The organism is Mesorhizobium sp. M0011 (assembly GCF_040324155.1).
Classification (GTDB): Bacteria; Pseudomonadota; Alphaproteobacteria; order Rhizobiales; family Rhizobiaceae; genus Mesorhizobium.
The window spans coordinates 1-55,906 of record NZ_JAMYVQ010000030.1 but is presented as its reverse complement, the minus strand read 5'-3'; the positions used below and the strand labels follow the sequence as shown (position 1 = coordinate 55,906).

The window sequence follows — 55,906 nt, the reverse complement described above, 5'->3', positions numbered from 1 at the left end:
GGTCCCTTCGCAAGCGGTAAGACGACACTTCTCGAAGCCATATTGGCCCGTACGGGCTCAATTCCCCGACAAAATCCCGTTTCATCAGGTAACACCGTTTCAGATCATTCGCCCGAGGCGCGTGCCCACGCCATGAGCGTCGAGGCGACGGTCGCCACGACCGAGTTCATGGGCGAGCAGATCACCTTCGTCGACTGTCCCGGTTCCATCGAATTCTCCTTCGAGGCCGAGCCGGTGCTGGCCGCCTGCGACCTCGCGGTGGTCGTAGCCGAGGCCGACGAAAAGAAGATCCCTGCCCTGCAACTGATCATGCGCAAGCTCGACGATCTCGGCGTGCCGCGCATTCTGTTCCTCAACAAGGTCGACAAGGCAATCATCGGTGTGCGCGACACGCTGAAGATGCTGCAGCCGGCCAGTGCCGTGCCGTTGCTGCTGCGCCAGATTCCGCTGCGCAAGGACGGCGTCGTCATTGGTTCGATCGACCTGGCGCTGGAGCGCGCCTACATCTATCGCGAATATGCCGAAAGCGAGGTGGCGCAGATTCCCGGCGACGACAAGGCACGCGAATTGGAGGCACGCTTCTCCATGCTGGAGACGCTGGCCGACCATGACGACCAGTTGATGGAACAGCTGCTCGAAGAGATCGAGCCGCCCAAGGACGCCGTCTTCGACGACCTTGCCGCCGATCTGCGCGACGGCGCGGTGACGCCGGTGCTGATCGGCACCGCCGAGAAAGGCAACGGCGTGCTGCGCCTCTTGAAGGCGATCCGCCACGACGCGCCCGACATCGAGGCGACCCGCAAGCGGCTCGGCGCACCCGACGGCGCGGCCACCTTGGTCCAGGTGATGAAGACCATCCACACGCCGCATGGCGGCAAACTGTCGGTATCACGTATCCTCTCCGGCCAGGTCGTCGACGGCTCCGAACTTTGGCTGCCCGGCGGCGACACGGCCAAGGTCTCCGGCATTTACCGAATGCTCGGCAAGGACCAGGTTAAGCTCACCATCGCCAAGGCCGGCGACACGGTGGCGCTGGGCAAGCTGGACGAGGTCAAGACCGGCCAGACGCTGAGCTCGGCCAAGGGCGGCACCAAGCCGCTCGTCCAGTTCGAGCCGCCGCAGCCGGTCTTCGCCTTCGCGCTCCGCCCCAAGGAGCGCAAGGACGAAGTGAAGATGTCGGCTGCCATCCAGCGGCTGGCCGAGGAGGACCCCTCGCTCAGCCTGCGCCACAATCAGGAGTCGGCCGAAACCGTGCTGTCGGGCCATGGCGAGATGCATCTGCGCGTGGTGCGCGAGCGGCTGGAAGGCAAGAACCAGATACCGGTCGAAGGCCATCCGCCGGCGGTGCCCTATCGCGAGACGATCCGCAAATCGGCGCAGCAGCGCGGCCGTCACAAGAAACAGTCCGGCGGCCATGGCCAGTTCGGCGACGTGGTGATCGAGATCAAGCCGCTGCCGCGCGGTTCCGGCTTCCAGTTCACCGATACAATTACCGGCGGCGTCGTGCCCAAGACCTACATCCAGTCGGTCGAGACCGGGGTGCGCGATTATCTGAAATTCGGGCCGCTGGGCTTTCCGGTCGTGGATGTCGCAGTCAACCTGTCGGACGGCTCCTATCATGCGGTCGATTCCTCCGACATGGCCTTCCAGATGGCGGCCAGGCTGGCGATGAAGGAAGGCATGGCCGCGTGCTTGCCGGTGCTCCTGGAGCCCGTGATGAAGGTCGAGATCGTCACCCCCTCCGACGCCACCTCGAAGATCATCGCTCTCATCCCGCAGCGGCGCGGTCAGATCCTCGGCTACGACGCGCGGCCCGACTGGCCGGGATGGGATGTCGTCGAGGCAACCATGCCGCAAGCCGAGATCGGCGACCTGATCATCGAGTTGCGCTCCGCGACCGCGGGCGTTGCCAGCTATCGTGCCGTCTTCGACCACATGGCCGAACTCACCGGCCGTCTGGCCGACGAGGCGATGAACACCAACGGCAAGGCTGCCTGATGGCGTGGCGTTCCTCTCGAACCTGATTCGGGGGAACAAGAGAAAACGACGTCCGGCGGGGCCGGACGTCGTTTTGTTCGCGGACCGTTTCCTTGGGAGGTAAAACGTCAGGTCCGCCGCATTTGGTACCGCCGTGTTCGGCGGAAAAACGGTTCGGACGCGGTAGCCGCCTGAGCCCGGGCCGTACGAGTGATGCCCCCATCTCCCGTCCGAACCACACCGCGTCCTATGATCTACATAGCAGGTCGCGAGCGTCCGGGATATGTTACCAGAGGTTACATGTCACCGTTACGTGGCAATTGTGATGGAATTTTTGGCCGGCCCAGCAGGGCACAGGCAACAAAAAAGCCGGATCAATGAAGATCCGGCTGAGTTTGATTGGAGTGCCTGTTAAGGCTAACCTCCAGAGGGGAACACTCGAGGACGCTAATGGGAGGAGAACGCGCCCAGGAGATGATCTATATATGTGCTCATCATGCCCAAGAAACAAGCATCTATTTTGCAACACACACATGCAAAAAGACGCAGGCTGTGGTCTAACCCATTCCAGAAGCCAATAGGACCAGCAAAATCGTCGAAATGGAGCGCTGAATCGGGCAATTGCAACTACAGAATCGCCAATCTCGGCTGGCTTTCGGCTCGAAATGCCAAAACTGGGCAATGATGTGGAAGCGGGCAGCAGGCGTGCATTTCTAAGGCAATCGGGGAGGAAGCAGCCAATGCGGACGTTTTCGGCGATCGCGGGCAGTGCGGCCTTCTTCATCGCGGCGCCCTGCGTGGTTGCCGGGCTGGTGCCTTGGCTGTTGACCGATCGCTGGGGCTTGCCGTGGTCTGGTCTGCCGGGCTTTGTCCCTGTCGGCGGGCTTCTGATCGTCGCCGCGGTCGCGGCACTCCTGCATGCCTTCGGCCGTTTTGCGCTCGAGGGCCTGGGCACACCCGCACCGGTCGCCCCGACCGAGAGGCTGGTGATCGGCGGCATCTACCGCCATGTCCGCAACCCGATGTATGTCGCCGTGCTGTCGATCATCCTCGGCCAGGCGCTGCTGTTCTCGAGCTGGGCGCTTGTCGCCTATGCAGTCATCGGCGCGATCGTCATGGGCTCTTTCGTGCGGTTCTACGAGGAGCCGACCTTGGCTCACCGCTACGGCGCCGAATACGACACCTACCGCCGCAACGTCCCGGGCTGGCTGCCTCGACTGTCGCCCTGGCGTGGTTGAGCCACCATCGCAGGGCGCGTTGAGATTCAGGTCAGGCCGAGTCGAGAATGGTGGCTGCCGAGAACCGGAGCGGAGCGTACTTAAGTACGTGAGCACAGTTCTACCGCGATGCGGTAGACGGGGAAGCGCAGGAAGCGGCCATTCGCGGGCCGGCCTCACTTGAATATCGGCATGCCCTCAGAAGGACCAGCTTCGGGCCTTGGCGATGATGAAGTCCCGGAACACATGCAGCTTGGCCTGGTTCTTCATCGCGTCGGGATAGGCGAAATAGGTGTCGAAAGACGGCACCTCGGTCTCCGGCAGCAGCTGCACCAGATCGGAGTCCTTGCTGATCACATAGTCGGGCAGCATGGCGATGCCGGCACCGCCCTGCACCGCACGCTTGATCGACAGTATGTCGTTGATCTGCAGCGTCGGCACCCTTTGTCCGCCTTCGAAATCACCGACCGTTTCCAGCCAGTTCAGCTCCGACAGATGCGACGGCACCGGCACGCCGAAGGTGACGATGCGATGGGCCTTCAGCTCGGCGACGGAAGACGGCTTGCCATGCTTGGCGACATAGGATGGGGCCGCGTAGAGGTGGAAATGCACGGTGAACAGGCGGCGCTGGATCAGGTCCGGCTGCTGCGGTTGGCGCAGCCGGATGGCGCAATCGGCCTGGCGCATGGTGAGATCGAGTTCCTCGTTGGCGAGGATCAGCTGCAGGCTGATTTCGGGATAGAGTTCGATGAATTCCTGCACCCGCTCGGTCAGCCAGCCGGCGCCCAGCCCCACCGTCGTCGTCACCCGCAGCACGCCCGACGGGCGATCCTTGGTCTCGGTCAGCCGGGACTTGATGGTCTCCAGCTTCATCAGCACGTCATGCGCCGTGCGAAACAGCATCTCACCCTGCTCGGTCAGCACCAGCCCGCGGGCGTGGCGGTTGAACAGCGGCACGCCGACATCATGCTCGAGCGCGCTGACCTGCCGCGAGATCGCCGATTGCGACAGATGCAATGTCTCGGCCGCATGGGTAAACGACCCCGCCTCCGCCGCAGCGTGAAACACGCGTAGCTTGTCCCAGTCCAACGCCATGATTCCCCTCGTTCTGTTTTGGCGTCTGAATGAAAAATCAGGCTTTTACACGGCGTTTCTAAGCCGCTCTCTGAACTCTCTACTCGGCCGCTTCGCGATGCACTTCGATGCCGGCCAGATACTTCTCCGCCTCGAGCGCGGCCATGCAGCCGAGCCCCGCTGCCGTCACCGCCTGGCGGTAGATATCGTCGGTCACATCGCCGGCCGCGAACACGCCCGGCACATCGGTGCGGGTCGAATCCGGCGCCGTCCACAGATAGCCGTTCGGCTTCTGCTTGAGCTTGCCGGCGAACAGTTCAACCGCCGGCGCATGGCCGATGGCCACGAACACGCCGTCGACCTTGAGGTGCGACACCTCGCCGGTCACCGCATGCTTGAGCTTCAGCCCCTCGACCGAGGGCGGCAGCGGCGTCTTGCCGGGTCGACCGGTGATCTCATCGACGATCGTGTCCCAGATGATGCGGACATTGTCCTTCTTCAGAAGCCGCTCGCGCAGGATACGTTCAGCGCGAAAATCGCTTCGCCTGTGGATGACCGTCACGCTCTTGGCGAGATTGGACAGATAGAGCGCCTCTTCCACCGCGGAATTGCCGCCACCGATCACCGCGACATCCTTGCCCCTGTAGAAGAAACCATCGCAGGTGGCGCAGGCCGAGACTCCAAAACCCATGAAGTCCTGCTCGGTCGGGATGCCCAGCCATTTCGCTTGCGCACCGGTGGCGATGATCAGCGCGTCGGCGGTATAGGTGGTGCCGGAATCGCCCTTGGCACGGAACGGTCGCACGTTGAGGTCGACCTCGGTGATGATGTCGTTGATGATGTCGGTGCCGACATGCTCGGCCTGTTTCAGCATCTGCTCCATCAGCCACGGACCCTGGATCGGGTCGGCGAAGCCGGGATAGTTCTCGACATCGGTGGTGATCATCAACTGCCCGCCCTGCTGCAGGCCGGCAACCAGCATCGGCTTCAGCATGGCGCGGGCGGCATAGACCGCTGCCGTATAGCCGGCCGGACCGGAACCGATGATGAGAACGGGCGCGTGCTTGGTGGTCATCTAAAGCCTCTGCGGAGGGCTGCCGGCAATTGCGGCATGGAAAACTCGATCATTGTCGCGCGTAATGTAAGTGTTGCCCACGACGCCAGCAAGGCAAGTTGGAGTTCGTCCCCGGAAAGCTTTGTCACACCTGTCGCCCGCTGATCCCGTGAAATATTCCGGGCGAAGGATGGAATGGACCGCGAAGTCGTTTAATTACAAAATCACGCAAGATTCTTGCGTATTGCCCCTGTGATCGAGAACCCCCATGCCGCTCAAGGCCGACCTCGACGCCATCGACTGGAAGATCCTGCGCGAATTGCAGGGCGACGGCCGCATGACCAATGTCGAACTGTCGAATCGCGTCGGCATTTCGGCGCCGCCATGCCTGCGCCGCGTCAAGCGCCTGGAGGAAGCCGGCATCATCCGTGGCTACCGTGCCTTGCTCAATGCACCAGCGCTCGGCCTCGATGTCGTTGCCTTCTGCCTGGTCGGCCTGCATCATCAGGCAGATGCCGAGCTGCGCATCTTTGCCGAGCGCACCCGCGGCTGGCCGATCGTACGCGACGCCTGGATGGTGTCGGGCGAATCCGATTTCCTGCTCCATTGCGTGGCGAGCGACCTTGGCGCTTTCCAGACCTTCGTCATCGAGGAACTGACCTCGACCCCGAATGTCGACACGGTGCGAACAGCGCTCACCATCCGCCGGGTCAAGGACGAAGGGCTGGTCTCGTTCGCACAGCCTTGACCCGGTTGAACCGCAGCGGGCTTTCGCCGATGCGGCTTGAACGCCTCGCCATATCAGCGCCGCTTTGGCGTTCGATAGCTCTCCTGTGAAGCCGGATGTTCTGCCGTAGCCGTCTTGTTGGTTTCCTAGAGCAATTCCAGAAAAAGTGTGTAACGGTTTTCCTGGGGAAAGCGCATAGCGCTTTCGGGATTGCGTAAACAAGTGGCGCAGGGCAGCCCAATTCCGAGAATTGTGTGCCGTGGGGTGGGACGATGACTCGATTTTCTAGCCCGGTTTCGGCGCTGGTCATCTGCATGAACGAGGCCGATATGATCGGCGAGTGCCTGGAAAGCGTCGATTTCTGCGCCGAGATCATCGTCGTCGATTCGGGCTCGACGGACAGCACTCTGGACGTCGTCAATGGGTACATCGCCAAAGGCTACCCGATAAGGCTGTTTCACAACGATTGGCCGGGCTTTCCTCGTCAGCGGCAATTCGCGCTCGATCAGGCCACGCAACCATGGTGCCTTTCGATTGAAGCCGACGAGGCCATCGACGACGTGCTCAGGCAGTCAATCATGAATGTGACCCAGCTTGGGAGTGACGCCTTCGACGGATGGTACATCAGACGCCGCGACAAGCTGAAGGGCTATGGCTATGCGCACCGCTGGGTGCTTCACAACAGGCTGCTGCGTCTTTTCCGCCGCGACAAGGCCACGATGGACCTTAATCTGCGGGTCCATGAGTCGTTCGAGGTGCCAGGCGAAACCGGCACGATAGAAAATGGCGTGCTGCTGCATCGCCGCGAAATGACCATTGCCGAGGATCTGGCAAGAGCCAACACCTACTCCAGCCTCAAGGTTGCCACGCTGGTCGAACGGGGCAAGAAGCCCGGCCTGATAAGACTGGTGCTGTCGCCTCTCGGCAACTTCCTGAAGTTCTACCTGGCCAAGCGCTACTTCCTGTGCGGCCGGCACGGATTCGTCTATTCGATGCTGGTGATGCTGTATTCGTTCGCGACAGAGGCCAAGCTTTATGAAGCCTGGCGAGACAAAGATCGGATGTAAGCCGTCACGGCGCGCCCGAGGCGGTGCCAAGCGCAGCTATTGCGGCGAGCAGGCCGTCGAAATCCGCGCGGGCGCACCAAGGCTGAATTGTGAAGCCCGATCGGACAGCCGCTTGCCCGTCTACCAGCCAGCCCTGCGCGAGGCCGGCGCGTTGTCCCGCCTCCATGTCGGCCTCCTTGTCGCCGACGATCAGCGAACGCCGCAGATCGAGCCCGAGGCGCCCGGCCGCCTCCAGCAACATGCCCGGATTGGGCTTGCGCATCGGATGATCGGCGACCGCAAGCACACCGGTGCCAGCTTCGTGATAGGCGCAGGCGACGACCATATCGACGAACGCATTTTCGGCGCGCAGCAGCTCGAGCACGCGGCCGTTGACGGCAGCGAAATCGCCCCAGCCGAAATAGCCACGCGCGATGCCCGACTGGTTGGTGACGATGATGACCGGAATGCCGGCCCGGTTGGCGGCGGCTATCACCGCGGCTATGTCCGCGCGCAGCACCATTTCGGCAGGATCATCCGGATAGCCCGTATCGACATTGATGGTGCCGTCGCGATCGAGGAACAGCGCCGGCGAGCCGGCGGCGAACAGCCTTGAGCCGACCTGCTCGACCCATAGGCCAGGCTCCGCCAGCGGATAGCGGCCAGAGGTCGGGGGATCAGCCATTGCTGAGGCGCGCTTCGACCACCTCGCACAAATGATGGTAAAGGCACAGATGCCCCTGCTGGATGATCGGCGTCGAGGTCGACGGCACGTTGAGCAGGATATCGGACAGAGGCTTCAGCTTGCCGCCGGTGTCGCCGGTCATGCCGATCACCGTCATGTCCATCCTCCGCGCCTGTTCGGCGGCGGCAAGGATGCTCGGCGAATTGCCGCTGGTCGAGATCGCCAGGAGCACCCCGCCGGCGGCGCCATGCGCCTCGACCTGGCGCGAAAAAACCGTGTCGAATCCATAGTCGTTGCCCCAGGCGGTCAGCACCGCTGCATTGGCCGGCAGCGCGATGACATTGTAGGCCTTGCGCTCCTTGAGAAAGCGGCCGACCAGTTCGCCGGCAATGTGGATGGCGTCGCTGGCCGAGCCGCCATTGCCGGCGATGAGCAAGGCTTTCCCCGACGAAAGCGCCGTCACCACCGCGCTCGCTGCCCGCCCCATCTCACCGGTCAGGTCCCGTTCGACCATGGCTGATATGGCAGCCGCGGAGCGGACAAGATAATCGTTCAACTCGGACATGAAACCCTCAGTTTGTGGTGCCGCCGGCGCGCAATTTGCCAATGGTGTTGGTGGTGCTTTTTCCGGCGACCAGATCGACCAGCACGACGCGTCCGCCGGCCTTCTGCACCACATCGGCGCCGACCACGGTGTCGACCGTGTAATCGGCCCCCTTGACCAGTATGTCGGGCAGCAGCGCTTCGATCAGCGCCAGCGGCGTATCTTCCTCGAACACCACGACCGCATCGACCGAGGCAAGTGCTGCCAGCACGCAGGCGCGGTCGTGCTGGTCGTTGACCGGGCGCCCGGCGCCCTTCAGTCGCCGCACCGAGGCATCGCTGTTAAGGCCGAGCACCAGCCGGTCGCACTGGCTGCGCGCCGCGTGCAGCAAGCTGACATGGCCGGCATGCAGGATGTCGAAGCAGCCATTGGTGAAGCCGACGCTCAGGCCCTCTTCCTTCCACGCCGCCACCATGCGGGCGGCCGATGTGGCATCGAGGATGGCGTCCTTGTGGGCGGTCGGCCCATGTGAACGGAACAGCGCGCCGGTGAGTTCCTCGACCGTCAGCCGCGCGGTGCCACGCTTGCCCACCACGACGCCACCAGCGGCATTGGCGATCGAAGCGGCCATGACCGTATCGGCGCCCACGGCCAGCGCCAGCGCGAAGCTCGCGATCACCGTGTCGCCGGCGCCCGAAACGTCGAACACTTCGCGCGCCTGGGTGGCGATGTGGCGCGCCTCGTCGGGACCGACCACGCTCATGCCCTTTTCGCTGCGCGTCGCAACGACGAAATCGAAACCATGTGCCGAAATCAGCTCGCGTGCGGCAGCCACGATCTCGTCATCGGCGAACACCGCATGGCCGACGGCCTCGCCGAGTTCCTTGCGGTTGGGGGTGATGGCGGTCGCCCCGGCATAGCGGGCGTAATCGCGGCCCTTCGGGTCGACCAGCACCGGCTTTCCAGCCTCGCGGCAGATGGCGATCAAGTCGCCGGCGACGCCGTCGAGCAGGATGCCCTTGCCGTAGTCGGACAGGATGACGATGTCGGCGCGCGTCAGTGCGGCGCGGAAATGCCTGATCAGACCGGCGCGCTCCGCAGCACCGAGCGGCTTGATCTCCTCCTCGTCGAAGCGCAGCACCTGCTGGTTGAGCGCACTGAAACGGCTCTTCGACGAGGTCATGCGGCCACGCTCCTGTGCGAGGCCCGCCGTATCGGCGCCAAGCTCGCCGAGCATCCGCACCAGGCTATCGCCTGCCACATCGGTGCCGATGACCGAGACGGGAACAGCGGCAGCACCAAGCGAAACGATGTTGGCCACGACATTGCCGGCACCGCCCATGGTCGAGGTCTCACCGCGCCCGTGCAGCACCGGGATCGGCGCCTCCGGCGAGATCCGCTCGATGACGCCGTTGACGAAACGATCGAGGATGAAGTCGCCGACCACCAGCACAGTGGCCTGGCCGAACCGCGCAATGGCGCGGTGCAACGGTTCGGGAGAAGGCGGATTGTGCTTGATCATGTCACTGGCAACACAGGGAAAAGGCCGATTTCAATCTCATAAGTGCTCATCAATCGACTGGTCGGATCGCTCATGGCGAAAGCCGATATACCGCAAATTCACGCAGCGCAACGGCAGGCATGATCCCGGCAGGCTCGGGCGGTCAGCTCTTCTGCAGGGCGACATGGACGCCCAGCCCGACCAGCACGGCCCCTCCCGCCCGTTGCATCAGCCGCTGTGCCCGGCTCGAACGCCGCAAACGGCCGATCACGGCGCCCGCCAGGAACACACAGACGATATCGGCCGAGGAGAACATCAGATTAACGATCGTGCCGAGCACGACGAACTGCAGCCAGACCGGAAACGCCGCCGAGGCGTCGATGAATTGCGGCAGGAACGCCATGAAGAAGATCGCTGTCTTCGGATTGAGCACCTCGACGGTGATGCTCTCGAAAAAGGCGCGCCGCGCTGATTTGCGCTCGATGGCAGGCAGCGACGCATCGCCGTCTGCGCGCTTGCGAAACAGCGAGACGCCAAGCCAGATCAGATAGAGCGCGCCGACCAGCTTGACCGCCAGGTAGAGGGTCGGCACGGCATGAAACAGCACCGACAGCCCGGCAGCCGCGGCGAAAACATGCACGTAGCCGCCCAGATGGATGCCAAGTGCCGCCGTCAGGCCGGACCAGCGGCCGCGCGCCATCGTCTGCGCGGCGGCATAGAGCATGGCCGGGCCTGGAATGTAGGCGAAGATCGCCGTGGTGGCGAAAAACGCGATGAGCAGTTCGGTCGATGGCATTTTTGGTCCCTCACGATCGTGCTCTGTTCTGTCGATTCAGTCCGCGCGCGGGATGGCTTTGGACTGACCCGTGCGGACAACCGCAGTAAAAGCGAACATAATTTTCTTGTGAAATGACGGGCTGAACGCGCCGATTCGCGCACCCGGCTCGAAATAGGCTGACGCTTCCAGGATATCATGATTGTACTCGTCGACCATGACCCAAAGGGGCATAGGTCGAGGCCCGCACGGTGGCGTTCAATTTCCGGGATGCTGACGGCAACGCGATCACGGCCCGGCTGCGTGGAAGTGATTGCAAGGATGAAGAGGTCCGTACCGCCGGCTTTCCCAGGAAGGACAGCCACAAAGGCTACAGGCCGTGACTTCCGGCCTTCGGTCTCGCCGTCTCCGTGTTGGCGATGCCAAAGATATGGATATCGCCAGACGTCCGCAGCGGCGGGTTTAATCACGGTCCAATTCCGCGGCGTACTCCTCAAGCATCTCGACATGTTCGGTCGGGGCATCCTCCGCAGCGTAGACGCGGCGGCTGTCGTTGCCGAAGCGCGCTTCGTAGGCCTCGATGCTCATCAGGACGTATCTCGGCTTGTTGTGGCGAGTGATGGAGACCGGCTGCTGGCTGGCAGCTGCAAGCACATCTCCAAGATTCTGTTTCAGATCGGTCGATGGATAGTTTTTCATGGGATGTCCCGTTTTGTCCATAATAGACAAAACAGACAAAACAGACAAGCGCATAAAAATGGCAGGACAGGCACATGCCTGGCTTTATCGACAGCCCGCCTAGCCTCCCCTATAAGGGCCGGAATCGCAAGCAACCAGAGGCCCTTCATGATCATCGTCACGGGCGGCGCCGGTATGATCGGCTCCAACATCGTCGCCGCGCTGAATGCCGAAGGGCATGACGACATCCTCGTCGTCGACGACCTTACCGACGGTCACAAGATCGCCAATCTTGCCGATCTCAAGATCGCCGACTATCTCGACAAGGACGACTTTCTGCCCCGCATGGAGGCAGGCTCGCTCGGCCGCATCGAGGCCGTCTTCCACCAGGGCGCCTGCTCGACCACCACCGAGTGGAACGGCAAGTTCATGATGGAGGTGAACTACGCCTTCTCGAAACGGCTGCTGCACGCAAGCCAGGCGCTGCGCGTGCCCTTCCTCTACGCCTCCTCGGCTTCCGTCTATGGCGGCGGCTCGGAGTTTCGCGAGGATCCGGCGCTCGAGCGGCCGCTCAACGTCTACGCCTATTCGAAAAAACTGTTCGACGATTATGTCCGGCGAACCGTGTTCGCCGGGCGCACCGCCTTCGATACCGACCATTCACAGGTCGTGGGTTTGCGTTACTTCAACGTCTATGGCCCGCGCGAAGCGCACAAGGGCGCCATGGCCTCCGTCGCCTTCCATCTGTTCAACCAGGTCGAACGCGGCGAGAACCCGAAACTGTTCGGCGCCCATGACGGGTTCGGGCCCGGCGAACAAAGCCGCGACTTCATCCATGTCGGCGACGTCGCCGACGTCAATCTGTGGCTGTGGAAACAGGGCTCAAGCGGCATCTTCAATTGCGGTACCGGCCGTGCCCAGCCTTTCCGCGCCATAGCCGAAACAGTGATCGACACGCTGGGCAAGGGCGAGATCGAGTTCATCACCTTCCCCGACCATCTCAAGGGCAGCTACCAGAGCTTTACGCAAGCTGATATGTCCCGTTTGCGCGCGGCCGGTTACAATGGCCAATTCCGGACAGTGGAAACCGGTGTCAGAGACTATGTCGAATGGCTGAAAGCCCAACGATCCTCGTGATCGGCCCACGCTGGGTGGGCGACATGGTGATGGCGCAGTGCCTGTTTTCGGCGCTGAAGGAGTTGCATCCCAACGCCGCCATCGATGTGCTGGCGCCGGCCTGGGCAGCGCCGCTGGTCAACCGCATGCCCGAAATCCGCCAGCAGATCGACTTTCCGCTCAAACCCGGTGCGCTCGAATTCACCCATCGGCGACGCTTCGGCCGCCTGCTGCGCGGCCGCTACGACATCGCCTATGTCCTGCCGGGCAGCTGGAAGTCGGCGCTGATCCCGTTCTTTGCCCGCATTCCGCGCCGGGTCGGCAACCTGCGCGAGATGCGCTATGGCCTGTTGACCGACATCGTGCCATTGCCCGACAGCATCAAACGACGCACCGCGCAGGCCTATTTCGGCCTTGCCCAGGGCGGTGGTTTCCGGGCGCCACGGCTTAGCGTGGACACGAAAAACCAGGTCGACCTGCTCGGCCGGTTCGGCCTAGCGCCGCAGAAATTCGTGGCCCTGATGCCCGGCGCCGAATTCGGCCCGGCCAAGCGCTGGCCCAGCGAAAGTTATGCCGGGCTTGCCCGCGATTTCATGGGCAAAGGCTTGAAGGTCGCTCTGTTCGGCTCGAAGAACGACCGCGACGTGACGGCGGAGATCGCGGCCCAGGCCCCCGGCGTCGTCGATCTCGCCGGACAGACGCGGCTGGAGGACGCCATCGACCTGATATCCGCCGCAAGGCTGGCCGTGTCCAACGACAGCGGGCTGATGCATGTCGCGGCCGCCGTCGGTACGCCGATCGTCGCCGTCTACGGCTCGACCTCGCCCGAGAACACGCCACCGCTGGCCGAGCACCGGGAACTGGTCTGGCTTAGCCTGTCGTGCTCGCCCTGCCACCAGAAGGTCTGCCCGCTCGGCCATCTCAACTGCCTGAAGACGCTGGAAGTCGGCCAAGTCGCGGCAGCGGCGGAGCGGCTGCTGGACATCCCGGCAGCGGCATGAAGGTGCTGATCGTCAAGACGTCATCCATGGGCGATGTCATTCACACCTTTCCGGCCGTCGAGGATGCCCGTCGCAACCGCCCGGACCTGACCTTCGACTGGTGCGTCGAAGAGGCATTTGCCGGCATCGTCGCGCTTCACCCGGCGATCGACCGGATTCATACAGTGGCGATCCGGCGCTGGCGCAAGGCGCTGCTCGACGGCGCCACCTGGCGCGAGGCGGCCGCCCTGCGGCGGACCTTGCGCGATTGCCGGTACGACCTCGTCATCGATGCGCAAGGCCTCCTGAAATCGGCTCTGGTGGCAAGACAGGTGGGCTCCCCCATTGCCGGCTTCGACCGTTCGAGCGCGCGCGAACCTTCTGCGACGCTGTTCTACGATGCCACTTATCCCGTGCCGCGCGACCTGCACGCCATCGAGCGGACACGGCGGCTGTTCGGGCTGGCGCTCGGCTATCAGCCCGATCTTTCGACCCTGGACTCCGGCATCGTGCCGCCCGCCGGCACTCTGGTGGGCCCTTCTGGAAAAACCGCCTTCCTGCTGCACGGCACCAGCCGCGAAGACAAGAAATGGCCGGCCGAAGACTGGATTGAAACCGCCCGCCTGCTGGCTGAACGTGGGATGACGCCGGTCACCACATGGTCGAACGAGCGCGAGAAGGCCGTGGCCGAAGCCATTGCCAAGGCAGTGCCATCGACAGTTGTGGTGCCAAAGTCACCGCTGGCCGACATCGCTGCGTTCATCGGCCGCTCGGAACTGGTCATCGGCGCCGACACCGGGCTGACCCATCTCGCCAGCGCCTTCGGCCTGCCAACGGTTGCGGTGTTCCTGGCAACCGAGCCCGGGTTGACGGGGCCTCGCGGGCAATATGCGTCGACGCTTTTGGCTCAGCCCGGGAAGCGTGTGATGCCGGCGGAGGTGGTGGCGGAGGCTGAAAGGCTGGCGGGACTCCAGGTCCTTGGCAAGGCCAACGCTGGCAAGAACTGAAGTCAATCGGAAAGGCTGGCGCTGCCCTCATCCGCCTGCCGGCACCTTCTCCCCGTATAACGACGGGGAGAAGGGATCTGAACGCAAGGCCAGCGTCTATTCTGCTACGTTGAAAATTGGCGAAATCGTCGATGAGAGCATCTTTCTCCCCGTCACTATACGGGGAGAAATGCCCGGCAGGGCAATGAGGGGCGGCGCAAACCTCAGCTTAAAAGTCGCAGCCGCTCCCCCCTCAAATTCCCTAGATGAACTGCACCTGGACGATCTCATACCCCCTGGCACCGCCAGGCGCATTGACCTCGATGGCGTCGCCGACTTCCTTGCCGATGAGCGCACGCGCGATCGGCGAGGAGATCGAAATGCGGCCGGACTTCACGTCCGCCTCCTGGTCGCCGACGATCCGGTAGGTCTTCTTTTCCTCGGTGTCCTCGTCGACCAGCACCACGGTGGCGCCGAACTTGATCTTGTCGCCGCTGAGCTTGCTGACGTCGATCACTTCGGCGCGCGCGATATAATCTTCAAGCTCGTTGACGCGGCCCTCGTTGAGGCTCTGCGCCTCTTTGGCGGCATGATATTCGGCATTTTCGGACAGGTCGCCATGCGAGCGCGCTTCGGAGATCGCCTCGATGATGCGCGGCCGCTCTTCCTGCTGGCGCCAGCGCAGTTCTTCCTTCAATGACGCGAACCCCTCGCCTGTCATCGGGACCTTGTTCATGATGCCTGACCTTTCCTGCTGCCACCCCCGCGTTTCGGGGAAAGCCTTGTCGATGGTACAAAAAGAAAACGGGTCCGGCAGCCTCGGGCTAACGGAACCGTTTCACCGCAATTTCCCTGAATATAGCAATCTTCGCCGGTTTTTCACGCCCAAAAATCGGTTTTGTAAAAATCATCCCCGCATTCATCAGCCGGGGGCGGTGAATGAGACTGGGGCAACAAAAAAGCGGCCGCGATCGCTCGCGGCCGCTTAAAAGAGCCCTGGAATCTTTTCAGCTTCGCATAAAATGGTCGATCTGCTCGGCCAGCATGCCGTATTCGCGCGAACCCTTGCCGGTCCGCTTCTCGATTTCCATCAGCTGTTGCTGGGCGCCGGCCAGATCGCCGATCTGCAGATGCGCTTCGCCGAGATATTCACGCACCAGCGTGTAGTTCGGATCGATGCGCAGCGCTTCCTCGTAATAGCCGAGGCCAACGGTGACGCGGCCGGAATGGCGGTGCGAATAGCCGAGATAGTTGAGGATGCGCGGATCCTGCTTGTTGGCGGCAAGGCTGAGCACGGCGATCGCCTCGTCATAGCGCCCGGCCATCGCCAACGCATGGCCAGCATCATAGATGCTGTCGTCGTCGAGCATGCCCTCCTGGGGTGCGACGCACTTTTTCTTCTTCTTGTCCCAGACTTCGCCCTTCTTGCATTGGGTGACGGTCTGATCGCTGCCGCCACTGTCACCGCCGGCGGCGAACACCGGAACGGCAAGGAACTGCAGCGCGACAAGGGCAGTCGCCGCCTGGATCAGCACTCTTTTATGCATCGAAACCTCCTGGAGGGGTGAGAATGCAACACTAACGCCGGTCGGCTTGCGTTTCATCCCGGAAAATTACGTGCGGGAGAACATCAGGTGACGGATGCTGCGAATCCGCTATCATCCGGCAAACGACCTGAGGGAGACGGCCCTTGCAGCGGCGGCTTGAAAAGGACTGGGAGCTTTCGATCGGCCCCGACACGGTGCGCCTGTTCATCCTCAAGGCCAAGGCGCTGAGTGCGGCCGTCAATGAAGACTATGCCGATGGCGCCGAGCACGAGGTCGAACTCGACGGCGAGTCCCATGTCAACCATCGCCATGACGGCCTTGCCGAGGAAAGCTCGGAGAATCTGACCGAGGAAGAGCTGCGCGAGCTGATAAACGACCTCAATGTCGATGAAGCAGCCGAGCTGATCGCGCTGGCCTGGGTCGGTCGCGGCGACTACGACGCCACAGAATGGGCGGACGCGCTGGCGGCAGCGCGCGAACGCGCCAACAAGCGCACCGCGAAATACCTGCTCGGCATGCCGCTGCTCGCCGACTGGCTGGAGGAAGGGCTGGAAGCGATCGGTGCGTAACGACGCGGTTACCGTTCGTGATGGGGCCAAGGCAACTTTCCTCGCGTCGGCGCCGTTGACGGCGATGGGGTCGATTGTCTTTTCCCGAATATGCAGGATCGCGTTCGTCATGACCATCACGGTCTTGCTGGTGATGCCGGCCGAGGCGAGACATCGCCATCGGCATCACGAGCCGTTGACACCGAGGATAGAGCAGCCGTTGACACCAAGAGCCGAACAGCCCCTTAAACCGCGAGGCGGAAAGCGCCTGAAACCACGAAGACACCGGTCGGTGACGCCGAAGCAGGCACAGCAGAAAACGCTGCCGCCGCTGCCCTTGCCTGCCGATGTTCCGATGCCCAGACCCGGCATTTCGGGATCCGGACCCGCCATTCCGGTGCCGGAACCACGCCCGGCGGACGCTGCGAAAACCGCCGGCGCGCCCGACCGTTCCAATGAAGAAAAATCCCGTCAGGAAAAGCAGGCACTCCCCGAGGCGTCGGCTCCCGAACCCTCAGCCGATACGGAAAGCGAACCGGAGCCGCCCGCGGTCGCGCCAACGCCGACACCAAAACCCGACATCGCGGAGCCCGAGGCTCAGCCGCCCAACATTGGCCCGCAGCCGTCGCAAAAGCCGGCCGATGCAGACGACGAGAAGATGCTGCCAGACCCGCGCTCGGCCGACTTGCCCGATGAAAAAATGCCAGCCGAGGAAGTCGCATGCCGCGAACGGCTGAAGACGCTCGGCGTCGAGTTCGAAGAACACAAGGCGGAAAGCCAGCCTGAAATCGGCTGTTCGATCCCCTACCCCATCGTGCTGAAGACCCTTGGAAAGTCCGTAGCCATCGGCCCCGGCGCCGAGCTCAACTGCAAGATGGCCGAGGCGGCGGCACGTTTTGCGGCCGATGTGATCCAGCCGGCGGCGAAAGCCGAATTCGGCGCCGACCTGAAATCGATCGGCCAGGCGTCGGCCTTCGTCTGCCGGCCACGCAACGGCACACGAAAACTGTCGGAACACGCGTTCGGCAACGCACTCGACATCGCCAGCTTCACGCTGTCGGACGGCAAGAAGATCGAGGTCGGCCCAGCGCCGCCGGAGAAAGACGCTAAATTCCTCAATGCCGTGCGCAAGGCGGCCTGCGGACCTTTCAAGACGGTGCTCGGTCCGGGCGCCGATCCTGATCATTCCCTGCATTTCCATCTCGATCTCGAACCGCGCCGGCACGGCGGGACGTTCTGCCAGTGAACATGGCTGATCCAGCCGCGTGCCGCAATTCGGCCGCAGGCATGAACGCGGGCGCTGAGTTTTCCTTTACCCTTGATCGTTAAAATGCCGGATATCCATCAACGGGATTCCGCCAATGGCCGGCAAATTTCGGGCCGTGTTTTTCGCCACCGCGCGCCAGTCAAAATATCCAGCAATGCTGACCGCCGGCCTGGCGCTGGCGGCGCTTTCCGCCTGCAACACCGGCAGTGTGCTGTCGCTGGAGCCGGCCGTCGACGTCGGCGCGCAGACGGCTGCCGTGCCGCAATATGCCGGCATGCAGAAGCTTGTCCCTTCCAATCCGTACATGACGCAGGCCGCTTATCCGCGCATGGACGAGCCGATGTCGCCCGTCGAGCAGATGCCGGCCAGCGAAACCGACTGCCGGCAGCAATTGAAGCGCCTCGATGTCGCCTACACCGACCTGGCGCCGATCCATGAAGGCCAGTGCGGCATCGATTATCCGGTCAAGGTTTCGGCCATCGGCAACATCCAGATGAAACCCGCCGCGACCCTCACCTGCGACATGGCCGCCACCTTTGCCGGCTGGACGAAGAACGAGCTCGTCCCCTCCGCCCGCTGGCGTTATTTCTCCGGTGTCAAGACCATCCACCAGGGCTCCAGCTATTCCTGCCGCAGGATTGCCGGCGAAGGTGTACTGTCCGAGCACGGCAAGGGCAATGCGCTCGACGTCATGAGCATCGAACTCAACAATGGCGACGACATCGACGTGCGCAAGCCCGGCCTGTTCGCCTTCCGCACCCGGGGCTTCCTCAACAATGTACGCGCCGACGGCTGCCAGTATTTCACCACCGTGCTCGGCCCCGGCTACAATTACGACCACCGCAACCATTTCCATTTCGACATCAAGAACCGCAAGAACGGTTATCGCGCCTGCCGTTAGAAAGAGATCAGCCTAGTCGGCGCCACCGGTTGAAGCGGCGATTTGCCGTGCGACCAAGTCCTGGATGCGCCAGAGATTCCGGTCGCGGATGCCGCTCTCTTCAAGCTTGCTCACGGTCCTGAACAAATACTGCGCCGAAGAGCCCCAATGACCGGCAGCCCGTGCCAGAGTGTCGGCAACCTGCTCCAATGGCAACCGGCCGGCATAGGCCCTGCCATCCGGCGCCGCGACGAAGGCCAAGGCATGCAGCGGCCCGTCCTTGGTCTTGACCTTGATCCAGCATGGCACGTTGGTTGGCGGGTTGGCATCGATCTCGCGGCGCATCAACTGGCCGAGTTGCCCGAAATGGTCTTCCGCGGGCAGCCGATAGACGATGCCGTTGCAACTGCCGCCTCGATCGAGCGCCAGCATCAGGGCCGGCAAATCACGGGTTCCGCGCCAGCGGGTCAGCTTCAGGCAAAACGAGCGGTGCCATCCCGGCGCCGTGGCCGGGCGCTGCTCGACATGGGCGAACTCGGGGTTCCAGATCAACGACCCGTAGGCAAAGACCCAAAGCGTGTCGGGACGATGCTGCGAAAGCAGCTTTTCGACCAGGCCATCGAACTCCGCATCGGTGTGCTCGCTGGTTCCGGGCTCTGGCCCGGGATCAGGCTCGACACGCTCAACTTGCGCGACAAGCTCGGCGGTCAACGCCATTGGCTTGCGGCCTGCCAGCTTCCGCTCCATTGCTGCCCCCACGAAGAAACGATGGCCCACGATAAAGCGGCGGCGCGCTGCTGGCCATTGATTTCCAGGGTCCCTCGGGCAAAAGATACCGCACGGATCGGGCGGCGTTCATGAGCCAGCGAAGTTTTCGGCGACGCGTTGCAATCTGGGTGGCGACCTTGCTGGCCGCCTATCTGGCGCTCGCCTATTTCGCCGCACCGGAATTCTGGACGTTTCACGATCGCGGCTTTCGCAAGCACAGCTTCGAGATGGTGACGCACACGCCGCAAGGCATTCCGGGCGATCCCATCAATGTCGGTCTTGTCGGTACGCGAAAGGAAGTAGTCCACGCCTTCGCCGTCGCCGGCTGGGACACCGCCGACGCCGTGACCCTGAAGACCGCGATCGAGATCGGTGAAAGCGTGCTGTTCGACCACCCCTACCCCGATGCGCCGGTCAGCAGGCTGCTGTTCGATGGCCGCGCCCAGGATCTCGCCTTCGAAAAGCCGGAGGGCCTCAGCGCCGACCGCCGGCATCATGTCCGCTTCTGGCGGACCGATGCAAGCGGCGACGATGGCCGGCCGCTGTGGCTGGGCTCGGCCAGCTTCGATCGCGGCGTCGGCCTCAGCCACGACACCGGCGCTGTCACCCACCATATCGACCCCGACATCGACGCCGAGCGCGATTTCCTGATGCGCGACCTGGCCACCGCCGGCACGCTGATCTCGACCAGCGACATATCGGGCGTCGGCGCCACCAGTACCGGGCGCAATGGCGGCGGCGATCCCTATTTCACGGACGGCGAGGCAATTGTCGGCGTACTCAAACAGTAGGTCGCGCGGGCCTTGCAGGCTGAAACAGTCCGGCGGTTTCAAAAGGAGCTTCTGATGTTCGACTCGGAAAGCGTAGTGGATAACTACTGCAGGGCATGGTTCGACCCGGAGCCTGAGGAACGTCGCCGCCTGTTGTTGGCCTCATTCGAACCGGAAGGCACATACATTGATCCGACGGTGCATATCTCCGGAGCCAAGGCACTGCTCCAACACATTGATCAGGTGCTGAAAGCTCGTCCGGGCTTCTGGCTCGAACGGACGACCTTGGTCGACGTTCATCACGACTTCCTGCGTTTTGGCTGGGTGCAGAGAGGCGAAAACGGATTTCGAGGCACCGAAAGCATGGATATGTGCCGCGTTTCCAAGGAGGGAAAGCTGTCGCTGGTCGTCGGCTTTTTCGGACCCTTCAGAGCAATGCCGGATCCCTGACGGTTCCTCACCGCCTTGGGATGCTGCGTGAGCGAAATGCCGGTCATTTCTCAAAAATCACGTCAGACTATTTTCGAAGACCGCGCCGCAATGCTATTGACCGCTCATGTTATACGTAGAAATCGCTATCGTGGTCGTCCTCATCTGTGTGAACGGCCTTCTGTCGATGTCCGAACTTGCCATCGTCTCGTCGCGACCGGCCCGCCTGAAAGCGATGATCGACCGCGGCATCAATGGCGCCGGCCGCGCGCTCGAGCTTGGCTCGAATCCCGGCAAGTTCCTCTCCTCGGTGCAGATCGGCATCACCCTGGTCGGCGTCCTCTCCGGCGCCTTTTCCGGCGCCACGCTCGGCGAACGGCTGGCGCAGTTCCTGGCCTCGACCGGCATCCGCGAGACCGTCGCCGATCCGCTCGGCGTCGGCATCGTCGTCGCCATCATCACCTATTTCTCGCTGATCGTCGGCGAGCTGGTGCCCAAGCAGATTGCCTTGCGCGACCCAGAGCGGGTCGCCGCCAGGGTCGCTCCGGCAATGACCATCCTCGCCACCATCTCGGCGCCGCTGGTCTTCCTGCTCGACTTCTCCGGCCGCACCATATTGTGGCTGCTCGGCCAGCGCGGCGAAAGCGAGGAGAAAGTCACCGATGAGGAGATCAAGATGCTGGTCGCCGAGGCCGAGCATCACGGCACGATCGAATCGGACGAGCGGCGCATGATCGCCGGCGTCATGCGGCTTGGCGACCGCGCCGTGCGCGCGGTGATGACGCCGCGCACCGAGGTCGACTGGATCAATCTGCAATCCGACGAGGCGGCCATCCGCAAGCTGCTCATGGAAACCCAGCATTCGCGCCTGCCGGCAGGCGACGGCGGCGTTGACGTCATGGTCGGCGTCGTCCAGACGCGTGACGTGCTGGCCGCACTGCTTGCCGGCCGCGTGCTCGACCCGCGCAGGCATGTGCGCGCAGCCCCTATCGTGTACGACCAGGCCGACGCACTGGATGTGCTGCAGAAGCTGAAGGAATCCGACGTGCCGATGGCGCTGGTGCATGACGAATACGGCCATTTCGAAGGCATCGTCACCCCGGCCGACATCCTCGAAGCCATCACCGGCGTGTTCCGCGCGGACACTGACGCCGGTGATGAGGAAAACGCCGTCAAGCGCGAGGACGGCTCGTGGCTGCTCGCCGGCTACATGCAGGCCGACGAGATGGCCGACATTCTCGGCATCGACTTGCCGGAAAACCGCGATTACGAAACCGTCGCCGGTTATGTGCTGTCGCACATGCACCATCTGCCGGCGACTGGCGAATGCGTCGACGCGCAGGGCTGGCGCTTCGAGGTGGTCGATCTCGACGGCCGCCGCATCGACAAGCTGATCGCCACCCGCCTGCCCGGCGCCCACCGCGAGGCGGTGCGCTGACATGTTCGAATGTCAGCTTTTGGCCGGTTAGCTGACGCCGCCCTCTGCCAGAGGTCGAACTGGTTTCAACAAACCGAAGAAGCCAATGATGCGCGTTATCCGTTTCTGCTCCTCATCTAGAAAGGCGATGTCCAGGCCCTCGGGTAAAGACGAACCGTCAGGCATCACAAACTTCCACGCGAAGCGCGCGACGCCGTGATGAACATCCACGTTGCTGGTCCGCAGAATGCAGGCACCAGGATGCTTGCTCTGAATTCCTGCAATGTGGGCTAGCAGTTCTTCGGCACCAACAGCGTGAACGGTTCTGTATACGTCGCGCCATCGCTCAAGACCGATAGCAGCGACGCCCGCCGCTTCTCGGCGTTTTCGGTGGACCACGATGCACAATACTTATCAATGAGATACGTCAAAGGCATGCTACTTCCCTGTCGCCAGAAAATGCGAGAGCGCGGCGAAATCATCGTGCAAGTGGCCCGCCGCTATGGCCCGTTTGAATATCGCATCATAACCATCGACTATTGAACGGTCGATTCCGCGGAACTGCATCAACTCCAACAGATGCTGTATTGCGCTGTGGTGCGCCGAGATCGACGAGAGCGTTTCGTTATCGCTGGCAAATCGGCCAGCGCTCGTCCGCTTGATGAGGTCGGTCACCAGGCCGTCGATGACCGGCGCCGTCGCGGACCACTGCCGCGCCAGTTCACCGAGTTCGATCTCTTCGGCCTGCGACACGGCGATCGCATGGAGCGTCCCGAACAGAGCGCCCCACATGATAGCCAGTAGTGCGCTATCGAGCGCGTTCGCACGCCCTGGTTCTGCGCCAACATGCTGGACATTGCCACCCAAGGCGCGAAACACATCGCGGTTCGTGTCGAATTTCTCCCTTGGCCCGGCAAGCAGGATGGTCCCGGCGTCCGTGCCGATATAATCCGGCGTCGCCATGATCGCGCCATCAAGGTAGTTTGCGCCGTGCTTCGTACACCATTCAGCGGCTTCCCGTGCGCCACTCGACGTCCCCGAAGTCAACTCCACGATCAGCTTGCCGCGAATGGCTGAGGCGATGGCGTCACTGTGGAGAAGCGCTTTTGTCGCCTCATAGTCGCTGACATTCACAATGATGATCTCGCCTGCGTTCACGGCTTCCTCCACGGAGGACGCGGCGATTGCGCCCAGCCTGGCGAGTGGATCGGTCTTCTGTCTGGTTCTGTTCCAGACAGTCGTCGGATATCCCGACTGAAGCAGGCTGCCGGCGAGCGCCGAGCCCATACGGCCCGTTCCAATGACCGTGATTGAAAGCTTCATTCCACACTCCATATCAATTGGCGGCGTCAGACCGCGTTTTGCTGTGATCGTCTTGAGAGGTATGTCAAAACGAGCGGCGCGCGATACGCACCCGGGCGTAAGTGGTCACCAGAAGGTAAGGAACGCGCGATGAACAATTCCGCGGACAATGGCTTTGCAGCGGCCGTCAGGATGGTCGAAGGAAAGAGGAAAGTAGATATCCTTTGCGAGCTCGGAACGGCGTCGCGCAGATTTGGTCGATTGAAACAGGCGCTTTCTGGCATCAGCGAAAAGATGCTGGCGCAACAATTGCGAGAACTGGAGGCCGACGGCCTTGTCGACCGTAAAGTCTTTTCCGTGGTTCCAGCGAAGGTAGTCTATTCGCTGACAGAACGCGGCGCGGCGCTCAACGCAGCAGCAGGTTCACTATGTCTGTGGGCCGAGCAATTCGGCCTGCCCGGCTGCACTCAGATTGCCAATGGCGTACATATGGATGCCCTCTGATGCATGTCGCCCAGAGCGACCTCGATTTGGGAGAACAACATGCATAAAAACGAGGACCTAAAACGGGTCGCCTGAACCCGTTCGTACGGGACACGCTTCAGGGGTGCGACGCGCTCGATGTCCTGTCGAGATTAAAGGCGTTCCGATGGTGCTGGTCCATGACGAGTACTACCGTTTCGCACCGCCACAACGGCCGGCATTCTCCCATCAACGGGCTCCGTCGCCGGCTATGTGCTGGCGCACATGCATTATGCCGGCGACTGGTGAATGCGTCGACGCGCAGGGCTGGCGCTTCGAGGTGGCGATCTCGACGGCCGCCGCATCCCGCCTGGCAGGCGCCCATCGCGAGGCGGTGCGCTGACGCCCGAGCAATTGCGGCATTCGCTCTATCGTTCCCAGAAGGACTTGGCGATCTCTCCCTCGACCTGCTCTATCGTCAGGCCGATATCGTCGATCAGATGCGGATTGTCCTTCGACATCTGCCTGAGTTGCCAGCGAAAGCGTATCCGTTCGCGCCAGGTCCGATCGTGCCAGCTCGCTATGATGCTTCGCAGGGTCTTCAGGAGCCGGCGCGATGCCGGCCGCACGGGCGTTCCCGGTCGCGCTGCACAACGCTGGGCTGATGCAAGTGTATTGGTCATGGCAACCTCCATATGGTTTGAGGGCCTAAGGGCTCTCGATGAGGTTGAATTCTGCGCGATACGGACGGCGCCGTAATTAAGCCCTCCCAAATAGTTCTCAAAACTTCCAAACGAGCTAGAGCAGTTCACCGGTTCACGGAACCGGTAACCTACTCTAACCCTTTGTTTTGACGCAATTCCGAACAGAAAACCGCTTCACACTTTTCCTGGAATTGCTCTATAGATGCGCCTATGGGATCGCGTTTTGCCTTTGGTCCGTTCGTGCTTGATCCGGGTGCGGGAACGCTGCTTCGGAACGACGTCCCCGTTGCCGTTGGCTATCGCGGGCTGAGCCTGCTTGCAGCACTCGTCGGGCAGCCCGGTGAAATCTTGGGAAAGGCCGAGTTGATGGACGCTGCATGGCCGGGCACGGCCGTGGAGGAAGGCAACCTCACCGTCCAGATCGCGCAGTTGCGCAAGCTGCTTGGTCCTGTCGGCGAGAACGGCGAATGGATATCCACCGTTCCGCGCGTCGGCTACCGTTTCACGGGGGCCGTCGAACAGCTCGGCCAGGCCAAGCGAAAACCCTTGCCGCTGCCCGACAAACCATCGATAGCCGTGCTGCCCTTCGTCAATTTCAGCAACGATCCCGAGCAGGATTCCTTCGTGGACGGGTTGACTGAAGACCTGATCACCGACCTGTCCAGGATCTCCGGCCTGTTCGTCATCGCCCGCAACTCGACCTTTGCCTACAAGGGAAAAGCGATGGACGTGCGCGAGATCGCCGGGGACCTTGGCGTGCGCTACCTGCTGGAAGGCAGCGCAAGACGCGCCGCGGGGCGCGTGCGCATCAACGCACAGCTGATTGACGCGGTGAGCGGCGATCATCTGTGGGCGGAACGCTTCGATCGCGGCCTGGACGACATCTTTGCCGTTCAGGACGAGGTGACGGCCAAGATCGTGGAGGCATTGCTTGGCCGTCTGCGCACGCTGCCGCCGCGCAACCGGCCCAGCAATCTCGAGGCTTACGATCTCTGCGTGCGGGCGCGCAAGCTGATCGACGACTCGCCGCAGATGGCGCAGGAAGCGCATCTGATGCTGACGCGCGCGGTGTCGCTCGATCCCGGATACGCCGAGCCCTATCGCTGGCTTGCCATGAACCACTGGATGGGACAGGTGCATTGGGGCGGACCAACCGAAGCTGCCCGCAGCGTTGCCTTGGAGCTGGCGCGCAAGGCTGTGGCGATCGATCCCAACGATGCTGGCTGTCGCTGGATCCTGGCCTACCTGCTTGCCTATGAGCGCAGCTTCGCCGAGGCGGATGCCGAATTCGCCAAGGCGATCGAGCTCGACCCGAACGAGGCCGACACCTGGGCGGCATTGTCCGACATCGCGGTCCTGGCCGGCCGGGTCGAAGAGGGTCTCGAGCACATCCGCAAGGCGTTCCGGCTGAACCCGTTTCCGGCGAGCTGGTACTATCTGACGCTCGGCCAGGCGCAATATGCGGCGCGCGACTATCAAGCCGCTATCGAGACGTTGCGCCGTGACGAGACCTATCGCACAAGCTCACGCCGTTTCCTGGCGGCAAGCCTGGCGCAACTCGGCCGGCTGGACGAGGCGCGCGCGGAGGCCGAGCTGTTTCTCGTCGGCAACCCGCATTTCACAACCCATCACTGGGCGACGACCGAGCCATTCCGCGACGCCGCTACGCTCGAGCATTTCGTCGATGGTTTTCGCAAGGCCGGTCTTCCGGAGTGACGCGCCGGCATCCGGCCTACCCGCAGCAAAGGCGAAGTGGTGCGCTAACCCGGATCTAGGCATGGGCATGATCTCGGTGGCGCGAGACCTTCTCGCGGTTACCGCAGGTACGCATGCTGCACCAGCGCCGCTTGCCGCCTCGCGACGTATCGAGGAAAAGCCAGCCACAGCGAGGGCAGGAATGCAGCCTGTCGCGCGGCAGGGTGAAGAACGCTTCGATGGACAGCATGGCCAGCAAGGCGGTGACGGCATCCGGGTCCCGCCACCGGGCAAGGGCAAGCTTCGGTCTGGTGCGATCCAGCTCGATAGAGCCGGCGGCAAGCGAGCTTGCCGTGCGCGAGAATAACACGCCTAGAGCAATTCCAGGAAAAGTGTGAAGCGGTTTTCCGTCCGGGATTGCGTCAAAACAAAGAGTTAGAGCAGCTCGCCGTTTCCGTGAAACGGTGAAATGATCTAGCGGTTCGACCGCGGACGGTTTGCCCGCGGCGATTGACTCGAAAACCTGAAATGACGCCTCCCGCACTTCGCGGACCCGTTCCACGAACCGCCCATCCGCTATCTCGGCGACGGCCTGCGCCTGGCGATCGTCGGCAAGCCCTGAGGCGTTGAACCAGTTCGCAACATCCCGGACGGACTTGAACAGTTCATTATCAGCTGCTGGCGCCCGCCGGTCGAACACGGCGTTCGACAGGTCCAAAGCGGGATGCCCGCCTATGAAGTGATCCGGCACCCATTCGGTGTGTGCATGGCTCACGGAACATAACCTCATTAGCTGCATTATACGGTTACAAGATGAATCACTATCACACCGGTATACGGTGTCAAAGCCACCCCGGTTCGGCGCCAGGCCCTGGAGAAAGAGGATGTGCAGCAATCGTTACAAGACCCGCCACGAAACCATCAATGTCGACGGCCTCGACGTCTTCTACCGCCATGCCGGCGACCCAGGCAGACCGGCAATCCTGCTGCTGCACGGATATCCGACTTCGTCGCACGTCTATCGCAATGTCATCGAACCGCTGGCGGAGACAGCCTATGTGGTGGCGCCGGATCTGCCCGGTTTCGGCTTTTCGTCCGCCCCTTCCATCGATGCCTATGACTACACGTTCGAGAACCTGGCCAACACGATCGAAGCCTTCATCGAGGCCCTCGGCCTCCAGCGATTCTTCCTCTACATCACTGACTTCGGCACGCCCGTCGGCTATCATCTCGCCACACGGCGGCCGGATCGCATCCTCGGCCTGATCGCGCAGGACAGCAACGCTCATGACGAGGGGCTGGGACCGGAATGGGACGCGCCGAAGGCGTTCTTCGCCGAACCGACTGAAGAAAACCGCGCCAAACTGCCGGACTGGATGAATTTCGAGGGGACCCGGAACCAATATATCGGCGGTCTCCCCGAGCGTCTGAAGGTGTTGTTTCCGCCCGAGGGTTGGTATCTCGATACGGAGCGTCTGGCGAGGCCCGGCAACACCGACATTCAGTTCGAACTCTTCACCGATTATGGCTCGCACATCGCCCGCTTCCCGGCCATCCAGGCCGATCTCCGCGACCAACAGCCAGCATGCCTCGTGCTGTGGGGACGGCACGACGCCTTCTTCGCGCTGGACGAGATCATGGCCTACAGCCGCGACCTCGACGCAGTCGAAATCCATGTCTTTGAGAGCGGACACATGCTTCTCGAAACGCATCATCGCCAATGCGCGGCTCTCATCGCTCACTTCATCCACGAGGTGGAGACTGGGGTATTTCGCGAACCTGCCGGGCGCTGAACGTCGGCGCTCAAACCGCCACTTCGATGGGCTCGGCAAGCCTGGGATTGGCCCGCGCGGCGATCAGGCAGCCGGCGACGATCAGGCACGCTCCGGTCAAGGTGGTCCAGGTCGCCTCCTCGCCGAAGAAGAACCAGCCGAGCGCGACCGCCCAGATAAAGGCCGAGTATTCCGTCGGGATCAGATATTGCGCTTCGGCGCGGGCGTAGGACCAGCTCATCAGGAACTGCCCGGCAAGCGACAGCACCGTCACCCCGGCCAAAGGAAGCCAAAGATTGCTCGGTAGGGCGACGGCAAGCCAGGGTGCTGCGAGACCGAGGAGGATGGCAACGCAAAGGTTCTGGAACAGCATGATCTCGATGGGCTTGGCCAACTGCGCCTGTTGCCGGGCGAGGATCAGATTGTAGCCGTAGAACACCGTCGACACGAGCACCGCTGCCGTGCCGAGCATGGCATCTTGCGAATAGTCTGCCTTCCCGAACTGGCCGGCCATGATGATGGCGACACCGGCAATGCCGGCCAAAGATGCCCAGACAGCCTGGCGCCGGATCCGTTCGCCCAGCAGCAGCGCGGCGAGAAACAGGGCAAACAAGGGCGCCACGAAACTGAGCCCGATCGCCTCCGCGAGCGGCAGCCTGGCCAAGCCCCAGAAGAAGGATATCAGGACGATGCCGACAATCGCGGCACGCAGCGCATGCAGCCTCAGCACCGGAACGGTTGGCGTTAGGCGCGGTCCCGCCAACCAGGCCGCGCCCGCGACCACGGTCGCGACCATGCTGCGCCACAGCAAGGTGTTGTAGACGCCGACCGCGATGACCAGGATCTTCATCGCCGCATCCATCCCGGACAGCAGGAAGATCGCAAGCGCGCAAACGAGCACCGGGATCATCGGGGAAACGGCGCCGGTCAGGCTGGATGTCTTCACGGCTTCACTCATGTGACGGATTGCAGCCCGATATATCAGGCCACAGGGCGCGACCAGATGGCAGTCCCGTCGATGTAGCAGTCCAACCCCGATTGGCGTCGTGTTCGCGGCTATCGCCATATCAGGGTATCAGTACCACCTTCCCAGTCGACCGGCGCTCATCCAGCAACCGGTGCGCTTCCCCGGCCTGGTCGAGCCGGAATCTGCCGCCGATCGTGACCTGCAGCCGGCCGCCTGCCGCCATTTGGAACAACTCGGACAGGCTGGCTTTCAGCACGTCGGGAGACAGCAGCGGCAGCAGCGCGAAACCCCTGAGTGACTGGTTGCGGCCGATCAACTGCTCCAGATCGGAGGCAGCGAGGCCAAAGCGTCCGAGCGCAGCAAACACCAGTTCGCCGCCAGGCGCCAGGGCCTCAAGCAAGGCAGCGGTGAGCGCACCGCCGACTGTGTCGTAGATGATGTTGGCGCCCTCCCCGCCGGTGAGGTCGCGGACGCGAGCGGGCCAGTCCGGCTTGGTATAGTCGACTGCGGCATCGGCGCCGAGCGACAAGGCGAAATCCAGCTTTGCCTTGCCGCCGGCGGCTGCGATCACCTGGCGTGCGCCCTTCAGCCTGGCCAGTTGGACAAGCAGCGTTCCCACACCGCCCGATGCGGCCGGCACCAGCACCGCCTTGTCATCGGGCGGGCTTTGCCGAAGCAGATGAAGGGCCGTCAGCCCCTGCACCATCAGCGCCGTGGCAGCCTCGAACGGCAGCGCATCCGGCAGCGGCACGACGAGATCGGCTGACATCGTCACCTGCTCCGCATAGCCGCTGTGGGGACGCTGCGACATGAACAAAGGCGCGGCCACGCGGCGACCCAGCAATTGCGCATCCACACCTTGCCCGACGGCCTCGACGACACCCGCCGCCTCGACGCCTGGGATCATCGGCAGTTGCGGCGTCACCGCGTAGCGGTTCGCGCGCATCAGCACTTCGAAGAAGTTGATCCCGGCGGCGTGGACACGGATCAGCACCTCGCCGGACTGCGGCACCGGCGCCGGCAGATCGACCACCTCCAGCACCTCGGGACCGCCGAAGCGGCTGAGTTGAATGGCTTTCATGGCAAACTCCGATAGCACTGGCATCGGCAGCGGTTTGCCACTATCTGCGGAGCCTCGACTACACACTCATTTGTCCCCTGCTGACCAGGAGGTGACCATGCCAGATCCCAAGAGAATGCCGATCAAAAGACTGCCTGTGCTGCCGGCGGAACGGGCGCTGAAAGTGATCGCGGGTCGCTGGAAGGCGGTCATCCTCTACCATCTCTTCGATGGTCCCCGGCGGCTATCGGCACTCAAGGCGCTGATGCCGGGCATCGCCCAGAAAGTGCTGATCCAGCAGCTGCGCGAAATGGAGGAGCACGGCCTGGTCAGCCGCGAAATCTTCGCCGAAGTGCCATCGCGCGTCGAATATTCGGCGACGCGCCTCGGCCTCAGCCTCGAGCCGATCCTGCTGGCGCTCTGCCAATGGGGCCAGCACCACGCCGACGAGTGGAACGAGACGAACCGCCTCGCAGACTGCATCATACGGCCGAGGCAGGCGACGCCTGCACAAATAGCATAAATCGAATTGACGGGGCGACGCGGGTTGCCGTCGCAGGTTGTCGATTGTCCACAGAACGGATCGGAAAATGCACCGCATAGCTTCGGGCGACCTTTATCAGACCTACGATCTTGGTGACTTGCGCATCACCTCCTTGCGCGATGGCTATGTCGACATGCCGATCGGACGGCTTCGGCAACGCGGCGACAAGCCATTTGGCGACGAATTACCGAAACAAGTCGCGTTGGTTGATGGTCAACTCAGGCTTTCCGTCAATGCCTTCGCGATTGACGATGGAAACGGGATCATCCTGATCGATACCGGCGCCTCGAACGCCTGGCATCCCACCATGGGCCGACTTCCCGAGGCGCTGGACGAAGCTGGCATCGATGCCGGACGAGTCCGTACCGTCTGCTTCACCCACACGCATCTCGACCACATCCATGGTCTTGTGCTTGCCGACGGCCGCGACGCTTTCCCGCGCCTGGCGCGCTTGCTCGTTCCCGGGGAAGAACTCGGCTTTTTTCGCGCCGAAGCGCGGCTCGAACGATTTCACGGCATGGCGGAACCCTTCGAAGCCGGAGACCGTATCGGGACACATGTCGACATTGTCGGCGCTCATGGCCATGAAGCGGGACACAGCTGCTTTCGTGTTTCTGCCGGCGGCGAACGCATTTTGATCTGGGGCGACACCGTTCACGTCCCATCGCTTCAGTTCGATCGACCTGAGGTGACATGGGAATTCGACGCCGATCAGGACCAGGCGCGCGAAAGCCGGTTGCGGTTGCTGGCGCTTGCAGCCGACGATCATTGTTTCGTCGCCGGCGCGCATCTGGATTCGCCCGGTGTCGGCCGCGTCGTCCGATCCGGCGCCAGCTTTCAATTCGAGCCGCTATAATTGAAAAAGGGCGGCGCAAGACGCCGCCCCCGGATCCTTGGGAGGATAATTCGAATTGGCGGTCAGGCCGCCTTGACTTCCTCGGCAACGGCGTCGGCCTGACGCGCCGCCTTGAGCACCTTGGCCCACCACGCAACATCGTTGACCAGCGCAGTGGCGGCCTGGTTCAGATGCTCGAGGTCTTCCAGCTTCTTCTCGCCCTGGCGGACGGCGAGGAAATCGCCCCACGCGATATGGACGGCCGACTTGACCGGCGCCATCTGCAATTCGACGGCATACAGTCTAAGCTGTTCGACGGCACGCGAGCCGCCGACGCTGCCATAACCGACGAAGCCTGCCGGCTTCTTGTTCCATTCATTGGCGGCGTAGTCGATGGCGTTCTTCAGCACGGCCGTCGGGCCATGATTGTATTCGGCGGCGGTGAAGATGAAGCCGTCGAATTCGGCGACCTTCTTCTGCCAGCGCTGTGCCACTTCGTTCTGCGACGGCGCCCAGGCGGAGGATGCGACCTCGTCGAAGAACGGCAGCGGGAAGTCGCGCAAGTCGACGATCTCGACATCGATGTCGGCATGCGATTTGGCGATCTTGGCGATCCACTGGGTTGGCACATCGGCGAAACGAGCGGCGCGCGTCGATCCGACGACGATGGCAATTTTGGGTTTGGACATAAGGGCTCTCCTTGCACGAAGTACTGGTATCATTTGGATACCTGCGCTATATGAGATACTGCAAACGCGATGCACAAGAAGGCACTTTTTTGTTACCGAGGCACCCACACCGCACCGAGGACTGCCGCGCCATCTCGGAAATCCTGCAGCGCGTCGGCGACAAATGGACCGTTCTGGTCGTCGGCAAGCTGGGCGACGGACCGATGCGTTTCAACGAATTGCGCGCCGCCGTCGGCGGCATCTCGCAGAAGATGCTGACCACCACCTTGCGCGGTCTGGAGCGTGACGGCTTCGTCACCCGCACCGTGTTTCCAACCATTCCGCCGCGCGTCGATTATGAGCTGACCGAGCTCGGCCACGAGCTGCTGATCCCCGTCAGCGCACTGAGCGAATGGGCGCGCGCGAACACCATGCGCGTCAAGGCGGCGCGCGAAAAATTCGACGGCACGCACGCCTGAAACCCTTGCACGGCAAGGGATTCAGCCCCGCACGCAACATCCGGCTTGCCTGATCGGAAATTCTATCTCGGCTGCGCGGATGGTTGCCCGAATGCACGCGCCGTTTTGGCTGGCGGATTGCCGCTCATGCCGTCCGCTGACGGCTGCCGCTCAGGCTCCTGACATGCGGACATCGCATCGCGCCGCGGCACAGGTATCACACCGTGCGCCCCGCTCGCCGGGAGCCTTGTCCTCATGCGTGCAGGCAATGCGCGAGATATCTTCCTTCACCTCCGCGTAGGCGGTCACGCCGAGCAGGCAGGTCGTCGCGACCAGGGCTGCCACGAGCCAACCGTTCAGCAGATGTTGACGCATTGTCTCTCCTCCGATTGCAGCAGGATCGGGCATGGAGGCAACCGTTGGATGTCGCGAAACGGGTCTCCCGGAGGGGCACTGTTACAAATGACCAAGCGTGGGAGAAACGGCTTGCGTCAGCCTTCGGCAGGAACCGCTTTCGGCTTGCCCTCGCCATCCAGCGCCACCATGACGAAATCGGCATGGGTGACCTTTTCCATCAGGTCGGAGAGGTAGCGCTGCGCCCAGGCCTCGACCTTAAGCGTCATCGAGGTGCGGCCGACGCGTTCGACATGGGTGTAGATGCACAGCGTGTCGCCGATCTTCATCGGCTTGGCGAAGGACATCTCTTTCACCGCAGCCGTCACCACGCGGCCCTTGGCGCGCTCGGCGGCACGGATGCCGCAGGCCAGGTCCATCTGCGCCATCACCCAGCCGCCGAAAATGTCGCCGGCCGCATTGGCATCCGAAGGCATGGCCAGGGTGCGCAGCGTCAGATCGCCAAGCGGCCGTCCTTCAGCGTAGTGCACCATGCGAGAAATCCTTCGAGACCGGCTGCCCTCGATCCCGTATCGTCACGGCGCCTGAAGGTCAACGCGCCACGGCATGGCCACGAGACTCCGAACTGACAAAAGACCTGCGACAGCCGGGTCGCGGTGTCGGCAGCTTTTTTGCCGCAGCTTTTCACAATAGGAATTTTTTCTTGACTCAGTGACCTCAGCTATGGTACATTTTTGCCTATGGTGCTGATTTGCGCCAGTGACCCGCCGCACAGGCGGGTTTTTCGTTTGATGCAACCGTCAGCCAACGCCCGGCGAAGGCTCCGTTAACCCGAGTTGGTGGGCTCTGGCATGGCGATGGGTGGAAGACGGCAATTCGCATCACCCGGCGAAGGTCGATCAGAAATAGCGCCTGAGGTTCGTGCGAATACGATCGAGCACGCTGTCCCCGGAAAGGTCTGGAGAAAATTCCTTGCCGGTGATCGCCTCATAGGCCTGCGCATAGACCCGCGAAGCCTGTTCGACGATCTCGTCGGGTATCTCTGGAATCGGGTCCTTGTAAGGATCGCATCTGGCCGAGACCCAGGACCGGATGAAATCCTTGTCAAAACTCTCCGGCCGGCTGCCGCTGGCGAGCGCCTGTCCGTAGCTCGATGCGATCCAGTACCGGCTGCTGTCCGGGGTGTGGATTTCATCGGCAAGAATGATGGTCCCGTCCTTGTCGGTGCCGAATTCGTACTTCGTGTCGGCCAGGATCAGGCCGCGTTCCGCGGCGCGCTGCTGGCCGCGGGCGAACAGCCGCATGGCGTAGTCCGATACTGTATCCCACTGCGCCTGCGTGAGCAGGCCCTGCTCGAGGATCTCCGCTTTGGACAGCGGTTCGTCATGGCCGCCATGCGCGGCCTTGCTGGTCGGCGTGATGATCGGCTCCGCCAGTCTTTCATTGTCGCGCAGGCCATCCGCCAGGCGGATGCCGTACATGTCGCGGTCACCGCGCTTGTAGCGCGTCAGGATCGAGGTGCTGGTGGTGCCCGCCAGATAGCCGCGCACGACGATCTCGACCGGCAGGATGTCGAGCCTCGTGCCGACGACGACGTTCGGGTCGGGGTATTCGAGAACATGGTTCGGGCAGATGTCGGCGGTTTCCTCGAACCAGTAGCGCGCCGTCTGCGTCAGGATCTCTCCTTTGTACGGGATCGAAGTCAGGATGGTGTCGAAGGCACTGAGGCGGTCGGTGGCGATGATGATGCGCCGGCCATCCGCAAGGTCGTAGTTCTCGCGGACCTTGCCGCTGTAGTGGCCCGGCAGTTCGGGGATGAACGCGTCAGGGAGGGTTCGCATATGATTTCCTGCCTTCCGCAGAGTGGCCAGAGCATGATTCCGAAAAGTTGCAGACTTTCGGAGAAAATCATGCGCCAAAATAATGCCATCGCATAGGCTGTCGAGAAGGTAGATATCAAGCGCGATTGTCGGGCATCCCCGCAAACCCGGCCAGTTCGACGGTCGCTTTTTTCACAACTGATGCCGGATGGCGCGGCGACTTCGGAATGCCGTCGCGTCTAGGCTGCAGCCAATTTTCCGGAGCCGCCCGCATCATCATGCAGACCTATGATTTCATCATCGTCGGCTCCGGCTCGGCCGGCTCGGTCCTGGCCGAAAAACTCTCAGCCTCGGGACGCTTCTCGGTGCTGGTGCTGGAGGCCGGCGGCACCGACCGCCGCTTCTACGTGCAGATGCCGCTCGGCTACGGCAAGACCTTCTTCGATCCTGCCGTCAACTGGAACTACAAGGCCGAGCCGGACCCGGGCCTCACCGGCAATGCCGACCACTGGCCGCGCGGCAAGCTGCTCGGCGGTTCGAGCTCGATCAACGCCATGGTCTGGATCAGGGGCGCGCGCGAGGATTTCGATGCCTGGGCCGCCGCCGGCAATCCCGGCTGGGGCTATGACGATCTGCTTCCCGCCTTCAAGGCGCTCGAGGACAACCAGGCCGGTGCCGACACATGGCGCGGCACGGGCGGCCCGCTGCATGTCACCGACTGTTCGGACGCAGTCCATCCGCTGACCAAACGCTATCTCGCCGCCGGCCAGCAGGCCGGCCTGCCGCTCAACCCGGATTTCAACGGCGCCGCCCAGGAAGGCGTCGGCATCTACCAGATCTCGACCCGCAACGGCCGCCGCATGTCGGCGGCGCGCGCTTTCCTGCGCCCGGCGATGAAGCGCGGGAATGTCCGCGTCGAGATGAAGGCGCTGGCGACAAAAATCCTGTTCGAGGGCAAGCGTGCCGTCGGCGTCGAATACCAGCAGAACGGCGGGATGAAGACGGCGCGTGCCGGCCGCGAAATCATCCTGTCGGGCGGTTCGATCAACTCGCCGCAATTGCTGCAACTGTCCGGCGTCGGCCCTTCCGCCCTGCTTGGGAGCCTGGGCATTCCCGTCGTCCATGCCAACGAAAATGTCGGTGCGCATCTGCAGGACCATGTCGGCATCAACTACACCTTCAAGGGCCGGCTGCCGACGCTCAACCAGACGCTGCGTCCCTGGTGGGGCAAGCTGCTGGTCGGTATGCAATACATCCTGACCCGCTCCGGCCCACTGTCGCTGTCGATGAACAATGCCGGTGGCTTCTTCCGCACCGACCCGGCGGCGACGCGGCCAAACATGCAGCTCTATTTCCAGGCCTTCTCGACCGTCATTCCCAAGAGCGGCGAGCGCCCCATCCTGACGCCCGACCCATGGCCGGGCTTTTCCATCGGCCTATCCAACTGCCGCCCGTCGAGCCGTGGAGAGATCATGATCCGCTCGGCCAACCCACGCGACTACCCCAAGATAACGGCCAATGCCTACTCCACCAATGCCGATGTCGAGGAGATGCTGGCGGCGGTGAAATTCGTGCGCAAGATCGCCTCGATGCCCGCCATGGCCGAGATCATCGAGGAAGAGGTGTTGCCCGGCCCGTCGATCACCTCGGACGCCGATCTGGTCCAGGATTTCAGGAAGCGCTCGGGCACCGTCTATCACCCGGTCTCGACCTGCCGCATGGGGCCGGATCCCGCGCGCGCCGTCGTCGACCCCCGCCTCAAGGTGCATGGTCTGGAAGGTTTGCGCGTCATCGATGCCTCGATCTTTCCCGACAACATCACTGGCAACACCAACGCCGCCTCGATCATGACCGGTTGGAAAGGCGCCGAATTGGTTCTGGAGGACCAAGAATGAAGATCACCGACGTCAAGACCTGGGTTGTCGGCAATCCGCCGCCCGGCATCGGCGGCAAGTATTTCATCTTCGTCAAGCTGACCACCGATGGTGGCGTGGTCGGCTATGGCGAGGCCTACAACGCCACCTTCTCGGCCCATGTTACCGCCCGGATGGTCGAGGACATGGCCGAGCGCTATCTCGTCGGCCGCGATCCGCACGACATCGAGAACTTCTTCCGCCGCGCCTATTCCTCCGGCTTCACCCAGCGCCCCGATGTGTCCGGCATGGGCTGCTTCTCGGCGCTGGAAATGGCCTGCTGGGACATTATCGGCAAGGAAGCCGACAAGCCGGTCTACAAACTGCTCGGCGGCCAGGTGCACGAGACGCTGCGCTCCTACACCTATCTCTATCCGCACAGCGGCAGCGTCCACTCCGAGGACGCGCACGGCAAGAACGTCTACAACGATCCAGATCTCGCCGCTGCCTGTGCGCTCGAATATGTCGAGCAGGGTTTCAATGCCGTCAAGCTCGACCCGGCCGGCCCCTACACCGCCTTCGACGGCCATCAGCCGCGCCTCGTCGACATCGATGTCTCCACCCGCATGATCAAGGCGATCCGCGAGGCGGTAGGCACCCGCGCCGACATCCTGTTCGGCACGCACGGCCAGTTCACGGCGTCCGGCGCGCTGCGCATGGCGCGCGCCATCGAGCCCTACGATCCCTTGTGGTTCGAGGAGCCGGTGCCGCCTGATATGCCTGAGGTCATGGCCCAAGTGGCCCGCGCGACCTCGATCCCGATCGCCACCGGCGAGCGGCTGACGACCAAATTCGAGTTCGCCCGCGTCATCGAGAACCGCGCCGCGACCATCCTTCAGCCGGACCTCGGCCGCTCCGGCGGCATTCTCGAAACCAAGAAGATCGCCGCCATGGCCGAGGCCTACCACATCCAGATCGCGCCGCATTGCTATTGCGGACCGATCGTCGGTGCCGCCAACATCCAGCTGGCGGTAACGCTGCCCAACTTCCTCATCCTCGAATCGCTGAAGCAGTGGGACGGTTTCCACGCCACGCTGCTGAAGAAGAAGATCGAGTGGCAGGACGGCAAAATCATCCCGTCGAAGGAGCCCGGCCTCGGCGTCGAGCTCAACGAAGCGGTCTGCGACGCACATCCCTATACGGGCAAGGAATTGCATCTGCAGATGATGCAGACGCCGTTGATGCCGTGAGCGAAAGCTACGCCTTCATCGGTCTTGGCCATCTCGGCGGCAACCTTGCCGCCAGCCTGATCCGCAACGGCTTTGCCGTCACCGTCTTCGACCGTGACCCCACCGGCGGCGCGCGCCTGGGGGCGCGCGGGGCCACAGCGGCAAGCAGCCCCGCCGAGGCCGCCGCACGGGCCGGCAACGCCATCTCCTGCCTGCCCTCTCCGAAGGTCAGCGAAGCCGTGCTGGCGGGCGCCGATGGTCTGCTGGAGGGCCTGCCCACAGGCGGCACCTGGATCGAGATGTCGACCAACGGCCGCGACGAGATTCTCCGCCTCGCGGCCCTCGCCTCGGCCAAAGGCATCGAGACGCTGGAATGCCCGGTCACCGGCGGCGTGCATCTGGCGGCGGCCGGAAAGATCACCGCGCTGGTCGGCGGCGATCCAGCGCTCTATGCGCGCCATCGCCCGGCAATCGAAGCGATGTGCGCGAAATCGTTCTTGATGGGGCCGGTCGGCTCGGCGGCGGTGATCAAGGTGATCACCAACATGCTCGCCTTCGTTCACCTCGTCGCCGCCGGCGAGGCGCTGATGCTGGCCAAGCGAGGCGGGCTCGACCTCGCCCAAGCTTATCACGCCATCGTCGCCTCCTCCGGCAACAGCTTCGTCCACGATACCGAAAGCCAGCTCATTCTCAACGGCTCCTACGATATCGGCTTCACCATGGATCTGGCGCTGAAGGACCTCAGCTTCGCGCTCGCCATGGGCGAACAGTCAGGCGTGCCGCTTGAGCTGGCGTCGCGCGTCAACGCGATTTTTCAGCAAGGCAAGGCCGCCTATGGCGGCGGCGCCTGGTCGACCCAGATCGTCAAACTGTTGGAAGATGCCGTCGGCACCGACCTGCGCGCACCTGGTTTCCCGGCCAAGCTCGAACTCTGACGCCGGCTGGATATTAAGCGATTTCAGCGAGTTGGCTGGATCGGCGGATTCATCTGAATCAATCCGTCAACGGCTTGATTCAGTATCTGAGCGTCAACGCACCCGGCAGGATCTCGAAGGTCGCGGGTATGCGTCCCGGCGACTCGCCGTCTATGTCGACCAGCGCGCCGTTCTTCTCGACATCGCCGAGCGGTTCGACCACCACTTTCCTGCCGCGCAAGATGGTGATCGCTGGATGGTTGCGGTGCCGGCCGCCATAGAGCAGCCGGATGTCCCAGATCAGCTTCAGCTTGCCGGCGGCGCGCAGGATGACGATGTCGAACTGCCCGTCGGTCAGTTCCGCATCCGGCGCGATCATCATGCCGCCGCCGAAGAATTTTCCGTTGGCGACCGCCACCAGCGCCATGCGCGCTTCGACGGGCGCGCCGTCGTCGACCGTGATCCTGACGTCCTGGAAGCGGTAGCGGATGAACTCGACCACGGTGCGCCACAGGAAAAGCGCCTTGGCCGACATCCTGCCCTTGCGCTTGTCGGCATTGACGGCGCGGTCAGTGGCGCCGGAAAGCCCCAGGCTGGCGATGTTGATGAAATGCCGGCTGGCCAGCGCGCCGTGATCGTCGATGTAGCAGATGCGCCCGGCATCGACCTTGCGACCCTTGGCTTCGGCCAACCGCTTCAGCACGGCATCCACCTCTTTCGGCAGGCCGAGCCCGCGCGCGAAATCGATGCCGGTGCCGCACGGCAAGAGGCCGAGCTCGGTGGTCCGGCCGCTTTCCTGGAACGCCTGCAGCAGTCCATCGGCCACTTCGCTGGCAGTGCCGTCGCCGCCGGCCGCAATCACCAGGTCGAAGCCAATCATCGCGAGATCGATTGCCAGCCTTTCGGCGTCACCTTCCGCCTGCGTTTCGCGCAGCTCGAATTCGCCAAAATGCTTTTTCAGCGACACGGCGACATCAGGCCAATGCCGTTTCAGCCGGCCCCCACCGGCAATCGGGTTGAGAACCACTCCGACTTTCAAGCAACCCTCCCGCAAGGATCGAGGCGCTCGGCGCCTCGAATCCTTTGCCGGCATTGAAGACTGCACCCGCCCGCAGAGCAAGGCCGAATGTCCGCCGATGACGCCCATCGTGGCGGACAGGAAAATTTCGTTACCCCAGCTTGATCCCCGATAATCCCGTTATCCACAGGCCTCCGGCCATTCCCCAGGACCCTTACCCGGCGTAGGTTAAACCCATCTCAGGCGGCTACCGATCATCAAGCCGAAAGGCGAAGTGAAAGGCGGATTTCCTGAGGCCCGTACGGCCCGAAGCGAGAGCAGGCTTGCCTGTTTCGAGGGACGGAGCCGAGACCTACGGGGCCGCGGAAAGCGTGCCAACGCCGACGGCGGACCGATGCTGCCATGAAGGACGGCAGAAACCTTCGATGGTGCGCAGGGCAAAGCCCGCAAGGGTGGAAACCAGCGTGGTCCCGAACGGACGCTGCTCTCGGGCGGCGGACTGGCAGGACCGTCAAAATCAAGGCCGGCAAGGCGCGACGACTTTACGGAAGTTGCTGCCGCGACCGTGTCCTGATCTGACAGGGAGGCGCTGGGAGAAATCCCGGCGCCGACTGTCTTTTTGCCCCTCGATATCCTTCGCCGGCGATCTCGCGGGCGCCGCTTCACCGCGCGCTAAAATCGGTTAGTATCGCTGCGTCGTCAGAGTCTGTTTGCAAAGCGGACTCGTAGAGGGGGGATACTTCATGACGCTGATCCAGAAGCTTGCCGTCGCCTATGCTTTCCTGTTTTTCGGCGTCGTCGCCATTGGCTACATACCCGCGTTCAATGACGCTGGCGGCAATCTGTTCGGTCTGTTTTCGCTGCAATGGTATGACGACCTACTGCACGCCTTCTCCGGCGTCTGGGCGCTGGCCGCCGCCTTCATCTCGCACCGCCAGGCGGTGTTCTATTTCAAGCTGTTCGGTTCGGTCTACCTGTTCGACGGCGTGCTCGGTCTGGTCACCGGTTCCGGCTGCCTCGATGCCGGCATCTTCATCAACGGCTTCCGCTCCCTCAACGATATCGAATTCCCGGCCCGCTTCTTCGCCAACCTGCCGCACCTGGTCATCGGTGGCTTCGCCGTCTATGTCGGTTTCCGGCTGGCCAGGCGCATACACGAACACTTCGCCACGGCCTGATCTGGCATGTTCCTGTTCCGCTGGCTGAAGCGCATCATCAAGACGATCCTGTGGGTGATCGTCATCGTCATCCTCATCCCGATCGCCGGGCTGAGCTACGGCTTCCTGACGACGTCGTCGCTCGACAAGACGCCGCTGCCCGGCATTGCCGACGGCGCCCCGCCCAAGGCGCTGGCCGACAAGGTCCGCGCCGAGATCCTCGGCTACCAGCGGCCGGAGGAATCGACCTTCCTCACCTATCCGGAATGGGCGATCGTCTACGCCGCGCGCGAATATGCCGGCTTCGTCGACAAGGACCAGCCGAGCGGCTTTCCCTACTGGTCCTATGTCGGCCGCTTCTGGCAGGACTACGCCATGGTCATCCGCGCCAGTTCTGCCTACAAGTTCAACTACGCCAACCACCAGATGCTGGTCATCATCGGCACCAGCCACTCGATCGAGCATATCCTGCAGTGGGCCTATGAGAACACGGTCGGCCGCATCACCGAGGCGACGACGGCCAAGCGCACCGCCGCCGACATCTATCAGGCCAAGGTGGCGGCGGACTATGCAGGGTTTCTCGACCAGGTGCCCTGGTATCAGTTCCCCTATGCCGAGAAGCGCGCCGGCCTGTTTGCCGTGCAGCCGGCGCAGGGCGACAGCTCGATCCGGACCAGCGAACGCAAGCTGGCGTTCGGCCTCGCCGACACCATCAAGCAGGGCTATGCCGACCTGATCACCAAGGCGCTCGCCGCCACGATGGACCCTGCCTTGCTCGACATCCATGTCTGGGCCAAGGGGCCGGTCGGCGAAGCCACCCGCAACGAGCCCGACACCTTGCTCGAACGCGACATGGGCGCTGACGGCACCATCTTCGTCACCAGGCGCTATCAGGTCTTCACCGAAATGATCCCGCGCCTGATCGACAGGGGCGTCTCCTTCGTCGAGATCGGCGGCAATGACGAGATCATGGTCACGGTGCTCTCCACCGATACGATCGCTGTTCCCGAAGGCATGCGCATCCTATTCAGCTATCCGCTCCCGGCCGATCAATCCACGCGCCGCACCGGCATGATCGTCGCCGTGCGCAAGCTGCATCTCGTGCTGCCGGCGCTGATCAAGGCCGGCGCCAGGCTTGAACACGTCTACGACTACTGAGGCCTTTCGGCCAGGCCCGGCCAGGATTATGCATTTCCTGCGCTCCGCCACGCCCATTCCACAATCGCGGCCAAATCCCGCCTTGTTCGCGCGCGAAGGAATGGGAAGAAATGGATGGGTTGCCGGGGGGCATCTCGAAGGGACAAGACCGTGATCAAGACCGCCCTTGTCGCCATGACCATTGTCGGCTGCGACTGCGACGCCAAGCTTTGCGAATATATCGGCGAGACGCCGGCCAAGTGGTCGACCGTCGCCGAGTGCGAAGCGGCGATGAAGAGCCAGATGCTGCACGAGCGCAATTTCAACTATCCGCTCGTCTCCGGCATTTGCCGCACGAAGGGTTCGTCGTCCTCCTCGCAGCTGGCCGCGACCGCATCGCGCCCGGAACTGAAGCCCGCCAGCCGCGTTGTCAGGACCGAAAGCCCGCTACCGCCTGAATTGAGCCACCGGCCGAGCGTCTCGGTCGGTTCGCCGACGACGGCCATGGAAGCCGACGCCGCCCGGCCCGTCGCCTATGAACAAGTGGTCGATGGCGGAACCGGCGTGCTCTATCGCACCAAGAACGGCTACGCCGTGGTCAAGACCGATCTCGGCCGCGCCGCCTCGGCGACCGCCGATGCCGCGAAACGCTCCGTGAACTGGCTGGCCGGCTTGGTGCCGGAGGGGCTTTAGGCCCGCCGGCGTTTGACGACCGCTTAATCAGGCAGGAACATAGGTCAACCTGATTACGTCATCACCGATCAAATCGCTGGCCACAAAGCGAAGCGGCGGCCGGGGGCTGGCGAAAAATGGCTTGCCCTGACCGAGCACGAACGGATGGAGGTAAAGTTGATATTCATCGATAAGACCAAGATCGGTCAGGCTTCGTGCCAGGTTTGGTCCGGAAACTGAAATCTCCCCGACGAGCTCAGCCTTAAGCCCACCTATCACCGCCTCGACGTTGTCCCCGACAAGTGTGGCGTTGGGGCCGACCGACTTCAGCGAGCGCGACACAACCCACTTCGGTTGCCTCCGCCACGCCGCCGCGAATTCGTGCGCCTCCGCGCTCCATTCAGGACTGTCTTCGTCCCAATAACGCATGACCTCGTACATGCCGCGACCGTAAACACTGCCGCTCAAATTGCGCACTTGCTCTATCCAGTGACGAAAGATTGTCGGGCCCGACGGCATTTTCTGGTGGTCGACATAGCCGTCGAGGGACTGGTTCATTCTGAAAATGAGCTTCGCCATGCTGCAGGATCTCCAACATCCGGATCGTCAGAATAACTTGAGCCGCTGTTATGCAAAAGTGTGGACCCCAACCGAAATTCAAACTGAGACACGACCCTAGTCCGGCCTGAACTTGACTTTCAGGCTCTGCCAGAACTTGTTGATAAGCGGCTTTTCGGTCGCTGCATCCTCGCCGGCAACGCGGGTGATGAACAGCAGCCCCCGATCGGCCAGGCCGAAGCCGACGATCTCGAAATCGGCGGTGTCGGTGCGTGTCTTCACCTCGGCGCGAATCCCGGTCAATTCCTTGCCGTCGGCGAGTTTGCGCGTCGTCGGCTCCTGCGTCAGCTTGGCGCCGGCCTGCACCGATTCCTTGGTCATCTCCTGCAGCATCAGCTGGTTGAGCGACACCGGATTCATCTTGCCATATTCCTGCACGACGACGATCGTGCCGAGAGCCGACGCCATCAGATACTGCGTGATATCATCGCCGAGGTCGGTCTTGGTCACCGAAATATTGCTCGGATGGACGAAGGAGAAATCGCTGCCGGAGAAGGTCGCGAAGTCGTTGCGCTCGAGCGTCACCTTGCTGTGCTTACCGCCGGGTAGCGTCACATCAGTGCTCTCGCCGGGATCGATATCGATCATTACCCCGTCGATGGTCAGCTTGAAGGCTTTGAGATCCTCGCCCCCGGCCGGTCCAGCGCACAGAGCGATGAGGGTGAATGCCGCCGCCGATACCATGCGCATGGCTGTTCTCCTGCTTCTTATGCCACCCCGCTCAGCGCCTTGATGGCACGGTAGAAGGTCGAGGAAAACAGTTCCGTCGGGTCATACTGCCGCTTCGCCGCCAGGAAGGCCGGCAGTTCGGGATAGGAGGCCAGCAATTCCCTGGCCGTATAATGCAGCTGGTAAGGCAGGAAGAAGCGCCCGCCATGCTTGATCGTCACGTCGATCAGCGCCCGCGTCAGCGCGCGCATCCTGGCATTGCCGTCGGCATCGGTCGGCTGGTTGATGTAGAGCACCAGCGAATAGGCCGGCTCCGGCGCGTAGGTCAGCGCCACATCCTCCTTGTGGACAATGCGCACAGAAGCATTGAGCACCGGCAGCGTCTGGTTGCGCAGGATCTCGCGCGCTTCCGCGATGAATTCGACATAGGCGGCACGTGGAATAAAATATTCGTGCAGGATGTCGGTCTCTTCTATTTGATCGTTGAAGAGATAGGGCACCGAATCGTGCATCGGGTTGTTGCGGGTGACGAGACAGGCCTCGCCCTCGGCCATGGCCGAAGTACGCGCCACCGTGCAGCTTTCGAATTTCGGCTCCAGCGTCTTTTCGGTGAACCACTTCAACTCCTGGAACAGGCTGCCCCATTTCGCCAGGTTGATGATCACCCGCTTCAACCCGACCGATCCCGGCTCGCCGATCTCAGGCTGATCCGCCGGCGGCTGCTCCGCCACCTTGTCGTAGCGGTAGACGATCATGTCCTCGAGGAAATTGCCGGGGGCCGTCGACAGATGGCCGTAGAACAGGCCGATATCCTTGTTCGGCTCCAGCACCTCGGCGAAGAATTTCGGAAAATCGTCCGATCTGATGATTTCGCGCGAGGTGCGGTAGACGGCGTTGTCGACGATATCGAGCGTCGCCTCCAGCACCACGCCGAACAGGCCGTAGCCGCCGATGACGTGGCGGAACAGATCGGTGTTCTCGGTGGGCGAGCAGGTCGTCACCGAGCCGTCAGCCAGCATCACTCGCATCGAGCGGATCGAGCCCGCCACCGAACCTGCCTGGTGGTCCATACCGTGCGCATTGACCGACAGCGAGCCGCCGACCGAGAAGATGTCGGTCGACTGCATCGCCTTCACCGCAAAGCGCGGATGCAGAAGGTTCTGGATGTCGTGCCAGCGCGCGCCCGGCTGCAAGGTCATGGTCTTCGCCGCCGCATCCACGGTCACCTTGTTGAACTTTCTGAGGTCGAGTACCAGCGCGTTGTCGTCGAAGGCATGCCCGCCCATCGAATGGCGGATGGCGGCCAGTGAGACTTTCAGGCCATTGGCACGCGCGAAGGCCAGCGCATTGGCGATGTGCTCGTCCTCGCTGACCTCGACGACGCCGTAGACCGGCGTCATCGACAGGCCGCTGGCATCGTTGATGTCGCCGCCTTTTGCCGACCAGGGCAGCGACGCATCGAAGGCCGGCGCATTGTCCAGCGGCTTCAAAGGCAACGCGAAGCCGTCGATATCGGCTATCCGTCCGGCGTTCTTCGGCCCCGAAGGCGCGCGCGCCAGCCGCGCCACGGTGTTGCCGCCCCACAGCACCGCGCCACCTAGGACAGCCGCACCCAGCAGCAATCGCCGCGACAGGCGAAACCCTTTTTGTTCGTCGGCCATGAATATCCCCCGTTGGCCAAGGGATAGCGCGGCTTTTTGGCAAAAACCATAGCGATGCCGCCGGACAGCGTTCCGCCGGCCGGCCCTGGGGTCCAGCCGGAAGACCTCATCCAGGTCGCCCGGCATCGAGGGGCGAGGCATGAAAATGGCCGATCCCCGGAGGGACCGGCCATGAGTGGAACAGGGTTTGAAAAATCCGGTCAGCAGGTCTGCCGACGCACGATGCTCTCGCGTTACGAGGCCTTCTTGATCGACGTCACGATGCCGGTCTTGTCATCGACAGTCACCGCCACCTTGGCGCCGACCTTCAATTTCCCGATCGTCGCTTCCGGTGACAGCTGGTAGATCTTGCCGTCGTCGAGGGTGATCGACTTGGTCGTCGGGTCGACGGCCTGGATCGTGCCCTGAACGGTCGCGGCATAGGCCGTGCCGAGGAAGGCGAGCAGAGCGGCGGTGGTTGCGAGGGTCTTCTTCATGGGGTGCACTCCGTGCTGTTTCACTTTTCCGGGCCGCCTTGGGAAACGACAGCACCGGACGGCCTTAAACTGGAACGGAAGCGCTCGCTTCGCAAATCACGTTGGGTGAATTTTTCAAACAATATCATAGGCTTAATTCCGACACATTGTCTGCGACCGAGATCATTTCAGGCCGCTTCGGCTCCCCCAGTGAGCGGACTTCTGTCCGCGAAAAGAGTCGTTTAGCCGGATTGTGGCGGGCGGTTTCGATCACGGCGCGGCCGCCGCAATCCGTCTCAAGCGGCATCACGAAACAGACTGCCGACCGGTCATCGATACACATTTTGTTTCATGGATCAGCTCAACTCGCCGCTCCGAAGTGGATGAAACTCGCGCTCCGGTTGCAAATCGGAACGGATGCAGGATGGTGCGCCGTTACGATGAAAGGGGGCCTTCCATGAAACTTGCAGTCCGGACCGCGATGTCCCTGATGCTGGCGCTTGCGCCGGGGTCCGCCTGTGCGCAAGGCGCGGATCCGGGCGATGACAAGACGATTATGTTTACCGAGGACGATCCCGAGATGGCGGCAGCGACAGCGCAGGCGCTCGCCAGCCTGGATGAATTCCTGGCACTGTCCGAGGCTCCTTCCTCCGACACCGACAGGTTCAAATTGAAGGTCAAGGTGCGCGACGGCAACGTCAGCGAGCACTTCTGGGTCATCCCGTTCCGCCGCACTGAAACAGGCTTTGTCGGCATATTGGCGAACCAGCCGGAGCAAGTGCGTAATGTGGTCCTCGGGCAGAATATAGAATTCACCCGAAACGATATTTCCGACTGGGGCTATATGCGCGCCGGCCATCAGGTCGGCAGCTTCACCGTCTGCGTTATGTTCAACAAAATGTCGAAAGAGGAGGCGGACACCATGCGCGACCAATACGGCTTTGACTGCTGACAGCGAGGCCCAACTAATCGATCTCGTCCTTCGCGCCGATCTTGCGCACAAGTGCCGCCGTCGCCAGCATCGCGCCCATGTCCGATATCATCGGCGCGACATGCGTGGTGTAATCGAGCGGCACCGAAATATCCGGCAGCTCGAAGAAGTTCTTCGTCTGCGGCAGCAGCAGGAACCCATCGCTGCCATTGAGCGCGACACGGGCCGGATCGTCCGGCCAGGTTTCGCCAAGCCATTTCAGCGCCTGCGCCAGCCGGCCGCTCACCAGTGGCTGTGCCGCCCCGAGATTGTCGGTGCGGAACTCGTACGCGGCGTCGAGCGCCACGTCGCCACTGGACAGCTCCTGCAGCTTGCTGGCGAAGATGCCGCGAAAGAAGCTGATGACCGCGTTGGTCCGGCGCGTCGCCACCAATATGCCGGGGAACGGCGCGATGGTCTCGAAGGCGACGATGACGCCCTGAAAGGCCGTCGACGAGCCCTTGCCCGACCCTTCCCGCAGATGCGCCTCGTAGAGCTCGAACGGAAACCCCTCGTAGCGGCCCGCGACGATGTCGTCGAACGCCTGCCGGTTGAACGGACCAACCGCCGTGCGCGGCAACCGGTCGAATGAATTCGGCGTCACGCCATGCTGGTAGCGCATGTCGGCGATGAAGCCGAAGATGATCGGCAACAGCGTCTCGCGGAACGATTGCTGCAGCCGCGTCGCCGGTTTCCTGGCCTGGAAATAGAGCAGGATCGAAGCCGCGAAGCCGATCACATAGAGAAATACATGCGGCGTCGAGACCCATTGCTCGTTGGGGTCGGCGACCTTGTTGAACAGCCAGGCGACCAGCACCACGGCCACCAGCACCAGTCCGAGGAACACCGGCACCCGCCAGCGCACTTGCCGGACTGCCGACGCCCTCGCCGCTTCATAGGCCGCGATGTCTTTCCGGATGCCGGCGATGACCGTTTCGCTCGGCATGAAATCCGCTGTTTCCACCGCTATCCCCGCAAGCTTGCCTCTGCGGGAGCATGATAGTCGGTTTTGCAGGGGCCGCCAGACGTTTAAGCGGGGACGCCTTGATCGGTTGGTGGAGAGGGGAAGATCGCTTTCAGTCGCTCCGCGACCTTGTCACGCATTCGGCCCTCCAAAGCCTCCACCAACACCAGCCGCTCATGGTCGCCGGCGCGCAGGCGCATGAAGGGATGCATCCGGTAAGATGCGATCGTGCCGCGCGTACCGGCATCGGCACTGACATCGACAGTGAGGATAGAACCGACGCGACCCGGCCATGGCTGGCGGGCAAAGGCGGTGCCGAGGAAATCGCCAAGCCCATAGGCGACCACCGCCTTGTCGATCCTTTCCACCGGCTGCACGACATGGGCGTGATGGCCGGCGATCAGTCCGACGCCCTGCCCGGCCAGCCGCCTGGTCAGCGCCCGCGTTTCGGCACGCGGAAAATGCCGGAACTCCCAGTCCCAATGCGGCACGGCGCAGAGAAGATCCAAGCCAGCGCGCGGCCAGCGCGCCGGATCGCTGTCCATCGAAACGCGCCCCGCAAACAGTTTTTCATCGGCGTTGCGCCACAGCGTGAATGCGGCGAAGCCGATATCAAGCGGTCCGACCTGGACAGGCACCACCGGGCCATTGGCGGCCAGGCCGACCGTGCGGATGCCGAGCCGCTGCAACGCCGCCACCGTCTCGTCGAAACCGGCGACGCCCTGGTCGAGCACATGGTTGTTGGCCAGCGACAGCACGAGCTTTTCGCGCGCAATGCCGACCGCCGCGAGCGCCTCGGCCAGGAACCGCTCGCTCATCGCATGATGCGTGCCGAGCCTCGTGCCCAGCACCGCGCTTGGTCTGTCCACCACAGGGCTTTCACAATTGCCGATCACCAGATCGGCAGCGCCGAGCAACGCTTTGATCTCCGGATTGCAGTCCGGCGCGCTGCGGTTGGCCACCGCTGATATGTCGCCGATGAAGGCCAGCCGCACCGCCAGCTTTGGCGGCGGATCCATCGGCGTTCCCGCCACCGGCGCAAAGTCTTGCACGTCTCCGGCCAGCGACGGCTTCAGGAAACGCGGCAGCCAGGACAGCTTGTAGGAAAGCGGATAATTCGACACGCGGCGCCCAATTGTTTGCCCTGTGTAGACCGTCCGGCGGGCGGGTTGAAGCGCAGCGCTGCAAATGGTGTATATCTGCGCTGCGCGACAAAATATTGGGGGAAAAGATGACACGACTGGCAGGCCTGCTGACCGCTTTCATTCTGCTCCTGCCGCTGTCTTCCGCGTCGGCGGCAATGCCCGAAGCGGCAACCACGCTGTTTAAGGCGAAGACCGTGGCCGCGCGCGACACTGCCCTGTCGATGCTGGAGGCCGCCGCGCCAAAAGACCCGGCATCCGCCTATGCGGCCGGGGCGGGCGAGTTCTTCACCGCATTGGAGATCCTGGCCACCGGCCTGCACCGCCATGGTTTCGAAAGCCCGCAGTCCTTCATGCTGCCACTGATGCGGTTGCCGGTGCCCGACAATCCCAATCCCGAGCCGCTGACTTACGAGCAGTTCCGCGCCATCCTGGTCGGCTTCCGCGACCGGCTGGAAAAATCCGCGGCGACGTTTGCGTCGGTGCCGGCGAACGCCGATATCGGCATGGCGATCGATCTCACCCGTGCGGGCATAGACCTCAACGAGGACGGCACCATCGCTCCGGACGAGAGCATGGCGGCGATCATCGCCGCGTTGTCCCGTGGCGGCATTACATCGGACGACGCCGTCCCCACGCTCACCTTCCGTTTCGACCGCGCCGACGGGTACTGGCTGCAGGGCTATGCCGAGTTCCTGATGGCCCAGGCCGATTTCTGGCTGGCGCATGATTTCAGGAGCACCTTCGACGGCTCGTTCCACATGCTGTTCCCGCGCGCCAAGCTGCCGTTGCAGGATATTCTGGTGCCGCCGGCCGGCGACATGGGCTCGAGCATCTTCTCGTCGGAATGGCGCATCGCCGATTTCATCTCGATGGTGCATCTCATCAACTGGCCGGTGGTCGAACCGGAGCGCCGGCAAGCGGCGCGCCGCCACCTGCTGGAAATGATCCGGCTGTCGCGCGAGGACTGGAAGGCGATCCGCGCCGAGACCGACAATGACCGCGAATGGCTGCCTGCACCGCAGCAGAAGGGCGAGAACCCGCTCACCGGCCTCGAAGTCGGCGAGGAGCAGGTTCAGGCCTGGCTCGCCGCCCTGACCATGGCCGAAGATCTCCTGGAGGGCCGCAAGTTGCTGCCGCATTTCCGCGTCACCGCCGGCACGGGCCTTGGCATCAACATGAAGCGCTTCTTCGATGACCCGAAAAACTTCGATCTGGTGCTGTCGATCACCGGCCCGGCCATCGCGCCCTACCTCGAAAGCGGCGAGCTCGTCACCAGCAGCGATTTCGACCAGATCCAGCGCCAGTTCGGCGGCGGCGGGTTTCTGACCTTTGCGCTCTGGTTCAACTGAGGGCGGGATGTTGAGGCTCTTCCGCAGGGGAAATCTTGGCAAGACCGGCAACATTTTTACTGGAAACAGGCGCCTTTCCCAAGCGATGTCTGCTGGCAGTCACCTCACTGCAGATGCCGCGCGAAGGCGCTTCGCAAAAATTAGCAGCGGCTGTTTTGCTTGACTCGGCCGCCAAAAACAGGCAGCAAAACCAGGTCGGAAGGGCGACAACACCACTTTCCTGGCCGTGGACGAAGGCTGATTTGGCCAAAATCCACATCTCGTCGTTGGTTTTGAGAGGAATTGATTAACCAACTTTGTCCATATTTTGAAGCAATTGGCAACCAACTACAGACGCGGCAAACGCGTCGGGGACCACCTGGGATCACTCACAGAATGGTCGTCGCGGCTCTCAAGGCCACGTACGGGGAAACCGATTGAAGCGAGATTGGTTGCATGGCGTTGTTGAGTACACATAAAAAAAACCGGGGACAGCGTGAGGGCGGCGAGTTCGTCGATGCTCCGCGTTCCTCTTCCTTCAACGCTGGCCGGGTGGCCCGCTGGGTCGCGCTGCCTTGCGCCAGCACCGCCATCGGCCTTTGGCTGATCGGCACCATGGCCGGCCTCAGTTCCGTCGGCGCCTCGCTGTCGGCGACTTCGGTTGGCCTGCCCCAGACGCTGTCCATGCCGGGATCGCTCGCATTTATCGATCCGCTGAAACAGCACTTCTTGAAAACACCCTTCGTGCTGTCCAATGCCAATGGCGGCACTCAGGCCCTGCATGATCATTCGGTGCAGTGCGGTGCCAGCTGTTTCAAGCTGGCCAGGGTAAGCTCGCAGGCGGAAAAGTCCGAACGCCTTGTGGCGCAAGCAAAGCCGACGCCCGCCGCCGTGAAGTCGAAGGCGCAGGAGCGCTTCGAACGCATGGAAGCGTCGCTTTCGCCGATGAAGCTGGCCGCTGCCTTTGCCGACGCCGGAAAGCCTGCCGCCACTGCCAACACCCGCCCGGTGATCGCGACCGTGGCACCACGAATTGCCGAGGCATCGCTGGTGCCGTCCGTCCAGGTCACGGCCAGCCTCTCCGACAACATGCCAGTTCCGGCGGCCGAACGTTTCGCCCGGCTGGATACCGGCTCGGTGGTCGTGCAGACCGCACCGCAGCCGATGGGCTTTGTCCAATCCGATACGCCGGACAATTCGCAGTTGGCGCTTGCTCTGGTGCAGTCGCTGCCGGCCGACGACGAGGCGTTCGCCTCACCGCTGCCGATCGAGGAATCGTCAGCCGATGTCGCGGTTTCACCCGTCGAAACCCAGCAGGATCAACCCGGCGATGCCGCCTCGCTGCCGGACGCGCTGACCGACGACGTGCCGTTGCCGACCCGCCGCCCGCAATTCGACCCGCCGCAGCCCAAAATCGTCCAGCAGCAGCCTAAGCCCGTTCAGCAGCCCAAATCTGTTCAGCAGCTCAAGCCCGCCCAGCAATCGAAGCCGGCACGCGAGACGGTCCAGCAGGCCCAGCCGGCAAAACCGACGCGGCAAGGCCGGCCGGCCGATGGCGGCGATGTGCTGGCCTATGCTAAGCCTGACACGCCTTCGGGCGGCCTTGGCAAGGCGTTCAGAAATCTGTTCAACTCGCCGGGATCCAGAAGCGGAGCCGGAAATGGCGTCGCCGTCTACGATATCAGCGCCGGCACCGTCTACATGCCTGACGGCTCAAGGCTCGAGGCTCATTCTGGCATCGGCGCCATGACGGACCAGCCGCGTTATGCCGACCAGAAGAACCGCGGACCGACACCGCCCAACACCTACAATCTGTCGCTGCGCGAGACGCGCTTCCACGGAGTGGAGGCCTTGCGCCTGACACCGGCCGATGGCCGCAACAAATACAATCGCGACGGCTTTCTGGCCCATACCTACCTGCTTCGAGGCCGCTACGGCCAGTCGAGCGGTTGCGTCGCCTTCAAGGACTATGCGCGCTTCCTCGCCGCCTACAAGAAGGGCAAGATCAAACGCCTTGTCGTGGTGCCGCGCCTGAACGGGTCGGCGACGCAGGTCGCATCAGCCGCCAGGGGCGTGTAGCGACAAGAGGCTTTCGGCTGCACCTTCCCGCCTGCTCCTGACAGCCTGCTGTCAGGAGCAGCGCTGTTCGGCACGCCTCTCCCCACCGCGCTCTTTCCATTTTGGCCAGGAAATCCCATATTCGGGACATGGCCAAATCCCCCGATAAGAAAACGCCGCCGACGGCGAACGACGACCGCGCCGCGCCGAAGCGGCGCAGCCCGCTGACCGATTTCCTCGACGCCTCCGAGCCGCTGCACAAAGGCGGTTTCGCCGAGATGCCGCAGCCGGAGCTCTCTGGCACGCCGCTGACCGGTTCGATCGCGGATTGGGCCGAGCAGATCGAGCAGGAAGCCGAAAACGAAGGACGTCTTGTCGGCAAGGGCGACGGCGGCAAATCGCCGAAGCCGTCGAAGAAGATACCCGAGCGCTCAAGCTCGCCGGGACGCAGTTCGCGCGGCACCTCGATGGGTGGCGCGGCGTCAGCCAGGGAGCGCACCGCCGCCGGCCTCAATCCGGTCGCCGGCCTCGACATCTCGCTGGAAGACGCCGAGACGATGGCTTCGGGCAGCGTCACCGCGACGGTGGCGGCACTGTCGGCGCTGATCGAATCCGGCAATCCGCTGCACAAGGACGGCGTGCTGTGGACGCCGCACCGCCCTGCCCGCCCCGAAAAATCCGAAGGCGGCATTGCCATCAAGATGGTTTCGGATTTCGAGCCGGCCGGCGATCAGCCGACCGCGATCAAGGATCTGGTCGAAGGCGTCGACAACAACGACCGGACCCAAGTGCTGCTCGGCGTCACCGGCTCCGGAAAAACCTTCACCATGGCCAAGGTGATCGAGGAGACGCAGCGCCCTGCCTTGATCCTGGCGCCGAACAAGACGCTGGCGGCGCAGCTCTATTCCGAGTTCAAGAAATTCTTCCCGGAAAACGCCGTCGAGTATTTCGTCTCCTACTACGACTACTACCAGCCGGAAGCCTACGTCCCGCGCACCGACACCTTCATCGAGAAGGAATCCTCGATCAACGAGCAGATCGACCGCATGCGCCATTCGGCGACGCGTTCGCTGCTCGAGCGTGACGACGTCATCATCGTCGCCTCGGTGTCCTGCATCTACGGTATCGGCTCGGTCGAGACCTATACGGCGATGACCTTCCAGATGCAGATCGGCGACCGGCTCGACCAGCGCGCGCTGCTCGCCGATCTCGTCGCCCAGCAGTACAAACGGCAGGACATCAATTTCGTCCGCGGCTCGTTCCGCGTGCGCGGCGACACGATCGAGATCTTCCCGGCCCACTTGGAGGATCGCGCCTGGCGCATTTCAATGTTCGGCGACGAGATCGAGCAGATCACCGAGTTCGACCCGCTGACCGGCCAGAAGACCGGCGAGCTGAAAAGCGTCAAAATCTACGCCAATTCGCACTATGTGACGCCGCGCCCGACGCTGAACCAGGCGATCAAGTCGATCAAGGAAGAGCTCAAGCACCGGCTGGTCGAACTCGAGCGCGCAGGCCGCCTGCTCGAGGCGCAGCGGCTGGAACAGCGCTGCCGCTTCGACCTCGAGATGCTGGAAGCCACCGGTTCCTGCGCCGGCATCGAGAACTATTCGCGCTATCTCACCGGCCGCCAGCCGGGTGATCCGCCGCCGACGCTGTTCGAGTACATTCCCGACAACGCGCTGGTCTTCATCGATGAAAGCCATGTCACCGTGCCGCAGATCGGCGGCATGTATCGCGGCGACTTTCGCCGCAAGGCGACACTGGCCGAATACGGCTTCCGTCTGCCGTCCTGCATGGACAACCGGCCGCTGCGCTTCGAGGAATGGGATGCCATGCGTCCGCTTTCGGTCGCCGTCTCGGCGACCCCTGGCGGCTGGGAAATGGAGCAGGCCGGCGGCGTCTTCGCCGAACAGGTCATCCGCCCGACCGGCCTGATCGATCCGCCGGTCGAGGTTCGCCCGGCCAAGACCCAGGTCGACGATGTCGTTGGCGAAATCCGCGACACCACCAAGGCCGGCTACCGCACGCTGGTCACGGTGCTGACCAAGCGCATGGCCGAGGATTTGACCGAATATCTGCATGAGCAAGGCATCCGCGTCCGCTACATGCACTCCGACATCGACACGCTGGAGCGCATCGAGATCCTGCGCGATCTGCGCCTCGGCGCCTTCGACGTGCTGGTCGGCATCAACCTGCTGCGCGAAGGCCTCGACATTCCTGAATGCGGCTTCGTCGCCATTCTCGACGCCGACAAGGAAGGGTTTCTGCGCTCGGAAACCTCGCTGATCCAGACCATCGGCCGCGCCGCCAGAAACGTCGACGGCAAGGTCATCCTCTATGCCGACCAGGTGACCGGCTCGATGGAACGGGCGATGGCCGAAACCAACCGCCGCCGCGAAAAGCAGGTGGAATGGAACGAGGCCAACGGCATCACGCCGGAATCGGTCAAGTCGCGCATCTCCGACATTCTGGATTCGGTCTACGAGAAGGACCACGTCCGCGCCGACATTTCGCAGTTCACCGACAATGCCGGCGCCATGATGGGCAACAACCTCAAGGCCCATCTCGACGCGATGGAAAAGCAGATGCGCGATGCCGCGGCCAATCTCGACTTCGAGAAGGCGGCTCGTATCCGCGACGAGATCAAGCGTCTGCGAGAGATGGAACTGTCCATCTCCGAAGACCCACTGGCCAAATACGCCGATATGGAAAGCCCGGCCTCGGGTCGCGAAAAAGGCAAGCACAACAAGGGTGTGGCCAAACACCGTACAGCTGAGGAACAGGAGCGTTTCCGCAAGCTCGACGCGGCACAGGCCGCAGAGGAAGCCGCCAGGGCCGCCCGGCCCAACCTCTTCCGCAAACCAGCGCTCGACGAAATGGGCGCCGATGGCGCCGTACCGGTAAAGAAGCCGCTGTTTGCCAAGCCTTCGATCGACGATATGGGCCCTGGCACCGACATGACGACACCGTCAGGCGCCGTATCGCGCTCGCTGTTCAAGAAACAGTCGGCGCAGGAAGCGCACGGCTCCGACTTCGGCATTCCGGGCGACGCCACCAAGCCGCTGTTCAAGAAGAACTCGCTGGATGAGATGACGGTCAGGCGCACGGAAAAGCCGGTCGAAGGAAAAGTGCCGGCCAAGCCACAGCCGATCTCCCCCCAAGTGGGGGAGATGTCCGGCAGGACAGAGGGGGGCGCGAAGGAACACGACGGCAAACCAATCGTCCGCCAACGCGCCGGCATCGGCTCCTACGAGGATCCAAGCGACGCTCGCCGCGAAAAGCGCAGGCCCGGCAAGACCGGACGACCGGGGAAGTAGTTCATTCAAGGTTGTGTGCGTCAAGTTCTGCAAAATGGGCGATCATGAAGCTGGTCATGCGGCTTGGCGTAGAGCGAGCTTCTTGTGCTCGCGCAGGTCGTCCATGTTGAT

Annotated in this window: 57 protein-coding genes (1 of these 57 cut by a window edge); 30 read left to right on the top strand and 27 right to left on the bottom strand. The window is 62.8% G+C overall.

All coding sequences use genetic code 11. The features are described 5' to 3' along the window. Both NKK51_RS26110 and NKK51_RS26105 read left to right on the top strand, forming a co-directional pair. Positions 1–1,998 carry the 3' portion of an elongation factor G gene (locus NKK51_RS26110; RefSeq protein ID WP_352555054.1) on the top strand. 54 nt of this gene lie to the left of the window's left edge, so only the last 1,998 of its 2,052 coding nucleotides appear in the window; its start codon lies beyond the left edge, outside the window; it ends in the stop codon at positions 1,996–1,998. A gap of 719 nt (positions 1,999–2,717) precedes the next feature. After that, positions 2,718–3,215: a methyltransferase family protein gene (locus NKK51_RS26105; protein ID WP_023809732.1), complete on the top strand. Its 498-nt coding sequence runs from the start codon at positions 2,718–2,720 to the stop codon at positions 3,213–3,215. Between the two features lie 177 nt (positions 3,216–3,392). Here the strand turns inward: NKK51_RS26105 and NKK51_RS26100 are convergent, their stop codons facing one another. Both NKK51_RS26100 and trxB read right to left on the bottom strand, forming a co-directional pair. Then, positions 3,393–4,289 (bottom strand): LysR family transcriptional regulator, encoded by an 897-nt coding sequence (locus NKK51_RS26100; protein WP_023809733.1) that lies wholly within the window; start codon positions 4,287–4,289, stop codon positions 3,393–3,395. Between the two features lie 79 nt (positions 4,290–4,368). Then, positions 4,369–5,343, bottom strand: a complete 975-nt coding sequence (gene trxB, locus NKK51_RS26095) for a thioredoxin-disulfide reductase (RefSeq protein WP_128303811.1) — start codon at positions 5,341–5,343, stop codon at positions 4,369–4,371. Positions 5,344–5,590: 247 nt separating this feature from the next. On the opposite strand from trxB, the gene NKK51_RS26090 reads away from it, so the two are divergent. After that, a complete protein-coding gene (locus tag NKK51_RS26090) occupies positions 5,591–6,070 on the top strand; it encodes an Lrp/AsnC family transcriptional regulator (protein ID WP_023809735.1) in 480 nt (159 codons plus the stop codon). Between the two features lie 251 nt (positions 6,071–6,321). Next, on the top strand, positions 6,322–7,116 hold the full coding sequence (locus tag NKK51_RS26085) for a glycosyltransferase family 2 protein (protein WP_352555053.1): 795 nt from the start codon (positions 6,322–6,324) through the stop codon (positions 7,114–7,116). Between the two features lie 4 nt (positions 7,117–7,120). Here the strand turns inward: NKK51_RS26085 and NKK51_RS26080 are convergent, their stop codons facing one another. From NKK51_RS26080 to NKK51_RS26060, 5 genes are all read right to left on the bottom strand, one after another. Next, entirely contained in the window at positions 7,121–7,780 is a 660-nt protein-coding gene (locus NKK51_RS26080) for an HAD family hydrolase (RefSeq protein ID WP_352440413.1), read from the bottom strand. Beyond that, positions 7,773–8,345: a D-sedoheptulose-7-phosphate isomerase gene (locus NKK51_RS26075; protein ID WP_023809738.1), complete on the bottom strand. Its 573-nt coding sequence runs from the start codon at positions 8,343–8,345 to the stop codon at positions 7,773–7,775. Before NKK51_RS26075 ends, NKK51_RS26080 begins: the two co-directional genes overlap by 8 nt. A 7-nt stretch (positions 8,346–8,352) precedes the next feature. After that, entirely contained in the window at positions 8,353–9,846 is a 1,494-nt protein-coding gene (gene rfaE1, locus NKK51_RS26070) for a D-glycero-beta-D-manno-heptose-7-phosphate kinase (protein WP_023809739.1), read from the bottom strand. A 142-nt stretch (positions 9,847–9,988) separates the two neighbouring features. Continuing rightward, positions 9,989–10,621 carry a LysE family translocator gene (locus tag NKK51_RS26065; protein ID WP_352555052.1) on the bottom strand — a complete coding sequence of 211 codons (633 nt, stop codon included), beginning with the start codon at positions 10,619–10,621 and terminating at the stop codon, positions 9,989–9,991. 441 nt (positions 10,622–11,062) lie between these two features. Continuing rightward, complete coding sequence (locus tag NKK51_RS26060; protein ID WP_023809741.1) at positions 11,063–11,299, bottom strand: type II toxin-antitoxin system Phd/YefM family antitoxin; 237 nt, start codon at positions 11,297–11,299, stop codon at positions 11,063–11,065. Between the two features lie 147 nt (positions 11,300–11,446). Here NKK51_RS26060 and rfaD point away from each other — a divergent pair, with 147 nt between their 5' ends. Genes rfaD through waaC form a run of 3 tightly spaced genes read left to right on the top strand, consistent with a single transcriptional unit; the run spans position 11,447 to position 14,381 of the window. Beyond that, on the top strand, positions 11,447–12,415 hold the full coding sequence (gene rfaD, locus NKK51_RS26055; protein ID WP_352555051.1) for an ADP-glyceromanno-heptose 6-epimerase: 969 nt from the start codon (positions 11,447–11,449) through the stop codon (positions 12,413–12,415). Next, positions 12,388–13,395 carry a lipopolysaccharide heptosyltransferase II gene (waaF, locus tag NKK51_RS26050; protein WP_352555050.1) on the top strand — a complete coding sequence of 336 codons (1,008 nt, stop codon included), beginning with the start codon at positions 12,388–12,390 and terminating at the stop codon, positions 13,393–13,395. The genes rfaD and waaF overlap by 28 nt, the downstream gene beginning before the upstream one ends. Continuing rightward, positions 13,392–14,381: a lipopolysaccharide heptosyltransferase I gene (gene waaC / locus NKK51_RS26045; protein ID WP_352555049.1), complete on the top strand. Its 990-nt coding sequence runs from the start codon at positions 13,392–13,394 to the stop codon at positions 14,379–14,381. Before waaF ends, waaC begins: the two co-directional genes overlap by 4 nt. Positions 14,382–14,622: 241 nt before the next feature. On the opposite strand, the gene greA is transcribed toward waaC, so the two are convergent. Both greA and NKK51_RS26035 read right to left on the bottom strand, forming a co-directional pair. Then, entirely contained in the window at positions 14,623–15,096 is a 474-nt protein-coding gene (gene greA, locus NKK51_RS26040) for a transcription elongation factor GreA (RefSeq protein WP_013530066.1), read from the bottom strand. Positions 15,097–15,367: 271 nt separating this feature from the next. Continuing rightward, the gene (locus NKK51_RS26035; RefSeq protein ID WP_128303804.1) at positions 15,368–15,907 is read right to left on the bottom strand and encodes a tetratricopeptide repeat protein; all 540 of its coding nucleotides are present in this window, start codon (positions 15,905–15,907) and stop codon (positions 15,368–15,370) included. Positions 15,908–16,050: 143 nt separating this feature from the next. On the opposite strand from NKK51_RS26035, the gene NKK51_RS26030 reads away from it, so the two are divergent. The 3 genes from NKK51_RS26030 to NKK51_RS26020 all read left to right on the top strand — a co-directional run bounded on the left by NKK51_RS26030 (position 16,051) and on the right by NKK51_RS26020 (position 18,623). Next, complete coding sequence (locus NKK51_RS26030; RefSeq protein ID WP_352555048.1) at positions 16,051–16,476, top strand: DUF3775 domain-containing protein; 426 nt, start codon at positions 16,051–16,053, stop codon at positions 16,474–16,476. A 109-nt stretch (positions 16,477–16,585) separates the two neighbouring features. Further along, a complete protein-coding gene (locus tag NKK51_RS26025) occupies positions 16,586–17,701 on the top strand; it encodes an extensin-like domain-containing protein (RefSeq protein WP_502902499.1) in 1,116 nt (371 codons plus the stop codon). Positions 17,702–17,816: 115 nt separating this feature from the next. Further along, positions 17,817–18,623 (top strand): extensin-like domain-containing protein, encoded by an 807-nt coding sequence (locus NKK51_RS26020; RefSeq protein WP_128303802.1) that lies wholly within the window; start codon positions 17,817–17,819, stop codon positions 18,621–18,623. 12 nt (positions 18,624–18,635) lie between these two features. Here NKK51_RS26020 and NKK51_RS26015 read toward each other — a convergent pair whose 3' ends face one another. After that, on the bottom strand, positions 18,636–19,349 hold the full coding sequence (locus tag NKK51_RS26015; RefSeq protein WP_023809747.1) for a gamma-glutamylcyclotransferase: 714 nt from the start codon (positions 19,347–19,349) through the stop codon (positions 18,636–18,638). A 110-nt stretch (positions 19,350–19,459) separates the two neighbouring features. Between NKK51_RS26015 and NKK51_RS26010 the strand changes: the two genes are divergently transcribed. The 3 genes from NKK51_RS26010 (at position 19,460) to NKK51_RS26000 (ending at position 22,007) form a co-directional block, all read left to right on the top strand. After that, positions 19,460–20,161 (top strand): LssY C-terminal domain-containing protein, encoded by a 702-nt coding sequence (locus NKK51_RS26010; RefSeq protein ID WP_128303801.1) that lies wholly within the window; start codon positions 19,460–19,462, stop codon positions 20,159–20,161. A gap of 54 nt (positions 20,162–20,215) precedes the next feature. Continuing rightward, positions 20,216–20,590, top strand: coding sequence for a nuclear transport factor 2 family protein (locus tag NKK51_RS26005; protein WP_128303800.1), 375 nt, complete (start codon positions 20,216–20,218; stop codon positions 20,588–20,590). A 106-nt stretch (positions 20,591–20,696) separates the two neighbouring features. Continuing rightward, entirely contained in the window at positions 20,697–22,007 is a 1,311-nt protein-coding gene (locus tag NKK51_RS26000; RefSeq protein ID WP_352555047.1) for a hemolysin family protein, read from the top strand. 27 nt (positions 22,008–22,034) lie between these two features. On the opposite strand, the gene NKK51_RS25995 is transcribed toward NKK51_RS26000, so the two are convergent. Together NKK51_RS25995 and NKK51_RS25990 are read right to left on the bottom strand one after the other, a co-directional pair. Then, complete coding sequence (locus tag NKK51_RS25995; protein WP_352555046.1) at positions 22,035–22,394, bottom strand: hypothetical protein; 360 nt, start codon at positions 22,392–22,394, stop codon at positions 22,035–22,037. 30 nt (positions 22,395–22,424) lie between these two features. Continuing rightward, complete coding sequence (locus tag NKK51_RS25990) at positions 22,425–23,309, bottom strand: NAD(P)-dependent oxidoreductase (RefSeq protein ID WP_352555045.1); 885 nt, start codon at positions 23,307–23,309, stop codon at positions 22,425–22,427. A 129-nt stretch (positions 23,310–23,438) separates the two neighbouring features. Here NKK51_RS25990 and NKK51_RS25985 point away from each other — a divergent pair, with 129 nt between their 5' ends. Continuing rightward, the gene (locus tag NKK51_RS25985; protein ID WP_352555044.1) at positions 23,439–23,792 is read left to right on the top strand and encodes a winged helix-turn-helix transcriptional regulator; all 354 of its coding nucleotides are present in this window, start codon (positions 23,439–23,441) and stop codon (positions 23,790–23,792) included. Positions 23,793–24,178: 386 nt separating this feature from the next. Here NKK51_RS25985 and NKK51_RS25980 read toward each other — a convergent pair whose 3' ends face one another. Then, the gene (locus NKK51_RS25980; protein ID WP_023809755.1) at positions 24,179–24,433 is read right to left on the bottom strand and encodes a DUF1127 domain-containing protein; all 255 of its coding nucleotides are present in this window, start codon (positions 24,431–24,433) and stop codon (positions 24,179–24,181) included. A gap of 231 nt (positions 24,434–24,664) precedes the next feature. Here NKK51_RS25980 and NKK51_RS25975 point away from each other — a divergent pair, with 231 nt between their 5' ends. Further along, positions 24,665–26,170 (top strand): winged helix-turn-helix domain-containing tetratricopeptide repeat protein, encoded by a 1,506-nt coding sequence (locus tag NKK51_RS25975; RefSeq protein ID WP_352555043.1) that lies wholly within the window; start codon positions 24,665–24,667, stop codon positions 26,168–26,170. 55 nt (positions 26,171–26,225) lie between these two features. Here NKK51_RS25975 and NKK51_RS25970 read toward each other — a convergent pair whose 3' ends face one another. Then, positions 26,226–26,924, bottom strand: coding sequence for a CGNR zinc finger domain-containing protein (locus tag NKK51_RS25970; RefSeq protein WP_352555042.1), 699 nt, complete (start codon positions 26,922–26,924; stop codon positions 26,226–26,228). A gap of 109 nt (positions 26,925–27,033) precedes the next feature. Between NKK51_RS25970 and NKK51_RS25965 the strand changes: the two genes are divergently transcribed. Next, positions 27,034–27,942 (top strand): alpha/beta fold hydrolase, encoded by a 909-nt coding sequence (locus NKK51_RS25965; protein WP_352555041.1) that lies wholly within the window; start codon positions 27,034–27,036, stop codon positions 27,940–27,942. A gap of 10 nt (positions 27,943–27,952) precedes the next feature. Here the strand turns inward: NKK51_RS25965 and NKK51_RS25960 are convergent, their stop codons facing one another. Beyond that, complete coding sequence (locus NKK51_RS25960) at positions 27,953–28,879, bottom strand: DMT family transporter (protein WP_023809759.1); 927 nt, start codon at positions 28,877–28,879, stop codon at positions 27,953–27,955. Between the two features lie 109 nt (positions 28,880–28,988). Then, on the bottom strand, positions 28,989–29,969 hold the full coding sequence (locus tag NKK51_RS25955; RefSeq protein ID WP_352555040.1) for a quinone oxidoreductase family protein: 981 nt from the start codon (positions 29,967–29,969) through the stop codon (positions 28,989–28,991). A 97-nt stretch (positions 29,970–30,066) separates the two neighbouring features. Here NKK51_RS25955 and NKK51_RS25950 point away from each other — a divergent pair, with 97 nt between their 5' ends. Beyond that, on the top strand, positions 30,067–30,471 hold the full coding sequence (locus NKK51_RS25950) for a winged helix-turn-helix transcriptional regulator (RefSeq protein WP_352555039.1): 405 nt from the start codon (positions 30,067–30,069) through the stop codon (positions 30,469–30,471). Between the two features lie 67 nt (positions 30,472–30,538). Next, positions 30,539–31,348 (top strand): MBL fold metallo-hydrolase, encoded by an 810-nt coding sequence (locus tag NKK51_RS25945; RefSeq protein ID WP_352555038.1) that lies wholly within the window; start codon positions 30,539–30,541, stop codon positions 31,346–31,348. A 62-nt stretch (positions 31,349–31,410) separates the two neighbouring features. On the opposite strand, the gene NKK51_RS25940 is transcribed toward NKK51_RS25945, so the two are convergent. Further along, complete coding sequence (locus tag NKK51_RS25940; protein ID WP_023809763.1) at positions 31,411–32,016, bottom strand: NADPH-dependent FMN reductase; 606 nt, start codon at positions 32,014–32,016, stop codon at positions 31,411–31,413. Between the two features lie 89 nt (positions 32,017–32,105). On the opposite strand from NKK51_RS25940, the gene NKK51_RS25935 reads away from it, so the two are divergent. After that, positions 32,106–32,474, top strand: a complete 369-nt coding sequence (locus NKK51_RS25935; RefSeq protein ID WP_164780174.1) for a winged helix-turn-helix transcriptional regulator — start codon at positions 32,106–32,108, stop codon at positions 32,472–32,474. A gap of 150 nt (positions 32,475–32,624) precedes the next feature. On the opposite strand, the gene NKK51_RS25930 is transcribed toward NKK51_RS25935, so the two are convergent. The 3 genes from NKK51_RS25930 to NKK51_RS25920 form a co-directional block, all read right to left on the bottom strand. Then, a complete protein-coding gene (locus NKK51_RS25930; RefSeq protein ID WP_352555037.1) occupies positions 32,625–32,828 on the bottom strand; it encodes a hypothetical protein in 204 nt (67 codons plus the stop codon). 116 nt (positions 32,829–32,944) lie between these two features. Then, complete coding sequence (locus NKK51_RS25925) at positions 32,945–33,340, bottom strand: acyl-CoA thioesterase (RefSeq protein WP_013530049.1); 396 nt, start codon at positions 33,338–33,340, stop codon at positions 32,945–32,947. 366 nt (positions 33,341–33,706) lie between these two features. After that, a complete protein-coding gene (locus NKK51_RS25920; protein ID WP_352555036.1) occupies positions 33,707–34,648 on the bottom strand; it encodes a phosphoribosylaminoimidazolesuccinocarboxamide synthase in 942 nt (313 codons plus the stop codon). A gap of 257 nt (positions 34,649–34,905) precedes the next feature. On the opposite strand from NKK51_RS25920, the gene NKK51_RS25915 reads away from it, so the two are divergent. The 3 genes from NKK51_RS25915 to NKK51_RS25905 are packed head-to-tail and all read left to right on the top strand — an operon-like array spanning position 34,906 to position 38,644. Further along, the gene (locus tag NKK51_RS25915) at positions 34,906–36,522 is read left to right on the top strand and encodes a GMC family oxidoreductase (RefSeq protein ID WP_352555070.1); all 1,617 of its coding nucleotides are present in this window, start codon (positions 34,906–34,908) and stop codon (positions 36,520–36,522) included. Continuing rightward, entirely contained in the window at positions 36,519–37,730 is a 1,212-nt protein-coding gene (locus NKK51_RS25910; protein ID WP_352555035.1) for a mandelate racemase/muconate lactonizing enzyme family protein, read from the top strand. The genes NKK51_RS25915 and NKK51_RS25910 overlap by 4 nt, the downstream gene beginning before the upstream one ends. Further along, on the top strand, positions 37,727–38,644 hold the full coding sequence (locus tag NKK51_RS25905) for an NAD(P)-dependent oxidoreductase (RefSeq protein WP_352555034.1): 918 nt from the start codon (positions 37,727–37,729) through the stop codon (positions 38,642–38,644). The genes NKK51_RS25910 and NKK51_RS25905 overlap by 4 nt, the downstream gene beginning before the upstream one ends. Positions 38,645–38,723: 79 nt before the next feature. Here the strand turns inward: NKK51_RS25905 and NKK51_RS25900 are convergent, their stop codons facing one another. Further along, on the bottom strand, positions 38,724–39,662 hold the full coding sequence (locus tag NKK51_RS25900; protein WP_023809771.1) for a diacylglycerol/lipid kinase family protein: 939 nt from the start codon (positions 39,660–39,662) through the stop codon (positions 38,724–38,726). A gap of 722 nt (positions 39,663–40,384) precedes the next feature. On the opposite strand from NKK51_RS25900, the gene NKK51_RS25895 reads away from it, so the two are divergent. The 3 genes from NKK51_RS25895 (at position 40,385) to NKK51_RS25885 (ending at position 42,628) form a co-directional block, all read left to right on the top strand. Beyond that, positions 40,385–40,819, top strand: coding sequence for a hypothetical protein (locus NKK51_RS25895; RefSeq protein WP_127294990.1), 435 nt, complete (start codon positions 40,385–40,387; stop codon positions 40,817–40,819). Between the two features lie 6 nt (positions 40,820–40,825). Continuing rightward, on the top strand, positions 40,826–41,956 hold the full coding sequence (locus tag NKK51_RS25890; protein WP_352555033.1) for a hypothetical protein: 1,131 nt from the start codon (positions 40,826–40,828) through the stop codon (positions 41,954–41,956). A 150-nt stretch (positions 41,957–42,106) separates the two neighbouring features. Beyond that, entirely contained in the window at positions 42,107–42,628 is a 522-nt protein-coding gene (locus NKK51_RS25885; protein WP_352555032.1) for a hypothetical protein, read from the top strand. Between the two features lie 27 nt (positions 42,629–42,655). Here the strand turns inward: NKK51_RS25885 and NKK51_RS25880 are convergent, their stop codons facing one another. The 4 genes from NKK51_RS25880 to NKK51_RS25865 form a co-directional block, all read right to left on the bottom strand. Then, positions 42,656–43,186 (bottom strand): dihydrofolate reductase family protein, encoded by a 531-nt coding sequence (locus tag NKK51_RS25880; protein WP_352555031.1) that lies wholly within the window; start codon positions 43,184–43,186, stop codon positions 42,656–42,658. 96 nt (positions 43,187–43,282) lie between these two features. Beyond that, positions 43,283–43,915, bottom strand: coding sequence for a hypothetical protein (locus NKK51_RS25875; protein WP_352555030.1), 633 nt, complete (start codon positions 43,913–43,915; stop codon positions 43,283–43,285). 17 nt (positions 43,916–43,932) lie between these two features. After that, the gene (locus NKK51_RS25870) at positions 43,933–45,555 is read right to left on the bottom strand and encodes an FAD-binding oxidoreductase (protein ID WP_352555029.1); all 1,623 of its coding nucleotides are present in this window, start codon (positions 45,553–45,555) and stop codon (positions 43,933–43,935) included. A 233-nt stretch (positions 45,556–45,788) separates the two neighbouring features. Further along, on the bottom strand, positions 45,789–46,031 hold the full coding sequence (locus NKK51_RS25865; RefSeq protein WP_013530037.1) for a DUF1344 domain-containing protein: 243 nt from the start codon (positions 46,029–46,031) through the stop codon (positions 45,789–45,791). A gap of 436 nt (positions 46,032–46,467) precedes the next feature. Here NKK51_RS25865 and NKK51_RS25860 point away from each other — a divergent pair, with 436 nt between their 5' ends. Beyond that, a complete protein-coding gene (locus NKK51_RS25860) occupies positions 46,468–46,962 on the top strand; it encodes a YegJ family protein (protein ID WP_023809778.1) in 495 nt (164 codons plus the stop codon). 13 nt (positions 46,963–46,975) lie between these two features. Here NKK51_RS25860 and NKK51_RS25855 read toward each other — a convergent pair whose 3' ends face one another. Both NKK51_RS25855 and NKK51_RS25850 read right to left on the bottom strand, forming a co-directional pair. After that, on the bottom strand, positions 46,976–47,926 hold the full coding sequence (locus NKK51_RS25855) for a hypothetical protein (RefSeq protein WP_352555028.1): 951 nt from the start codon (positions 47,924–47,926) through the stop codon (positions 46,976–46,978). A gap of 83 nt (positions 47,927–48,009) precedes the next feature. Then, entirely contained in the window at positions 48,010–49,068 is a 1,059-nt protein-coding gene (locus tag NKK51_RS25850) for a CapA family protein (protein ID WP_352555027.1), read from the bottom strand. A 107-nt stretch (positions 49,069–49,175) separates the two neighbouring features. On the opposite strand from NKK51_RS25850, the gene NKK51_RS25845 reads away from it, so the two are divergent. From NKK51_RS25845 to uvrB, 4 genes are all read left to right on the top strand, one after another. Next, complete coding sequence (locus NKK51_RS25845; RefSeq protein WP_352555026.1) at positions 49,176–50,438, top strand: hypothetical protein; 1,263 nt, start codon at positions 49,176–49,178, stop codon at positions 50,436–50,438. Between the two features lie 35 nt (positions 50,439–50,473). Further along, positions 50,474–50,728 (top strand): hypothetical protein, encoded by a 255-nt coding sequence (locus NKK51_RS25840; RefSeq protein WP_155930561.1) that lies wholly within the window; start codon positions 50,474–50,476, stop codon positions 50,726–50,728. Between the two features lie 145 nt (positions 50,729–50,873). Then, a complete protein-coding gene (locus NKK51_RS25835; protein WP_352555025.1) occupies positions 50,874–52,496 on the top strand; it encodes a DUF2778 domain-containing protein in 1,623 nt (540 codons plus the stop codon). Between the two features lie 128 nt (positions 52,497–52,624). Next, a complete protein-coding gene (gene uvrB / locus NKK51_RS25830) occupies positions 52,625–55,795 on the top strand; it encodes an excinuclease ABC subunit UvrB (RefSeq protein WP_352440381.1) in 3,171 nt (1,056 codons plus the stop codon). The last annotated feature ends 111 nt before the right edge of the window (positions 55,796–55,906 follow it).

Coding starts and splice junctions, on each gene's coding strand:
- NKK51_RS26105 (WP_023809732.1), top strand. CDS start 2,718: ATGCGGACGTTTTCGGCGATCGCGGGCAGTGCGGCCTTCTTCATCGCG.
- NKK51_RS26100 (WP_023809733.1), bottom strand. CDS start 4,289: ATGGCGTTGGACTGGGACAAGCTACGCGTGTTTCACGCTGCGGCGGAG.
- trxB (WP_128303811.1), bottom strand. CDS start 5,343: ATGACCACCAAGCACGCGCCCGTTCTCATCATCGGTTCCGGTCCGGCC.
- NKK51_RS26090 (WP_023809735.1), top strand. CDS start 5,591: ATGCCGCTCAAGGCCGACCTCGACGCCATCGACTGGAAGATCCTGCGC.
- NKK51_RS26085 (WP_352555053.1), top strand. CDS start 6,322: ATGACTCGATTTTCTAGCCCGGTTTCGGCGCTGGTCATCTGCATGAAC.
- NKK51_RS26080 (WP_352440413.1), bottom strand. CDS start 7,780: ATGGCTGATCCCCCGACCTCTGGCCGCTATCCGCTGGCGGAGCCTGGC.
- NKK51_RS26075 (WP_023809738.1), bottom strand. CDS start 8,345: ATGTCCGAGTTGAACGATTATCTTGTCCGCTCCGCGGCTGCCATATCA.
- rfaE1 (WP_023809739.1), bottom strand. CDS start 9,846: ATGATCAAGCACAATCCGCCTTCTCCCGAACCGTTGCACCGCGCCATT.
- NKK51_RS26065 (WP_352555052.1), bottom strand. CDS start 10,621: ATGCCATCGACCGAACTGCTCATCGCGTTTTTCGCCACCACGGCGATC.
- NKK51_RS26060 (WP_023809741.1), bottom strand. CDS start 11,299: ATGAAAAACTATCCATCGACCGATCTGAAACAGAATCTTGGAGATGTG.
- rfaD (WP_352555051.1), top strand. CDS start 11,447: ATGATCATCGTCACGGGCGGCGCCGGTATGATCGGCTCCAACATCGTC.
- waaF (WP_352555050.1), top strand. CDS start 12,388: ATGGCTGAAAGCCCAACGATCCTCGTGATCGGCCCACGCTGGGTGGGC.
- waaC (WP_352555049.1), top strand. CDS start 13,392: ATGAAGGTGCTGATCGTCAAGACGTCATCCATGGGCGATGTCATTCAC.
- greA (WP_013530066.1), bottom strand. CDS start 15,096: ATGAACAAGGTCCCGATGACAGGCGAGGGGTTCGCGTCATTGAAGGAA.
- NKK51_RS26035 (WP_128303804.1), bottom strand. CDS start 15,907: ATGCATAAAAGAGTGCTGATCCAGGCGGCGACTGCCCTTGTCGCGCTG.
- NKK51_RS26025 (WP_502902499.1), top strand. CDS start 16,586: ATGACCATCACGGTCTTGCTGGTGATGCCGGCCGAGGCGAGACATCGC.
- NKK51_RS26020 (WP_128303802.1), top strand. CDS start 17,817: ATGGCCGGCAAATTTCGGGCCGTGTTTTTCGCCACCGCGCGCCAGTCA.
- NKK51_RS26015 (WP_023809747.1), bottom strand. CDS start 19,349: ATGGAGCGGAAGCTGGCAGGCCGCAAGCCAATGGCGTTGACCGCCGAG.
- NKK51_RS26010 (WP_128303801.1), top strand. CDS start 19,460: ATGAGCCAGCGAAGTTTTCGGCGACGCGTTGCAATCTGGGTGGCGACC.
- NKK51_RS26005 (WP_128303800.1), top strand. CDS start 20,216: ATGTTCGACTCGGAAAGCGTAGTGGATAACTACTGCAGGGCATGGTTC.
- NKK51_RS26000 (WP_352555047.1), top strand. CDS start 20,697: ATGTTATACGTAGAAATCGCTATCGTGGTCGTCCTCATCTGTGTGAAC.
- NKK51_RS25990 (WP_352555045.1), bottom strand. CDS start 23,309: ATGAAGCTTTCAATCACGGTCATTGGAACGGGCCGTATGGGCTCGGCG.
- NKK51_RS25985 (WP_352555044.1), top strand. CDS start 23,439: ATGAACAATTCCGCGGACAATGGCTTTGCAGCGGCCGTCAGGATGGTC.
- NKK51_RS25980 (WP_023809755.1), bottom strand. CDS start 24,433: ATGACCAATACACTTGCATCAGCCCAGCGTTGTGCAGCGCGACCGGGA.
- NKK51_RS25975 (WP_352555043.1), top strand. CDS start 24,665: ATGGGATCGCGTTTTGCCTTTGGTCCGTTCGTGCTTGATCCGGGTGCG.
- NKK51_RS25965 (WP_352555041.1), top strand. CDS start 27,034: ATGTGCAGCAATCGTTACAAGACCCGCCACGAAACCATCAATGTCGAC.
- NKK51_RS25960 (WP_023809759.1), bottom strand. CDS start 28,879: ATGAGTGAAGCCGTGAAGACATCCAGCCTGACCGGCGCCGTTTCCCCG.
- NKK51_RS25955 (WP_352555040.1), bottom strand. CDS start 29,969: ATGAAAGCCATTCAACTCAGCCGCTTCGGCGGTCCCGAGGTGCTGGAG.
- NKK51_RS25950 (WP_352555039.1), top strand. CDS start 30,067: ATGCCAGATCCCAAGAGAATGCCGATCAAAAGACTGCCTGTGCTGCCG.
- NKK51_RS25945 (WP_352555038.1), top strand. CDS start 30,539: ATGCACCGCATAGCTTCGGGCGACCTTTATCAGACCTACGATCTTGGT.
- NKK51_RS25940 (WP_023809763.1), bottom strand. CDS start 32,016: ATGTCCAAACCCAAAATTGCCATCGTCGTCGGATCGACGCGCGCCGCT.
- NKK51_RS25930 (WP_352555037.1), bottom strand. CDS start 32,828: ATGCGTCAACATCTGCTGAACGGTTGGCTCGTGGCAGCCCTGGTCGCG.
- NKK51_RS25925 (WP_013530049.1), bottom strand. CDS start 33,340: ATGGTGCACTACGCTGAAGGACGGCCGCTTGGCGATCTGACGCTGCGC.
- NKK51_RS25920 (WP_352555036.1), bottom strand. CDS start 34,648: ATGCGAACCCTCCCTGACGCGTTCATCCCCGAACTGCCGGGCCACTAC.
- NKK51_RS25915 (WP_352555070.1), top strand. CDS start 34,906: ATGCAGACCTATGATTTCATCATCGTCGGCTCCGGCTCGGCCGGCTCG.
- NKK51_RS25910 (WP_352555035.1), top strand. CDS start 36,519: ATGAAGATCACCGACGTCAAGACCTGGGTTGTCGGCAATCCGCCGCCC.
- NKK51_RS25895 (WP_127294990.1), top strand. CDS start 40,385: ATGACGCTGATCCAGAAGCTTGCCGTCGCCTATGCTTTCCTGTTTTTC.
- NKK51_RS25890 (WP_352555033.1), top strand. CDS start 40,826: ATGTTCCTGTTCCGCTGGCTGAAGCGCATCATCAAGACGATCCTGTGG.
- NKK51_RS25880 (WP_352555031.1), bottom strand. CDS start 43,186: ATGGCGAAGCTCATTTTCAGAATGAACCAGTCCCTCGACGGCTATGTC.
- NKK51_RS25875 (WP_352555030.1), bottom strand. CDS start 43,915: ATGCGCATGGTATCGGCGGCGGCATTCACCCTCATCGCTCTGTGCGCT.
- NKK51_RS25870 (WP_352555029.1), bottom strand. CDS start 45,555: ATGGCCGACGAACAAAAAGGGTTTCGCCTGTCGCGGCGATTGCTGCTG.
- NKK51_RS25865 (WP_013530037.1), bottom strand. CDS start 46,031: ATGAAGAAGACCCTCGCAACCACCGCCGCTCTGCTCGCCTTCCTCGGC.
- NKK51_RS25860 (WP_023809778.1), top strand. CDS start 46,468: ATGAAACTTGCAGTCCGGACCGCGATGTCCCTGATGCTGGCGCTTGCG.
- NKK51_RS25855 (WP_352555028.1), bottom strand. CDS start 47,926: ATGCCGAGCGAAACGGTCATCGCCGGCATCCGGAAAGACATCGCGGCC.
- NKK51_RS25845 (WP_352555026.1), top strand. CDS start 49,176: ATGACACGACTGGCAGGCCTGCTGACCGCTTTCATTCTGCTCCTGCCG.
- NKK51_RS25835 (WP_352555025.1), top strand. CDS start 50,874: ATGGCGTTGTTGAGTACACATAAAAAAAACCGGGGACAGCGTGAGGGC.
- uvrB (WP_352440381.1), top strand. CDS start 52,625: ATGGCCAAATCCCCCGATAAGAAAACGCCGCCGACGGCGAACGACGAC.